The sequence below is a fragment of the uncultured Merdimmobilis sp. genome (assembly GCF_902471145.1).
Lineage (GTDB): Bacteria > Bacillota > Clostridia > Oscillospirales > Ruminococcaceae > Merdimmobilis > Merdimmobilis hominis.
Genome location: NZ_CABRJC010000001.1, coordinates 115344 through 172731, shown reverse-complemented (window position 1 = coordinate 172731; position 57388 = coordinate 115344). Strand labels below are relative to the sequence as shown.

At 55.9% G+C, this 57388-nt stretch carries 54 protein-coding genes and 2 tRNA genes (2 of these 56 only partly in view); 38 read left to right on the top strand and 18 right to left on the bottom strand.

What is annotated here, in order from left to right:
• The 6 genes from RDQ42_RS00805 to RDQ42_RS00780 all read right to left on the bottom strand — a co-directional run.
• Positions 1-379: the 5' end (the start) of an ABC transporter ATP-binding protein gene (locus RDQ42_RS00805; RefSeq protein WP_308588078.1), read on the bottom strand. 635 nt of this gene lie to the left of the window's left edge; the window shows 379 of its 1014 coding nt (coding positions 1-379); the start codon lies at positions 377-379; the stop codon falls past the left edge of the window.
• A 49-nt stretch (positions 380-428) separates the two neighbouring features.
• Positions 429-1487 carry an ABC transporter substrate-binding protein gene (locus RDQ42_RS00800; protein WP_308588076.1) on the bottom strand — a complete coding sequence of 353 codons (1059 nt, stop codon included), beginning with the start codon at positions 1485-1487 and terminating at the stop codon, positions 429-431.
• A gap of 23 nt (positions 1488-1510) precedes the next feature.
• Positions 1511-2320 (bottom strand): ABC transporter permease, encoded by an 810-nt coding sequence (locus tag RDQ42_RS00795; RefSeq protein WP_071428088.1) that lies wholly within the window; start codon positions 2318-2320, stop codon positions 1511-1513.
• Positions 2321-2325: 5 nt separating this feature from the next.
• Positions 2326-3123, bottom strand: a complete 798-nt coding sequence (locus RDQ42_RS00790; RefSeq protein ID WP_071428090.1) for a DUF169 domain-containing protein — start codon at positions 3121-3123, stop codon at positions 2326-2328.
• A 481-nt stretch (positions 3124-3604) separates the two neighbouring features.
• A tRNA-Ser gene (locus RDQ42_RS00785) sits at positions 3605-3695 on the bottom strand.
• A 47-nt stretch (positions 3696-3742) separates the two neighbouring features.
• Positions 3743-3830 (bottom strand) — tRNA-Ser (locus RDQ42_RS00780).
• Between the two features lie 304 nt (positions 3831-4134).
• Here RDQ42_RS00780 and RDQ42_RS00775 point away from each other — a divergent pair.
• Positions 4135-4485 carry a sporulation initiation factor Spo0A C-terminal domain-containing protein gene (locus RDQ42_RS00775; protein ID WP_054331568.1) on the top strand — a complete coding sequence of 117 codons (351 nt, stop codon included), beginning with the start codon at positions 4135-4137 and terminating at the stop codon, positions 4483-4485.
• An 18-nt stretch (positions 4486-4503) separates the two neighbouring features.
• On the opposite strand, the gene RDQ42_RS00770 is transcribed toward RDQ42_RS00775, so the two are convergent.
• Positions 4504-4767, bottom strand: a complete 264-nt coding sequence (locus RDQ42_RS00770; RefSeq protein WP_054331569.1) for a hypothetical protein — start codon at positions 4765-4767, stop codon at positions 4504-4506.
• A gap of 224 nt (positions 4768-4991) precedes the next feature.
• On the opposite strand from RDQ42_RS00770, the gene RDQ42_RS00765 reads away from it, so the two are divergent.
• The gene (locus RDQ42_RS00765) at positions 4992-6080 is read left to right on the top strand and encodes a hypothetical protein (protein WP_071428092.1); all 1089 of its coding nucleotides are present in this window, start codon (positions 4992-4994) and stop codon (positions 6078-6080) included.
• A 294-nt stretch (positions 6081-6374) separates the two neighbouring features.
• Here the strand turns inward: RDQ42_RS00765 and RDQ42_RS00760 are convergent, their stop codons facing one another.
• Positions 6375-8951, bottom strand: a complete 2577-nt coding sequence (locus RDQ42_RS00760) for a heavy metal translocating P-type ATPase (RefSeq protein ID WP_308588073.1) — start codon at positions 8949-8951, stop codon at positions 6375-6377.
• On the bottom strand, positions 8941-9342 hold the full coding sequence (locus RDQ42_RS00755; protein WP_054331573.1) for a helix-turn-helix transcriptional regulator: 402 nt from the start codon (positions 9340-9342) through the stop codon (positions 8941-8943). Before RDQ42_RS00755 ends, RDQ42_RS00760 begins: the two co-directional genes overlap by 11 nt.
• A gap of 397 nt (positions 9343-9739) precedes the next feature.
• Between RDQ42_RS00755 and RDQ42_RS00750 the strand changes: the two genes are divergently transcribed.
• Entirely contained in the window at positions 9740-10699 is a 960-nt protein-coding gene (locus tag RDQ42_RS00750) for a hypothetical protein (RefSeq protein ID WP_231358224.1), read from the top strand.
• Positions 10700-10820: 121 nt separating this feature from the next.
• On the opposite strand, the gene RDQ42_RS00745 is transcribed toward RDQ42_RS00750, so the two are convergent.
• Positions 10821-11639, bottom strand: a complete 819-nt coding sequence (locus RDQ42_RS00745; protein WP_054331575.1) for a MerR family transcriptional regulator — start codon at positions 11637-11639, stop codon at positions 10821-10823.
• Entirely contained in the window at positions 11639-12538 is a 900-nt protein-coding gene (locus RDQ42_RS00740; protein ID WP_231358226.1) for a DNA-3-methyladenine glycosylase, read from the bottom strand. Before RDQ42_RS00740 ends, RDQ42_RS00745 begins: the two co-directional genes overlap by 1 nt.
• A 252-nt stretch (positions 12539-12790) precedes the next feature.
• Here RDQ42_RS00740 and RDQ42_RS00735 point away from each other — a divergent pair, with 252 nt between their 5' ends.
• The 5 genes from RDQ42_RS00735 (at position 12791) to fusA (ending at position 20526) form a co-directional block, all read left to right on the top strand.
• The gene (locus RDQ42_RS00735; protein ID WP_231358227.1) at positions 12791-13450 is read left to right on the top strand and encodes a DUF6062 family protein; all 660 of its coding nucleotides are present in this window, start codon (positions 12791-12793) and stop codon (positions 13448-13450) included.
• Positions 13451-13914: 464 nt separating this feature from the next.
• Positions 13915-14178: a hypothetical protein gene (locus RDQ42_RS00730; RefSeq protein WP_054331577.1), complete on the top strand. Its 264-nt coding sequence runs from the start codon at positions 13915-13917 to the stop codon at positions 14176-14178.
• A 362-nt stretch (positions 14179-14540) separates the two neighbouring features.
• On the top strand, positions 14541-15338 hold the full coding sequence (gene rlmB / locus RDQ42_RS00725; protein WP_054331578.1) for a 23S rRNA (guanosine(2251)-2'-O)-methyltransferase RlmB: 798 nt from the start codon (positions 14541-14543) through the stop codon (positions 15336-15338).
• A gap of 31 nt (positions 15339-15369) precedes the next feature.
• Positions 15370-18045 (top strand): hypothetical protein, encoded by a 2676-nt coding sequence (locus tag RDQ42_RS00720; protein ID WP_195254287.1) that lies wholly within the window; start codon positions 15370-15372, stop codon positions 18043-18045.
• Between the two features lie 405 nt (positions 18046-18450).
• Positions 18451-20526 (top strand): elongation factor G, encoded by a 2076-nt coding sequence (gene fusA, locus RDQ42_RS00715; protein ID WP_231358229.1) that lies wholly within the window; start codon positions 18451-18453, stop codon positions 20524-20526.
• Positions 20527-20663: 137 nt separating this feature from the next.
• On the opposite strand, the gene RDQ42_RS00710 is transcribed toward fusA, so the two are convergent.
• Positions 20664-21356 carry a hypothetical protein gene (locus tag RDQ42_RS00710; RefSeq protein WP_054331582.1) on the bottom strand — a complete coding sequence of 231 codons (693 nt, stop codon included), beginning with the start codon at positions 21354-21356 and terminating at the stop codon, positions 20664-20666.
• A 134-nt stretch (positions 21357-21490) separates the two neighbouring features.
• On the opposite strand from RDQ42_RS00710, the gene RDQ42_RS00705 reads away from it, so the two are divergent.
• The 11 genes from RDQ42_RS00705 (at position 21491) to lysS (ending at position 33509) form a co-directional block, all read left to right on the top strand.
• A complete protein-coding gene (locus tag RDQ42_RS00705; RefSeq protein ID WP_054331583.1) occupies positions 21491-21991 on the top strand; it encodes a DUF4830 domain-containing protein in 501 nt (166 codons plus the stop codon).
• A 273-nt stretch (positions 21992-22264) separates the two neighbouring features.
• Entirely contained in the window at positions 22265-23002 is a 738-nt protein-coding gene (locus RDQ42_RS00700) for a pseudouridine synthase (protein WP_231358230.1), read from the top strand.
• Positions 23003-23191: 189 nt separating this feature from the next.
• On the top strand, positions 23192-24334 hold the full coding sequence (locus RDQ42_RS00695; protein ID WP_231358231.1) for an ABC transporter ATP-binding protein: 1143 nt from the start codon (positions 23192-23194) through the stop codon (positions 24332-24334).
• Between the two features lie 402 nt (positions 24335-24736).
• On the top strand, positions 24737-25822 hold the full coding sequence (locus RDQ42_RS00690) for a helix-turn-helix domain-containing protein (protein WP_054331585.1): 1086 nt from the start codon (positions 24737-24739) through the stop codon (positions 25820-25822).
• A 34-nt stretch (positions 25823-25856) separates the two neighbouring features.
• Positions 25857-26543 carry a cell division ATP-binding protein FtsE gene (ftsE, locus tag RDQ42_RS00685; RefSeq protein ID WP_054331586.1) on the top strand — a complete coding sequence of 229 codons (687 nt, stop codon included), beginning with the start codon at positions 25857-25859 and terminating at the stop codon, positions 26541-26543.
• Entirely contained in the window at positions 26533-27438 is a 906-nt protein-coding gene (gene ftsX / locus RDQ42_RS00680) for a permease-like cell division protein FtsX (RefSeq protein WP_231358232.1), read from the top strand. The genes ftsE and ftsX overlap by 11 nt, the downstream gene beginning before the upstream one ends.
• Positions 27439-27474: 36 nt before the next feature.
• Positions 27475-28650: a murein hydrolase activator EnvC gene (locus RDQ42_RS00675; RefSeq protein ID WP_231358233.1), complete on the top strand. Its 1176-nt coding sequence runs from the start codon at positions 27475-27477 to the stop codon at positions 28648-28650.
• Positions 28651-28743: 93 nt separating this feature from the next.
• Positions 28744-30150 (top strand): S41 family peptidase, encoded by a 1407-nt coding sequence (locus RDQ42_RS00670; protein WP_308588067.1) that lies wholly within the window; start codon positions 28744-28746, stop codon positions 30148-30150.
• A 158-nt stretch (positions 30151-30308) separates the two neighbouring features.
• Complete coding sequence (locus RDQ42_RS00665) at positions 30309-31133, top strand: hypothetical protein (protein ID WP_231358235.1); 825 nt, start codon at positions 30309-30311, stop codon at positions 31131-31133.
• Positions 31134-31312: 179 nt separating this feature from the next.
• On the top strand, positions 31313-31786 hold the full coding sequence (greA, locus tag RDQ42_RS00660) for a transcription elongation factor GreA (protein ID WP_054331592.1): 474 nt from the start codon (positions 31313-31315) through the stop codon (positions 31784-31786).
• 193 nt (positions 31787-31979) lie between these two features.
• Positions 31980-33509, top strand: a complete 1530-nt coding sequence (gene lysS, locus RDQ42_RS00655) for a lysine--tRNA ligase (protein WP_071428113.1) — start codon at positions 31980-31982, stop codon at positions 33507-33509.
• Between the two features lie 86 nt (positions 33510-33595).
• Here the strand turns inward: lysS and RDQ42_RS00650 are convergent, their stop codons facing one another.
• On the bottom strand, positions 33596-33937 hold the full coding sequence (locus tag RDQ42_RS00650; protein ID WP_231358236.1) for a hypothetical protein: 342 nt from the start codon (positions 33935-33937) through the stop codon (positions 33596-33598).
• 75 nt (positions 33938-34012) lie between these two features.
• On the opposite strand from RDQ42_RS00650, the gene RDQ42_RS00645 reads away from it, so the two are divergent.
• From RDQ42_RS00645 to carB, 8 genes are all read left to right on the top strand, one after another.
• Complete coding sequence (locus tag RDQ42_RS00645; protein ID WP_308588065.1) at positions 34013-34261, top strand: helix-turn-helix transcriptional regulator; 249 nt, start codon at positions 34013-34015, stop codon at positions 34259-34261.
• Between the two features lie 375 nt (positions 34262-34636).
• On the top strand, positions 34637-35293 hold the full coding sequence (locus RDQ42_RS00640) for a hypothetical protein (RefSeq protein ID WP_143117216.1): 657 nt from the start codon (positions 34637-34639) through the stop codon (positions 35291-35293).
• A gap of 13 nt (positions 35294-35306) precedes the next feature.
• Positions 35307-35978, top strand: coding sequence for a hypothetical protein (locus tag RDQ42_RS00635; RefSeq protein ID WP_071428119.1), 672 nt, complete (start codon positions 35307-35309; stop codon positions 35976-35978).
• A gap of 312 nt (positions 35979-36290) precedes the next feature.
• The gene (gene pyrR / locus RDQ42_RS00630; RefSeq protein ID WP_054331701.1) at positions 36291-36833 is read left to right on the top strand and encodes a bifunctional pyr operon transcriptional regulator/uracil phosphoribosyltransferase PyrR; all 543 of its coding nucleotides are present in this window, start codon (positions 36291-36293) and stop codon (positions 36831-36833) included.
• A complete protein-coding gene (locus tag RDQ42_RS00625; protein WP_071428121.1) occupies positions 36830-38101 on the top strand; it encodes a dihydroorotase in 1272 nt (423 codons plus the stop codon). Before pyrR ends, RDQ42_RS00625 begins: the two co-directional genes overlap by 4 nt.
• Before the next feature lie 19 nt (positions 38102-38120).
• A complete protein-coding gene (gene pyrF, locus RDQ42_RS00620) occupies positions 38121-39050 on the top strand; it encodes an orotidine-5'-phosphate decarboxylase (protein ID WP_231358237.1) in 930 nt (309 codons plus the stop codon).
• 20 nt (positions 39051-39070) lie between these two features.
• Positions 39071-40174, top strand: coding sequence for a carbamoyl phosphate synthase small subunit (locus RDQ42_RS00615; RefSeq protein WP_231358238.1), 1104 nt, complete (start codon positions 39071-39073; stop codon positions 40172-40174).
• Positions 40165-43365, top strand: a complete 3201-nt coding sequence (gene carB / locus RDQ42_RS00610) for a carbamoyl-phosphate synthase large subunit (protein WP_231358239.1) — start codon at positions 40165-40167, stop codon at positions 43363-43365. Before RDQ42_RS00615 ends, carB begins: the two co-directional genes overlap by 10 nt.
• A gap of 110 nt (positions 43366-43475) precedes the next feature.
• Here carB and RDQ42_RS00605 read toward each other — a convergent pair whose 3' ends face one another.
• Both RDQ42_RS00605 and nadE read right to left on the bottom strand, forming a co-directional pair.
• Positions 43476-44504: a low specificity L-threonine aldolase gene (locus tag RDQ42_RS00605; RefSeq protein WP_054331597.1), complete on the bottom strand. Its 1029-nt coding sequence runs from the start codon at positions 44502-44504 to the stop codon at positions 43476-43478.
• Positions 44505-44545: 41 nt separating this feature from the next.
• A complete protein-coding gene (gene nadE / locus RDQ42_RS00600; protein WP_071428127.1) occupies positions 44546-46378 on the bottom strand; it encodes an NAD(+) synthase in 1833 nt (610 codons plus the stop codon).
• 421 nt (positions 46379-46799) lie between these two features.
• Between nadE and RDQ42_RS00595 the strand changes: the two genes are divergently transcribed.
• The 10 genes from RDQ42_RS00595 to RDQ42_RS00550 all read left to right on the top strand — a co-directional run bounded on the left by RDQ42_RS00595 (position 46800) and on the right by RDQ42_RS00550 (position 55356).
• A complete protein-coding gene (locus RDQ42_RS00595; RefSeq protein WP_054331600.1) occupies positions 46800-47606 on the top strand; it encodes a histidinol-phosphatase HisJ family protein in 807 nt (268 codons plus the stop codon).
• Between the two features lie 257 nt (positions 47607-47863).
• A complete protein-coding gene (gene sdaAB, locus RDQ42_RS00590; protein WP_074026341.1) occupies positions 47864-48526 on the top strand; it encodes an L-serine ammonia-lyase, iron-sulfur-dependent subunit beta in 663 nt (220 codons plus the stop codon).
• An 11-nt stretch (positions 48527-48537) separates the two neighbouring features.
• Positions 48538-49413 (top strand): L-serine ammonia-lyase, iron-sulfur-dependent, subunit alpha, encoded by an 876-nt coding sequence (gene sdaAA, locus RDQ42_RS00585; RefSeq protein ID WP_195254284.1) that lies wholly within the window; start codon positions 48538-48540, stop codon positions 49411-49413.
• Positions 49414-49493: 80 nt separating this feature from the next.
• The gene (gene mnmA / locus RDQ42_RS00580) at positions 49494-50549 is read left to right on the top strand and encodes a tRNA 2-thiouridine(34) synthase MnmA (protein WP_054331601.1); all 1056 of its coding nucleotides are present in this window, start codon (positions 49494-49496) and stop codon (positions 50547-50549) included.
• A 211-nt stretch (positions 50550-50760) separates the two neighbouring features.
• A complete protein-coding gene (locus RDQ42_RS00575) occupies positions 50761-51582 on the top strand; it encodes a transporter substrate-binding domain-containing protein (RefSeq protein ID WP_054331602.1) in 822 nt (273 codons plus the stop codon).
• Positions 51583-51590: 8 nt separating this feature from the next.
• Entirely contained in the window at positions 51591-52256 is a 666-nt protein-coding gene (locus tag RDQ42_RS00570; RefSeq protein WP_054331603.1) for an amino acid ABC transporter permease, read from the top strand.
• A 33-nt stretch (positions 52257-52289) separates the two neighbouring features.
• Positions 52290-53033, top strand: coding sequence for an amino acid ABC transporter ATP-binding protein (locus RDQ42_RS00565; RefSeq protein ID WP_071428130.1), 744 nt, complete (start codon positions 52290-52292; stop codon positions 53031-53033).
• A gap of 134 nt (positions 53034-53167) precedes the next feature.
• Positions 53168-53653, top strand: coding sequence for a GNAT family N-acetyltransferase (locus RDQ42_RS00560; protein ID WP_054331604.1), 486 nt, complete (start codon positions 53168-53170; stop codon positions 53651-53653).
• Between the two features lie 101 nt (positions 53654-53754).
• Positions 53755-54555, top strand: coding sequence for a polysaccharide deacetylase family protein (locus RDQ42_RS00555; protein ID WP_231358240.1), 801 nt, complete (start codon positions 53755-53757; stop codon positions 54553-54555).
• A 75-nt stretch (positions 54556-54630) separates the two neighbouring features.
• Positions 54631-55356: a glycerophosphodiester phosphodiesterase gene (locus tag RDQ42_RS00550; RefSeq protein WP_071428134.1), complete on the top strand. Its 726-nt coding sequence runs from the start codon at positions 54631-54633 to the stop codon at positions 55354-55356.
• A gap of 53 nt (positions 55357-55409) precedes the next feature.
• On the opposite strand, the gene RDQ42_RS00545 is transcribed toward RDQ42_RS00550, so the two are convergent.
• Positions 55410-56015, bottom strand: a complete 606-nt coding sequence (locus RDQ42_RS00545) for a lysine exporter LysO family protein (protein ID WP_054331606.1) — start codon at positions 56013-56015, stop codon at positions 55410-55412.
• Positions 55993-56304, bottom strand: coding sequence for a LysO family transporter (locus RDQ42_RS00540; RefSeq protein WP_054331607.1), 312 nt, complete (start codon positions 56302-56304; stop codon positions 55993-55995). Before RDQ42_RS00540 ends, RDQ42_RS00545 begins: the two co-directional genes overlap by 23 nt.
• 221 nt (positions 56305-56525) lie before the next feature.
• On the opposite strand from RDQ42_RS00540, the gene sfsA reads away from it, so the two are divergent.
• Positions 56526-57221, top strand: coding sequence for a DNA/RNA nuclease SfsA (gene sfsA / locus RDQ42_RS00535; protein WP_054331703.1), 696 nt, complete (start codon positions 56526-56528; stop codon positions 57219-57221).
• Between the two features lie 108 nt (positions 57222-57329).
• Here the strand turns inward: sfsA and RDQ42_RS00530 are convergent, their stop codons facing one another.
• Positions 57330-57388, bottom strand: partial view of a hypothetical protein gene (locus RDQ42_RS00530; protein ID WP_054331608.1) — the end only. Its footprint extends 568 nt past the window's final position; only the last 59 of its 627 coding nucleotides appear in the window; its start codon lies beyond the right edge, outside the window; its stop codon occupies positions 57330-57332.

Genomic DNA, 57388 nt, shown 5'->3' with positions numbered 1-57388 from the left:
TGCCCTCCATCTCGATGAGGGCTAGGGCCTCTTTCACCTTTTGGTCAATCTCGTTCCGAGGCATCTTTTGAATGCGAAGCCCATACGCAATATTGTTGTATACATTCATGGAAGGGAAGAGGCTGTACTGCTGGAAGACCATGGCCAAGTTGCGTTGGCGGGGGCTTACATGAGTGATGTCCTCTCCGTCGATCCGGATGCTGCCAGAATCGATGCCCACCAATCCAGCGATGCTCCGCAGCAGGGTGGTTTTGCCGCAGCCAGATGCCCCCAGCAAGGTGATGAATTCCCCTTTTTCAATGGACAGGTTGATCCCTTTAAGAATCTGCCTGCCGTCTTCAAAGGTTTTGTTTACCCCTTGGATTTCAATATAACTCATGGATGCCTCCCATAAAACGTGAGAATTGGGCCCGGTTGGAGAGCTGAGGCTAGTTTGCCTGGGCGTAGCCGTTTTCGATGGCTTTTTCCACAAAGCTCATGTCTACTGTGTCTTCGTAGGATAGGTCTGAGGTGATGATGCCGGAACGTTTGGAAAAATCTACCACGGCGTTTTGCCCTTCCTCGCTCACATAGCCATTCTTGCTGAATGCGCCGCGCATAATTTCAATTTTATCGGCAAGATCTTCGGTGGCCATGCCGGGGAACAGCTCCGCGAGGACTTCGGCCGCCTCTTGGGAGGTGTGGTTCTGGAGCCAGTCAAGCCCCTTGCAGGTGGCGTTGACAAATGCTTGGACGATCTCGGGATTCTCGTTTTTATAGGCTTCGGTGCAGAGAATGACCTCGGCAGGGAAGGAATCGCTCTTCAGATAGCGGGCGGCGTCCTCCGGTCTGCGGGTATCCACCAGATAGCGGATGCCCTCCACCTCATCGGCCTCTTTGTAGTTGTCTGCATTGATGAACGCAGCCTGGATTTCATTCTTCTGCAGTGCAGCGACAACCGCACCCTTGTTCAAATTGACCAGAGTGACATCCTTACCGATTTCCAGGCCGGCTTCTTCCAAAATGGCGACACAGAAGGTGTAGGGGGCGGAGCCAGGGGTGCTTGCAAAGACGGTTTTGCCCTTCAAATCTTCCACCTTTTCAATATCGGAAGTGCTGACAAAGGAGTAATAGCGGGTGTCCAGCATGGTGGCGATAACAGAGGAACGCTGGTTCTGCTCTTGGGCTTTCAGCGAGACCTCTTGTGACAGGATGCAGAACTGGGAATCCCCGGTGTGCATGCTTTTGAAGCAGTTGGGGCCATCGTCGATGCGAAGGAGCTGGACATCCAGGCCCTCCTCCTCATAGTAACCCAGTTGGTAAGCCAGGTACATAGGGGCCCAGCTTACGCCGCGGAATTCGGTGACAACGACCTTTTGCAGTTCCCCAGTGGAGGAAGAACTGCCGGAGGGGGTGCTGTTTTGGTTTGTGGTGTTGCCGCAGCCGGCGAACAAAGCTGAGAACATCAGCACAGCTGCCAGCAAAATGGAGATACGTTTTTTCATCATGTTTCCCTCTTCTTTCATTTGTTTTAATCGGCTGCCGTTTTTAAGGAAAGGTTGCTCTCCGTCCTCCAGTGGAGGATCCGCCCTTCCAAACGGTCGAGAACCCAGTTGAGAGTGCGGTTAAAAACCAATAAGATCAAGACGCAGGCCAAAACGCGATCGAGGTCAAAGTAGGAGGCAGCAAAGGATATCATCCATCCAAAGCCACCGGAGGCTCCGATGTATTCCCCCATGATGGCGCCTACCATGCACGAGCCAATCCCGCTCCGGATGCTGGAGATGATCCAGGGGGCGCAAGCGGGAATAACCACTAAGGTCAGTGTTTGGAATGCATTTGCCCCCAACAAGCTAGATGCTTCAATCCAGCGCTGATCCAGGTTTTTAATGGCGTTATAGGTGGAGCCGAACACACCAAAAAACACCATCATCCCGGCGAGGATTACCTTGGACTTAAATCCAAACCCAAACCATAGAATGTAAAGAGGCGATAGAGTAAGCTGGGGAATTCCGGCAATAGCTGTCAGGATAGGGGTTATCACGCTGCCTAAAAATTTGATTTGGCTAAACAGCACTCCGAACCCAACTCCGAATGCGGTACCAAAAAACAACCCGGACAAAGCTTCTCCAATGGTAATGGAAGCATGGTGGGCCAGTTCACCGCTCATGGTAAACTCATACAAATCCGCCAATATTGCGCTGGGGTAGCTTGTGTAAAAAGGGTTCAATACACCAATGCGAGTATTGTATTCCCAAAGAGCCAAGAGGGCGAAAATAATAGCATACCGCACACCTGCCGTCACTGCCGCCCGATTTCGTCTCCCTCTGTTTGTGGCCATATCCATTACTCCTTTGAAGACCGATCGTTTTTTAAAAAGTAGGTGCGCCCATACTGGATATCCAGGTCGTAGAGGGAGTCCCGGCGAAGGTCCCGTTCTATCTCCGCCTTTCGGCGATTGCGCTCAATGGCGTTGACTGTGTTTTGTATTCCCCGCACCAAACCGGCAAATTTGCTGTAGGCAACCCCAATGGCGACCTCACTCTCCTTCCAATTTGTCCGGTAGCGAGTACCAGCACAGAACACGGAAAGGTTAATACACTGGTTGATATAAGGGTAATTGGTGCACTCCACACAGACTGCTTGGTTCCCGCTCATGCAGAAATTATTCTGTAGTCCGTAGGTGCAGGTATAACCCTGGACAATTCTCATAGCTTCCCTGGTATTTGTTATAAACAGCACCACGTCGGGTTCTTCCTCAAAACACTCTAGCGGCATGATGACAATTCCGTAGAGCGGGCGGTTTAGAATGGCAAATTTCAAAGCTACTGACTTGGCAACCTGCTGGTTTTCATAGAGGCCCAGGGCCATACCCGATTCACCGGTATAGTATTGTGGAGCAGGTGGTACGAACCCCAAAGCCCTGGAAGAACCGCTACAGCCTGAGGTATCTTTGGTAAGCTTAATCCGGTTTCCGCTGCTGGCAGAGGCTACAGCCTGGCAGTAATACATGGGGCGGAGCGGCTCAATAGCGTCTATGCAGTCAAACCTTTCTTTTTCGTAGATAAACTGGACTCCGACGATACGCCGGTCAAGATCTAACAGTGCGTATGCTCGTTTGGTAATATCCTGTTGCCCATCCATATTGAGCCCTCCTTATTTTTTGTAACTTTTTATATTCTATCTTACAAGACTGAATATTTCCAATTGATTAATCCAATGGAAAGCCGAGGCATATAGATTCTGTTGATACAAATTTCGACAAAATATGAAAGAAGAATATAATAAGATTGTCTCTTAGTTAAAAAGCATAACAAGACCGCCACAGAGAGGGAATAGGCACAAAAAGGGAAAACCCCCAGTCAGGCGATAGAACCTGGCCGGGGGTTTTCCCTTGATATTGGTTTGTGTCAGTTAAAGCATACTAGATAGCAGGCGAGTTGTAAGGATTGAAAAAAGGAAAAGGTCTGCTTTAACAGGACCTCTTCCTTATGACCACAACATCGTTTGCACAGAATGCTGTGGATATGATTATATAACTGTTACAAAATAGATACCGTTTGGGCACGGGCACAAAACTTTAAAATAGAAAAAACCTGCGGTCGCGAATTGCTGACCGCAGGTTTGGCGGAGATGGAGGGACTCGAACCCTCGCGCCGGTTTCCCGACCTACGCCCTTAGCAGGGGCGCCTCGTCACCAACTTGAGTACATCTCCATAGTGACTTGCCATTCCAGTTATTGAATTGTATGCCATGGAGAATTTGGCGGAGAGGGTGGGATTCGAACCCACGGCTCTCGACGAGTCACTGGTTTTCAAGACCAGCTCCTTAAACCGCTCGGACACCTCTCCATATAGCGACAATAGTTATACTACCATAGTATTGCCCAATAGTCAAGAGAATTTCCAAAAAATCCAGTGTTCTGGCATCAAATTTTTTCTATAGAAAAGGGACGGGCTCCTATTGATTTTTCTGTTATTTTATAGCATTTACCGGATTGTAGAATGATTGGGGGAATTCTTCGAAAAACTTTTGATTCTTCTTAATTCCCTACAATTTTGTGGTCAAATAATGACTTGTTTTGACTGATTTTCACCAATATGCGGAAATTACGGTATTCTGGCGTTAACCCATACAACGAAAGGATGACGCATCATGAATCACATCGAACGAACATTGCGCAGAATTGGAGGGAATTCCACCAATGCGGGATACCGTTACCTCGCTTATGCACTGGAACTCCTTCTGGAGATGGAGGAGTTCCCCTTCCGCAAATTGATCAACGAGATTTACAGCAAAGTGGCGGAGAAGTTTGACACCACCCCAGATGCAGTGACCCGATCCATTGCCAGGACGGTGGAAGACATCTGGGTACACGGAGATAAAATCTTTCTTCAGGAAATCGCCGGCCGGCGTTTGGTGGAAAAGCCTTTGCCCAATGAGTTGATCTACTATTTGGTGACCTACTTGAAAGAGCAGGAAAACGCTGCTGTTCTGGCAAAGTAGGGGGGGAGTCACGCCGTCTCAATCCATTTTGGGGAGGCGGTAGGCGATCATCTCCCGCCTGGCCTGTTGGGCGGTGAGACCCACAGCCAACCCGGCCCGCAGCCTGGCGGCGTCGATGCTGTTTGCCTCTACAAGAATCCGTTCCCCACTCAGGGAATGGAACACCTGGTACAGCTGAATTTCTTGTTTGCCTGCCCGCTTTGCCACCATTTCAGGGGTGTCCCATTCCTCTACCAGCCGGTGGGCTGCTTGGAGCCAATGCTGCAACTGCTGACATACCATCCCCATGCCTCCCTTTTCGACATGATAGCTTATTTTTATTATATCGAACATCAGTTCGCCATTCAATAGTGTTTTTCGACAAATTCTCGAAGATATTTTGTTTTCCTTCCTCTTAAAACAGTTTTTTGAAAATGGGCAGAGAGCATGGGGAAAACCAGCTGGAAACCCGTCTTTTCGTTTACCAAAATTTAGGCTATAATCAAGGGGAAAGGGGAGGATGTCCCATGGCGACATTAAAACAATCTCTGCGGCTCCAAGGCGCGCTGGAAGCAATGGACACAGCCCAGCGGGCGCTTTCTTCTGCGGCATTCCAGGTCTTTGACACGTCCCTTTTTTCCGCGTGGGAGGATTCACTGCGGATACAGGACAACTTCCCCCACAGCGGAATCAGCCAGATTTTACTGGGTGTGGGGGAGGCGTTTGCTCAGCAAACCCATTGGGGGACAGCTGGCTTATCCAGCGCCGCCGCTGGGCTGGCGGATTCTCTGCCAATGGGGAACTTCCTGGCTCAGGAGAATTTGGCGCAGGTTCTCCAGGGGATAGAGCCCGCGCTGGAGTGGCAGAGGAATTGGGAGATCAATCACCCTATATCCGGAATGGAGAGAGCCCTTCGCTCCGCAAATTCCGCGTTCTCTGCAGCAAAGGATATAGGCGGGCTACAGCAGGCGCTGGAAGAGGCTTCCCGTGTCTCCCGGCTCTGGGGACAGGATCTGCCTGGCATTTTTGACGCTGCCGCTGCCGCCGGAGGGCTACTGCGCGCTTTGGAGCCCGCCTGGTGGGAACAGAATGCCCTCCAAGTGGAGGCGGTGGGCCAGGCATTCTCCGGCTATGCCCAACGCCGCTGGGGGATGTTTGACGGCGCCTGGGAGGACGATGTTCCCCAGCCAGTGGAGAATATGGAATATGAGGCGATTTTCACCCATTGCTGCGAGCTGCTTACCGACCCCTTCCACCTCAATGAACGGGCGGCGGACTTTGTAAAAAATCTGTTCTATGCCAACCCGGTCCTAGCCGCCCTTGTCTTTGTGCTGATGGTCAACACGATTCTCCCCAAGATTCTGTTTCAAACGGTACCGAAAAAGCTGGGGGAGAGCATCTGCCGGTATGAGTCGGTCAAGCTGCTGGGGGAACTGGACGCCATGGGCGGCGGCTCCTACCGCACCTTTGAGGCGGTCGACCCGGCCACGGGAAAAAGCTACCCCATCGCCGTGGGGCCGAAGGGGGAGGCGGCCATCCTAGACCAGCCCTCTGGGGAGGATGCGCCCAAGACCCCGACGCTCCAGGAACCTCTGCGCCCAGAGGAACAAGGATAGGAATTTTTGCGAGGGGAAGGAGGGGGATCTTATGCCACAAAAGGGACGGAAACTATTTTCGATCGACGGGTTGCCCCAGGAGCAGCCCCGGTGCCAGGGGATGGCCATTCCCCAAGGGGAGGCGGAGCGGTGGGAGTTTTCTGCGTTCCCTATTCAAAGTGCGGCCGCGATGCCGGGTAGCCCCGGTTTTGCGTGGATTCCCTTTAGGGCTCCATGGAATACAACAGAAATAGGAAAAGGCCCTCCGGTATCTGCCGGAGGGCCTTTTATAAAGGAAAAAGGGGAGACAAAGGGTTATTGTTTGACGCGCATAATGCGGGTCGCGTTGAGCACTGCGCAGACACTGACGCCTACGTCGGCCACAACAGCCATCCACATCTGGGCCATGCCCAGGGCACCCAAGGCTAGCACAACAGCTTTGACACTAAGGGCGAAGACGATGTTGAATTTGGCGATGGACATATTGCGGCGGCAGATCTCAATGCAGCGGGGCAGGCTGGAGGGCTTGTCGGATAAGAGGACCACATCTGCGGCCTCGATGGCGGCATCGGTGCCGAAGCCCATTGCCACGCCCACATCGGCCATGGCGAGAACTGGAGCGTCGTTGATGCCGTCGCCCACAAAGAGGGTGACACCATTCTCGTTTTTGATTTTTTCCAGATGGGAGACTTTGTCCTCGGGGAGCAGTTCGGCGTAAACCTTGTCGATGCCGACCATCTCCTGGACTTTGCCGGCGGCGTAGGCCGAGTCGCCGGTCAGCATCACGGTGTTGGAAACACCCAGTTTCTTCAGGTTCTGGATGGTCTCCTTGGCATCCTCTCGGGGGTTGTCAAACAGGGTGATATAGCCCACCAGCTTACCGGAGACCGCCAGATAGATGTTGGCTTCCGGCTGGCCGGAGATGTCCACCCCGTTGTCCTCCATGAGACGGTGGGAGCCGCAGAGGACATCCTGGCCGTTTCTCTTGAGGGAGACGCCTTTGCCGGTGATCTCGCTGTAATCGCTGACGCCGGAGAGGTCCACATTGGGGTGGTTGGCCACCACGGCCTGGGCCATGGGATGGTTGGAGTAGCTTTCGGCGATGGCAGCCAGCTCAGCGACTTCCTCTTCTGACAGGTCAGAGCAGGACACCACCGAGGTGACCGACAGCTTGCCGCTGGTAAGGGTGCCGGTTTTGTCAAAGACCACACAGTTGGCTTTGGACAGAGTTTCAATGTATTTGGAGCCTTTGACCAGTACGCCGATTTTGGAGTTGGCGCCGATGCCGGCGAAGAAGGACAGAGGGATGGAGATGACCAGGGCGCAGGGGCAGGAGGCCACTAGGAACACCAGGGAACGGCCCACCCACATGGAGAGCTCGCCCATGCCCAGCAGCGGGGGCAGGAAGGCCAGCGCCGCGGCGGCAAAGATGATAAAGGGGGTGTAGACCTTGGCAAACCGGGAGATGAAGTTCTCGGTTTTGCCCTTTTTGGCAGTGGAATCCTTGACCATCTGGATGATGCGGCTGGCGGCGGAATCGTGGAAGCTGGCGGTGGTCTTACAGGTCAGCATGCCGTCCACATTGACCATACCGGAGAGGAGGGTATCGCCTTTTTCCACGTTGCGGGTCAGGCTTTCGCCGGTGAGGGCCGAGGTGTCCATAGCGGAACCGCCCTCCAGGATGACACAGTCGACAGGCACCTTTTCGCCGGGTTTGACTACGATGGTGGAGCCGATCTTCACGCTCTTGGCAGCCACGGCAACCACCGAGCCGTCCGGCCGGACCAGGTTGGCGGTGTTGGGGCGGATCTTGGTCAGTGCTTCAATATCCCGTTTGCTGCGGGCGATGGCAGAATCCTCAATCAGGTTGCCCACCCGGAACAGGATGGTGACCATGACCGCTTCAGAGTACTCGCCGATCAAGAAGGCGGCGATGACCGCGATGGTCAACAGGGAGGTCTCATCGAATTTCAGTCGGCAGATCTTCTTGACGCCGCCCCACAGCAAGGGGAGAGCGGCGGTCAGGGTGGCCAGCACCATCAAGGGGAGCTTTGCCACTTGGGGCAGGGGCAGGAAGGTCACAGCCAAATAGATGACTGCGGCTGCCGCCACCATCCGCTCGGGGTAATCGTAATAGAGGTCCATAAAGTGGAACTCTTTTTTTGTGGTCAATGCAGGCTTTTCCGCGGTGGCTACAGCGGAGTGGGAGTGTTCATGGGTGTGCTCGTGCCCATCTTCGCAGCCACAGCTGCATTTTACATGGCCGGTGATGCTGTCGTCGTGGGAGTGATGGTGGTGATGATGGTCGTGACCGTCCTCGCATCCACAGCTGCACTTCACATGTCCGGTGATGCTGTCGTCATCCTCGTGGGGATGATGGTGGTCGTGGCCGTCTTCACAGCCGCAGGTGCAGTGGATGTGGCCGGTCAGGCTGTCATCCTCATCTTCGTGGGAGTGGTCATGGCCGCAGGAGCAGGACTCACCGTGCTTGTGCTCATGGTGGTGATGGTGGCCGTCCTCACAGCCGCAGGTGCAGTGGATGTGGCCGGTCAGGCTGTCGTCCTCATCTTCGTGGGAGTGGTCATGGCCGCAGGAGCAGGACTCGCCGTGCTCGTGCTTGTGCTCATGGTGGTGATGGTGGCCGTCTTCACAGCCGCAGGTGCAGTGGATGTGGCCGGTCAGGCTGTCGTCCTCATCTTCGTGGGAGTGGTCATGGCCGCAGGAGCAGGACTCGCCGTGCTCGTGCTTGTGCTCATGGTGGTGATGGTGACCGTCTTCACAGCCGCAGGTGCAGTGGATGTGGCCGGTCAACTCATTCTCTTCCTCATGGGAATGTCCACAGGAGCAGGTCGAAACGCCTTGGTTTTCTTGTTCAGATACCTTAGTGCTCATGATGATCTTCCTCTCTAATGTGTTTTAAGCCCTGGCTGATGATGGAATAAATGTGCTGGTCATCCAGAGAATAGTAGATGGATTTGCCCTCCCGCCGGTTTTTTACCAGACGGCTGGCCCGCAGCAGCCGCAGCTGGTGGCTGATGGCTGATTGGGAGATCCCCAGCAGATCCGACAGATCGCAGACGCACATCTCGCCAGGCAATAGGGCGCAGATGATGCGGATGCGGGTGGAATCCCCGAAGATTTTAAAGGTCTCCGCCAAGTCGAACAGTTCGTCGTCGCTGGGCATCTCCTGGATGGCGGCCTGAATGCTGCTTTCGTGGGGATGGTATTCCTCACAGAGGATTTCCTCGGTTTCATCAATACTTTGGTAGATGTCCTTGCTCATGGCGTACCTCCTTGTGTGTCCGCTTAATCTGAACATATGAATATATATTCATGTTTCGCTTTTATCATACTCAATGGGCTTTATTCTGTCAATGGTTTCGATAGAAAATTTTGCCGAAAATTATCGGCATTTTGAACAATGTTTTTCCGGTAGCCCAATTGGGAGGCAGTTTTTCTAGCGGGGAACCCACCTTTATGATACAATAATCGAAAAGCGATCATTGGGGAAGAAATCCACAGTCCGTTGTTACAAGCGCTGCTTGTAACATGCGCAAAATTGCTTTTAGCCACACAGTGGCACGCAATTTTGAGGGACCGCCCTCCCGCGCAAAGCGGCACCGGGATTTTTCCGGTCTGTACAGATTGTGGAGGAAAGATGGAGAGAAGGAGGAATCGCCATGGAAGAAAAACTGGATAAACTATTAAAACGGCAAACCGTCCTCATCGGGGTGGTCATCCTGTTGGGTGCGGCGCTGATGTTGGCCCATACCACCATCCGCCGGCTGGATGATCGGATGACCCAGATGCAGAACACAGTGGGGCAGCTTGACAGCAGGACCCAGCAGGAGATTCAAAACGGCCTTTCCCAGATGCAGAATATCTTGGACCAGCAGGCGTCGATGCTGGCTGATGGCCGTATCACCATCGGAAGCTTGAACACGGATGGGGAGGAGCCAACCACCACTGTGGATTTGGCGGTTGTCCCCAAACAGGTCGCCCCTGGGGCAGTGGTATCGGTCCGCCTGTTGGATGATGCCTACCCGGATTGGAGCATGACCCTGCCAGCCACACTGGCGGAGGACGGCCTCACCTACACCGCCACTGCCACCATTCCGCTGATCGAACAGCTTCGGGTACAGATGATTGTAGAGAAAAACGGGGTCAAGACGGTGGAGTACCTGCCTTGGTATGAACCGGTTCGGGACCGGTTCCTGATGGAAGTCAGCATCTCCCGGTCGGGCAGCAGCAGCCGCAGCGGGGCGAAAACGGAGTGGAATATGGACTTCCTTATCCATTGCTACGATAAGTTTTATGACGACCGGCCGGATCAGTATCCGGTCTCCGGCACGTTGACCTTGGTAAAAAACGGGGAGGCAGTCCAGTCTTCCCCCATCTCTTTCGAGGACATGGGGGATATTAGTTATGAGGCCGAAGCGAAGATGAAGACCGCGATCCCCGTGGCGGAAGGGGATCAGGTGGAGTTTGTAGTGGAGGTGCTGGACAACCATGGCTTCACCTACCGCCATGTTTTCCCCGAGGAACGGGACGGTGCCTGGGACATAGGGGAAGAGAGCTCCATCCTCTACAACGGCAGGGAGCTGACCGGCGATGCCCTGTTTCCCCAAAAAGCGGAATAGTCAAAGAAAAGGCGGGGCCAGGCCCTGCCTTTTTTGCACCTGTCTTTCTAAAACACCGGTTAAAATCCGGAGAGATAACAAAATGGACAGGGCGAAAGCCCTGTCCAATGGTTATATCCTGCTATTCGATGAAAAAATCCTGCCCGCGGCGGTCCAAAGGGACTTCAAGGCGGTAATCCCAGCGGGATACGCCGGTGAACACCACCGACTGCACCAAGAAGGTTGGGGAGGACTGGTATTCTTCCTGGGCGACCCGCAGAAGGTCTTTGGAAGCTTCCTCCAGCTTGTCCTTGGGACAAGAGCGGATCAGATACCGGCTGGGGGAGAGATCGCGCACCTCTGTCTCCAGCGGGGAGTAATGGCGGCAGATGGAAAACAGCCGGGATTTCTTCCCCTTAGGGGTGAACCAGGTGATTCGCCGCAGGCCTTGGTCTAGAACCATCTTGCGGGGATAGGCGGCCCGCTGGCGGATTTCCTCTTCCAGAAGGCAGAAGTTTTCCGGCGTGGGATCGCTGAGGGAATTGGAGAGGAAAATATGCCGCACTGGCGTCTCGCTCAAGCTGTAGCTGGGCTCCTCCGGGTGGCTGAACAGCTGCATTTGCAGCTCGTATTCCCGGCGCAAGGCGCGGAAGCAGTTCTTTTCCTCCTGGAGGAAGGCGATTTCCTCATCGATATTTTTCTCCGATTCCCGGAAAAAGGAGAGAAATACAGTTGGATCCTCTTGACTCAGCAGCGCGGAGATCTCTTTTAACGAGGCACCGTGGCGCTTGCAGTATTGGATGATCAACAAGGTAAGCAGCTCCCGGTTGGAATAATACCGGTATCCGGAACCGGCGGCAACACAGGCGGGCTTTAGCAATCCAATGCGATCATAATGCCGCAGTGTTTCAATGGTGGTGCGGGACTTTTGTGCCGTATCGCCAATGGAATAAAGTTGCATTACAGTTCCTTCTCCTTCCGATGGGGCTTGTGGGCCTTTTTTCCAGTGGAATCTTGGGCGAGGTGCTGGGGCAGGGCATCCGGGCAGAGGCGTACATAATGAAAGAGATATTGTTGTGCCAGGCCTGCGTAGGGTCGGGCACAGTCCGGCAGGCCGCCGGGGAAAAGCTCCTCCATAGCCCGGCGGATCCACACGTCCACCGGGACGCAGTCGGTGCGCCCGCAGCCGTAGAGGAGGGCACAGTCCGCCACTTTGATCCCCACCCCCAATATCTGCATCAGGGACTCTTCTGCCTCTTGGAGGGGGAGGGTTTTCAGGGATTCCAAGTCCACACGGCCATCGGCCACCCGGCGGGCAGCGTCGATGACATAGCGGGCCCGGAACCCACAACGCAGCGGTGCCAGATCCTCCGGCTCCAGGGCGGCGAGCCGCTGAGGTGTGGGAAAGGCATAACAGCCGCCGGCCAAAGGCTCCCCAAAGGTTTCACACAGCCGGGCCACAATTCCCTTGATCCGCTTGATGTTGTTATTCTGGCTGAGGATGAAGGTGCACAAGGCCTCCCAGCTGTCCTGGCGCAGCACCCGGATGCCGGGGGCGAAGTCAATGGCTTTTTTTAAAACGGGGTCCAGGCAAAGGGCCTCTTTGACCGCGGTGTAGTCGGTACCCAGGTCAAAGTAGGGCTCCCAATAGGCGTCGTATTCCTCGCGGGTGCAGTTGTAAAAGGTGAGCTCTTCCCCCTCCATGGCAAGATGGCAAGGCCGGTTTAAGGCGACGCCGAAAAATGAACCGTCGGGCAGTTCTTCCCATCGGAAGCATTGACCGCAGTCCAGCGTTTGGGCTAAATCCAAGTCGGTCACGCCGCAGACAACCAGGTTTCCATCCCGCTCTAAAATCTTCATTTCTATCCCTCCACGATCAACAGCCAATGTATCCCATAATAACACAGTGAGAGAAAAAAGCAAACAAAATTTTTTGTCAATTATTGACTAAATCAGAAAATTTTTATAGAATTTTTGTATTTTTGTGGACACAATATAGGCGCAAAATGGCAAAAATAACTTTATTTTGTGACAATTTTGGGAGCTTGTTCTTGCAAGGAACTGGTCACTCCCATATACTTAGAACAACGAACAACGAAAGGAGCGCTGTGGATGAGGGAAACGCTGTACACCATCCCGGTATGGGATGGATTTGGCTCGGGGGAGGGGTGCCCCCTCTGCCGGATTTATCAAATCTTGGAGAAGCAGGCCCTGAGCGGCATTTTGGGCCCCGCCATGATGGAGCCCTCCATCCGGGAAGAGACCAATCGGTTGGGCTTCTGCCCCCGTCACATGGGGATGCTGGCCCGCCAGGAGGGAAAGCTCCCCTTTGCCCTCCTGCTTCAAACGCGGGTAGGGGAGCTGCGCCGGGAACTGAGAAGCCAGCGGATTGGCGGCCCCCGATTGGATAGACTGTTGGGGGGATGCTACCTCTGCCAGCAGCTGGAGCGGTCGATGGCAGCCATGGCGGAGAATGTAGCCCTCTGCTGGGCAGAGGATCCCCGCTTCCGGGAGGTGTTTGCCCAGTTGGACAACCTTTGCCCAGAACATGGATGGCTGCTCCTCACGGCGGGGAAGGGCCGTCGTAGCCGGGAGTTCCACCAGGCGGCCGCCGAGGCATTGGACCGCTCGCTGGCCAAATTGGAGGGGGAGATCGGGGCGTTCTGCTCCTCCTTTGATTACCGGAATGCAGGAAAAAATGCACTGACCTTACAGGAGAAAGGGGCGGTGTCCAATGCTGTCCAAAAGCTGTCTGCCGGGAAGTCTGAATAATCCGCTGTATAAAACTATTTGTAACAAAATTTTTTCGCACAAGCCCCAGGGAGTGTTTTCCCCAAAGGTAGAAAAAACAAAAAGGTGGGCATGATCTGATCTTTCCACACTTTCCACAGAGTTTTCCACAGGCTTATCCCAAGTTTTTCACCGGTAGTTCAGGGAAGCAAATTTTTACAATTAGTATAATCCATAGGGGATTTTGCCTTTTTCCGGCAAAAAATGGGGAAATCAGGAAAATGACCCTCTTGACAAACACATCTTGTGCCAGAATTGACACGTTTTTTACAAAAAACACAAGATTTGGTATGTCTTATTCCCGGCAAGGCAAATTACCCCAACCTGGAAAAAATGTATATCGTCCCGGATGGCGTCCACACTAACAACTGCCAGGGAACACGGCCAGGTGCAGGAAAGGGAAGGATTTCCGCCGTGCTTCCCATTCAACTAGCGGAGGTGGAGCCATGTTAAGAGGCGTAAATAAAAGCATCATCGAGGTTCTTGAGACCGAGAACCAATATTTTGAAAAGGCGATTTTGTTCATCCGTCCAGGCCACAGCGATGGGGATGAGGGCGTGCTGAAAACAAAAGCCCGAGAGTATCTCTCTGGCATCAGCTACAAGCCCGCTGCAGCCCGGCTGAAGAAGCCGCTGGTGTACTCTGCGCTGAAGCTGGGTTCCGCAGCTGCCCTGGGGGCGACTGCTGCCGCCATTTTTTTAAGAATGTAGAAAACTGTTTTTCTAAGGGGAAAAATGTGGTACAATGATCGCAAAGCGATCATTGGGGAAGAAATCCCTCTCGGGCGGAGCGCCCTCCCGCCGCAAAGCGGCAATCGGAATTTTTCCGGTCTGTGCAGGCTTTATGGTATAATAGCCACAGTGAAACTGTGACATTCGAAGAATTGCTTGCAGGGTGAAGCCCTTTGCGGCGAGAGCCGCTCCGCAATTCTTATGGTCTGTGCAGACTTTGTGGTACAATGGTCGCAAGGCGGCCACTGGGGAAGAATCCCCAGCCTTAGACAGAAATAACGTTGACAGAATGGGGAGCTGATCCCCTTACATACCGTTCACATCGGACGATAGGAGGAACCATGAGGGAACAACAAAAACCATTCTCCCCCAAACCGCGGGAGGAGAAAGAGTTTCAGCTGCGGGAGGACGTGGTCCTGGGCCGCAATGCGGTGACCGAACTGCTCAAAAGCGGTCGGGAAGTGGAGACGGTTTACATACAAAAAGGGGAGATGAAGGGAAGCATCCCCCGCATAGCTGCTATGGCCCGAGAGAGGGGCATACCGGTCAAAGAGGTCAACGGCCTGAAGCTGGACTCCTTGAGCGGGCCCAACAACCACCAGGGAGTGGCGGCCATTACAGCGGCTTATACCTACAGCACGGTGGAGGACATCCTAGCCCGCGCCGGGGAGGAAGCCCCCTTTATTATCATCGCCGACGAAATCGAAGACCCCCACAACCTGGGGGCCATTATGCGGACCGCCGAAGCCGCCGGGGCCCATGGGCTCATTATCCCCAAGCGGCGGGGGGTGGGGCTCACCGCCACTGTGTCCAAGACTTCGGCTGGGGCGATGGAACACCTTCCAGTGGCCCGGGTATCCAACCTGGTGTCCACCATTGAAGAGCTGAAAAAGAAGGGCATCTGGGCTTATTGCGCCGATATGGACGGCCAGCCCTGGTGCTCGGTGGACTACGCCGGCGGGGTCGCCCTGATTATCGGCTCGGAGGGACAGGGGGTCAGCCGCCTGGTCAAAGAAAGCTGTGATTTTACGGTGGCGCTGCCCATGCGGGGGGAGATCAACTCCCTCAACGCGTCGGTGGCTGCCGGCATTGTGATTTATGAGATCGCCCGCCAGCGGATGGGGCTCAAGGCAAAGTAGCCCGGCAACTACAGCAAAGGAGAGAATTGAGATGGACAAGAACCAGAGCGTTGACGATATTCTCGAAGAAATCAAGCGGAAGAAGGCGGCCCGAGCCCAGGGAGAGGAAGCCCCAGCCAAGGCGCCTCAATCCGCTCAGGAGCTGTTCAGCAGCGCCAAACGCCCCCAGCAGGAAAGGCCCGCCCCAACGGAGGCTATCCGCGGCGGGAAAGAGGAAGAACCCGCCTCCAAGCCCCGCCAGCGGGCGCCGGAGGAGCTGTTCAGCAGCGCCAAGCGTTCCCAGCAGGAGGCCCTCGCCAAAGGGGCTGCCCCGGAAGCCGTCCGGGAAATCCCCCGGGCGGAGCGAGCCGCCTTCCAGGAGGTGGAGCCGGAGCCCATTGAAAACGTGGAGGCCTATTTTTCCTCGGTGTTCCGGGCGAACGGGCTACTGAGCAAACAGACCGATGAGCCAAAGGCGGCAGCCCAGGCGGAGACAGTCCCCCATACAGAGCGCAGTGCGGTGGCGGTGGAAGAGCCACCTAAGGCCGAGGAACGCCGGGAGCACTTTGCGGTCAAGATCGACGACAGCGAGTTTGGGGAGCTCCCCCCCCAGCAGGGGACCAGCCGCCGGTCCCGGTTCGCGGTGGAGGAGGATTCCGCCCGGCCGAAGATCCCACACAAAAAAGGGGAAGGGGAGAAGCCTTCCCACAAATTAAAGCTCTTCCGCCGGGAGGACTTGGAGGAAGAGGAGGAGGATCCCATCTCCCGGTTCGACGGGATGGCGGGAAACCGCTTTCAGCGGGAGGATTTGGGCGCCACCCAGATGAGCATCCCCCTCTCCAAAGGGGAGGCCCCGCGAGAGGATGACAGCCTCACCCGGGCCCTGCCCCCTATGGCTGGGCGAAGCACCCCCTTCCAAGATCAGCGGCAGAAAAAGGCCGCCCAATTCCGCCTGAACGCCCCGCTGGAGGAGGAGCCGATTCAGCGCGCTGATGAGCTGGACGACTACGACAGCCCGGAGGATGCCCCTTCGGTGGCCAAGGATATCTCCTCCACCAAGATGCGGCTGTGGGTGCAGCTGGTGCTGCTCATCCTGTTGTTCGGCATCTCCACCTATTTCGCCTTTTCTAAAAACCTGCCCCTTCCCCTGCCGGAGTTCATGTTCCCAGAGAGGGATATGCAGACCTTCCTTGGGGTGAACTTAGGGGTGATGATCGCCGCAGCGGTGGTCAGCTGCACCACAGTGGGCGGGGGCCTAATCAACCTGTTCACCTTAAAAGCGGACAACGACAGCGCCGTGGCTCTGGCGACGGTAGCGGCCATCGGCCAAGGGGTGGCGCTGGTCATCGGCTTTGAGCATATGGCAACCCCTGGCGTCCACTTCTATTTCCCCATTGTCATCGCCGGGCTGTTGTTCAACATCCTGGGCAAGCTGTTCCTCATCAGCCGGGTGCAGAAAAACTTCCGGGTGGTGTCCAGCGACTATGAAAAGCACGCCCTTTTGATGGTGGGCGACCGGAACCTCTCCCAGGAAATGACCCAGGGCTTGGATTTGGAGGAGCCCCATGTGGCCTACTCTGCCCCAGCGGAGTTTTTGACCCGGTTCCTCGACTGTTCTTACAGCGAGGATCAGTCGGAGAGCATCAGCCGCATCTCCACCCCCATTTTAGCGGGGTTCAGCCTGCTGGCTTCCATTGTGTCCTACTTCATCAGCCGGGATTTGTACTTAACCCTCACAGTGTTCACCGCCACCTTATGCATCTGCGCCCCCTTCACCAGCGCCATTGTGGGCAACCTGCCCCTCTATCGGGGCGCCCGGATACTGTCCAAATCCGGCGCGATGATCGCCGGGTATGAAGCTCTGGACCACTTCGATGATGCCGGGGCCTTGGCTTTGAACGTCAACGAGCTGTTTGAAGACGGTTCCATGACTCTCCACGGCATCAAAGCCTTTGCCGACCAGCGGATCGACGAGGCCATTGTGGATGCGGCCAGCGTCATCGCCGCCTGCGGCGGCCTTCTCACCGATATCTTTATGCAGATGATTGGCGGCAAAGAGGAGCTGCTGAAACCGGTAGACGACCTGGTGTATGAGGATGGTATGGGCCTCTCCGCCTGGGTAGACGGCAAACGGGTGCTCATCGGCAGCAGGGAGCTGATGCTCAACCATGAGATCCAGACCCCTGACCGGGATTATGAATTGAAATTCCGCCGGGACGGGCGGGAGGTGCTTTACATCTCCAATTCCGGGGAGCTGACCGCCATGTTCATCGTCAGCTACAACCCCAGCCCCGACGTGGTGGATGAACTGGCTGAGCTGATCGACCGGAACATCTCCCTCATCATCCACACCACCGACCCCAACGTCACCAGCCAAAAGGTCTCCGACCTGTTCAGCTACCCTTCGGACCTGATCAAGATCCTCCCCGCCAAACTATACGGAGAGTTCGACCGGCTGACCAGCCCCCGGAAGCGGGCGCGGGCGGAAATTGCCTACACCGGCTCCATTCTCTCCAAGCTGCAGGTCTTTAAGACGGTGGCTACCCTCAAGCGCAGTGTCACCACCGGCACGGTGATTCAGCTGGCCGGTCTGGTGTTGGGGTATGCACTGGTCATCTTCTTCGCCTTTACCGGCTCGATGTCGCTGATGGGCTTTGAGTCGATGCTGCTGTTCCAGATGTTTTTCGCACTGGCAGCCATCATTGTCCCCAGCTTAAAGCGGCTGTAATTAGCCAAAGAATTTGCCCTGTTCCCTGAGATCTCTGGAAAAATATGGGGGAATTGGGGAGGTTTCAAACAAATATTGTGGAAGCCTCCGGCACAGTTTGCCGGGGGCACATCCTCCGAGAGGCCCTGGCATCGCAGCCAGGGCCTCTTTTGGCAAAAGGGGAGAAAACCGGTGGATTTTTTTGGTTTTCTCCGAAAAAATCTACAGGTTGCACAAGGAAGAACCCGGTTTTTGTATGGGGAAGATTAGTGTTTTTTACAGAAAAGCTTGAATATGTGAAATAAAAATTATATAATTATGCTATATTCCAATTCAATCAGCCGGCTGCACAGCCCTATTTTATAAAAGATGCAGCACGTCCGGCAGCGACCGGGCAATCAAACTACAAAAAGGGGAGAATTTGTTATGAGACAATACCTTGCGGGCAAAATCAGAAACGTCGCGTTGGCAGGCCACGGTGGGAGCGGAAAGACTTCTTTGGCGGAAGCCCTTCTGTTCAAAGCGGGAGCTTCTGACCGGCTGGGCCGGGTGGAAGACGGAACTACCGTCTGCGACTTCGACGCCGAGGAGACCAAACGCAAGGTGTCGGTATCCTCTGCTGTGGCCCCTTTCGCCTGGGGCAGCACCAAGATCAACCTGTTGGACACCCCCGGCCTGTTCGACTTTGCGGCTGGGTTTTATGAGGGCGTCCGCGCAGTGGAGAGTGTTTTGATCACCGTTTCCGGCAAGGACGGCGTCACCGTCGGCACCGAAAAAGCATATCAGCTGGCCTTGGACCAGAACAAAGCCCGGATGGTCTTTGTCTCTAAAATGGATACCGACAACGCGGATTTTTACAAGGTTCTAGAAGAGCTGAAGGCCACCTTCGGCCCCAGCATCTGCCCCATCGTGGTGCCTTATGTGGAGAACCACAAGGTCCTGTGCTATATCAATTTGATCGACAACAAAGCCTACACCTACAATGACAAAGGCGAGCCCAGCGAGACTGCCATGCCTGACTTCGGCCACCGGCTGGAGGGCCTGCGGGTCGCCATCTCCGAAGCCGTTGCCGAGACCGATGAAGAATTGTTTGAAAAATACTTCTCCGGCGAGCAGTTTGACCGGGATGAGATCATCCGCGGCATCCATACCGGTGTGAAAAACGGCACCATCACCCCCGTCCTCTGCGGCTCCGCCTTCACTATGGAAGGTGTGGATATGCTGCTGGACGCCATTGTCGACCACCTGCCCTCCGCATGGGAGAGCGGCGGCGAAGTGGCTGAGGATGCCGAGGGCAACCCCGTGGAGATCGAATGTACCGACGAAGCCCCTTTGTCTGCCTTTGTCTTTAAGACGGTGGCTGACCCGTTTGTGGGCAAGCTCTCCTATGTAAAAGTGGTTTCCGGCAAGCTGGCCTCTGATTCGAACCCGGTCAACGTCCGCACCGGCCAGACCGAGCGCCTGGGCAAGATTATTTACACCAGAGGCAAAAAACAGGAGGATACCGCCTTTATCACCGCCGGCGATATTGGCGCCATCACCAAGCTCTCTGAAGCGGTCACCGGCGATTCCCTCTGCGACCCTAAGCGGGCGGTTAAGTTTGAACCCGCTGCGTTCCCACATCCCACCCTGACCATGGCGGTCAAGGCCAAAAACAAAGGGGATGAGGGCAAAGTGGCCCAGGCGATGCAGCGGCTGATGGAGGAAGACCCCACCATCTACTTTGAGCAGGATGTGGAGACCAAACAGCAGTTGATTTCTGGCTTGGGCGAGCAGCATCTGGATGTGGTGGTCTCTAAATTAAAGAGCAAATTCGGGGTGGAGGTTGAGTTGAAACAGCCTCGCGTCGCCTACCGGGAGACCATCCGCAAAAAGGTGAAAGTCCAGGGCAAACACAAGAAACAGTCCGGCGGCCACGGCCAGTATGGCGATGTCTGGATTGAGTTTGAACCCTGTGACAGCGACGGCCTGGTGTTTGAGGAGAACGTATTCGGTGGCTCGGTTCCCAAGAACTTCTTCCCCGCTGTGGAAAAAGGTTTGCAGGATTGCGTCAAGAAGGGTCTGTTGGCGGGCTATCCTATGGTCGGGGTAAAAGCCACCTTGCTGGATGGTTCCTATCACCCGGTGGATTCCTCGGAAATGGCCTTTAAGATGGCGGCTACGTTGGCCTATAAGGCCGGTATTCCTCAGGCGTCCCCTGTGCTGCTGGAACCCATTGGCAACCTAAAGGTTTTGGTCCCCGACACTTATACTGGCGACATCATGGGCGAATTGAATAAGCGCCGTGGCCGGGTGCTGGGAATGAACCCCACTGCAAACGGCCTCCAGGAGATAGAGGGCGAAGTCCCCATGAGCGAGATGGCCGACTTCACCACCGTCCTGCGGTCCATGACCCAGGGCAGAGGCAGCTTTATCCTGAAGTTTGAACGGTACGAGCAGCTCCCCTCCAACCTGGAAGCCCAGGTAATCGAGGAGGCCAAAGCCTTGGACGAGGCAGAATAATCCCACCAATAAAAGCGGACGGCAGCTGCCGCCCGCTTTTGCTTATGCAAAAGCCCCGCTCCAACATCGGGAAGCGGGGCTTTATAGGTAGTTCAGCGATGGAGTCTCATTAAGGAGAAATTGAAATTTGAGGGGAGTTAGACCTTTGTCAATTGTGCTGCCCGCATACTCTCCGCACTGGGGTCCTCCCCTTGCTTTAAGGGGATTGTAAGCTGGTACCAAAGTATTCTGTTTTGGTTTGATTTTTCCATTGTGTAGCTTATTTGGAGTTCGCGGATGTCACAATATTCCCGCAGCTGAGGATAAACAATCAGCCCGCATTGGATCATTTTATCCTTTATGGATTCAGGCGGCTCAACGGTTTCTTTGTTGTAAAGAAATAAACGAATTCTCGCACGAGTTGTTTTAAAATCCCAAACAGTGGAGTATTGGGTAACCGAAATTTTAACCTCTTCTGGCAACACAACGTTACAGGCGTCAATAGCTTTCTGCAAAGCGGAGCCGGGGGAAAATGCGATGTTGGAATCGCGGATTTCTCCTGTGTTGATTTCATAATCCAGTGTAGGATTGGGCCCATCGGCTTCGATGTACAATTGATAACAGCTAGAGACTGGATTGTAGTGGGCGAAGTAGGTGTCACTTTTTAGGGTCTGGTAATTGCTCCAACCATAAGCTTTTAGTACAACGGTTGCTGCTACGTCGCCCAACAAGGGAAACCATCCAGTAGACATCCCCAATAGAATGTATACTACCAAAAGTGGTAAATAAATCCAACTTTTGCGAAATATTGAGGCTTTGCCTAAGGCCTTACGTGTCGATTGAGAACCCATAGCCTACCCCCATTCGCGAACCAAGGTAAAATTAGCCTGCTTAACGTTTGCTTATAGTATACCATAAACAAAGGTCACTTAAAAGGCATGCCTGCCCCATTTTCTGCATAGAATGGGGCAGGAGGTGAAGCGGTATGTTTATCGTTTCCTTTAAGATGAAAGGCAAAAAGCTGCTGGCCCTCTGCTTGGCGGCTGTGGCTGTAGCCGCCGGTGGGGCGGCAATCAAAGAAAAAGTCTGGGAGATTTCCTGGCAGACCTCTGCCGCAGCCCCTGCGGAAAAGAACCTGAAGAAAGGGAAATTGACCGCTAAAACGGCAGAGGACCGCTTGAATTTGATCGCTGGCTGGGGTTGGGAAGTGGACCCCGACCCGGTGGAGATTGTGGAGGTAGCTATTCCTCAGGAGTTTGACGACGTCTATGAGAACTATAACAACCTGCAAAAAGAGCAGGGGCTGGATCTGACCAAATACCGGGGCAAGCGGTGCAAACGGTATGGCTACCGGGTGAAGAATTACCCCGATTCCAGCGAAGAAGTGCGGATCAACCTACTGGTGTACCAGGGCAAGGTCATCGGCGGGGATGTTTCCTCCACCCAGCTGGATGGGTTTATCCAGGGGTTGGCGAGGCCGTCCTAAAGTCATATCTGAATGCATAGGTAACCGAAAATACACCGCTTTCGCCGATGAGACGCTTTCCCGGAGGGGGTCCCCCTGGGAGGGCGTTTTGTTTTGAGCGGTTTGCCAAATTCATAACAAACTCATCTATAAAATGGACGAAGGCCGCTGACGAATCCGGAAAATATTTGGAGAAACGGTGAAAAAATGCATCCTTTTGGGGAGAGAATTGAAAAATCCTTTCCAAAATGGTATACTGATAGCCAACGTTTTGAAGAGGGAAGGGGATGTGTCATGGCGCTGGAACGGCTGGATAAACTGCTCGCCGCCCAGGGGATGGAATCCCGCCGGGAGGTCAAGGAGAAAATCCGGCGGGGCCTAGTCCTGGTCAATGGTGCGGCAGCCCGCTCCCCCGACCTGAAAATTGACCCGGATCGGGATCAGGTGACGGTGGAAGGGGTCCCCATCCTTCTGAAAAAGAATCTTTATCTGATGCTCAACAAACCCCAAGGGGTGGTTTCCGCCACCGAAGACCCCCGCCAGCCAACTGTGGTGGACCTGGTGCCCCAGGGGCTGCGGCGCAAGGGATTGTTCCCCGCGGGGCGGCTGGATAAGGACACCGAGGGGTTTGTGCTCATCACCGATGACGGGGCTTTCGCCCATCGCATCCTCGCCCCCAAAAACCATGTCCCCAAGACCTATCTCGCCCGGCTGGACCGGGCCATCGACCCGTCGGTGGCAGTGGAGTTCCAGAAGGGGGTGCGGCTAACCGGGGAAGACCAGTGCTCCCCAGCCCAGTTGACCATCCTGGAACCAGGGGACAACCCTTTGGTGGAGGTGGTGATCCACGAGGGGATGTACCACCAGATCAAGCGGATGTTCCAGCGGTTTGGTTACCAGGTGGTGGCCTTGAAGCGGATCCGTATGGGCGGGTTGTTTTTGGATGAATCCCTTCCCTTAGGCGCCTGCCGGGAACTGACCCCGGCAGAATTGGTGCAGATCACCCAAGGGGAGGACAAGCCATCCCCCTGACGTTCGTGATATTGGATAAAGGGGTTTTGCCATTCTTGTGGAAAAGCCGAATTGTAAGGCATGATGCAAATTGGTATCATTAAAATAAGCGCTTTGTATTTTATGGGCCTAGGCTGTTACCCGGAGCCAGCAGTCGGGCTGTTTTTTATACTGAAAATCAATGGGGCATCCGGAGAAAGAGGATAGGCTATGTCAAATCTGTCTTTGCGGGGAATCTATAAACGGTATGCCGGCGGTGTGACCGCAGTCACCGATTTTAACCTGGAAATTGCGGATAAAGAGTTTATCATCCTGGTCGGCCCATCGGGCTGCGGCAAATCCACCACCCTGCGGATGATCGCCGGGTTGGAGGAGATCTCCGACGGCGAGCTGTATATCGGCGGAGAATTGATGAACAATGTGGCCCCCAAGGATCGGGATATTGCCATGGTGTTCCAGAGCTATGCCCTATATCCCCACATGACGGTGTTTGAGAACATGGCCTTCGGCCTGAAACTGCGCAAAGTCCCCAAGGATGAGATCAAGAGCCGGGTGGAGGAGGCTGCCCGCATCCTGGATATCAGCCACCTTTTGGACCGCAAGCCAAAAGCCCTTTCCGGCGGCCAGCGGCAGCGGGTTGCCCTGGGCCGCGCCATTGTCCGGGAGCCCAAGGTGTTCCTCTTGGATGAGCCCCTTTCCAACCTGGATGCCAAACTCCGCGCTCAGATGCGGACCGAGCTCTCCAAGCTTCACCAGCGGCTGGGCACTACCTTCATCTATGTCACCCATGACCAGGTGGAGGCCATGACGATGGGCGACCGCATTGTGGTCATGAAGGACGGCTTTGTCCAGCAGGTGGACACCCCCCAGAATTTGTATGAATCCCCCTACAACATGTTTGTAGCGGGCTTCATCGGCTCTCCCCAGATGAACTTTATCAACGGGGTTCTGGTGGAGAAAGACGGCGGTTTGGCCCTGGAGTTTGCCGCCCCTGCCAAGGAAGGGGAAGAGCCGGCCAGATACCAGGTGGCCCTGCCCCAGCGCAAAGCTGAGGCGGAGGGAATCCGGGAGTACATCGGCAAAGAGGTTGTCATGGGAATCCGGCCGGAGGATTTGTATGACGATGAGCAGCATTTGGCGGAGGCAGCCACCGGCGTGATCGACTGTAAGGTGGAGGTCACCGAGATGATGGGCGCTGAGACCTACCTGTACCTGAACTTCCTCGGCAATAACCTGACTGCCCGGGTGGATCCCAAAACTACCGCCCGCACCGGCGGCGAAATCCGCATTGCCATCGACCCGGAGAAGGTCCATGTCTTCGACAAGGAGACGGAGCGCACCCTATGCAATTAAATCCGCATAAAGTTGCAGGCCCGCGGCATTTTTGCCGCGGGTTTTTTGCGTTTTGGGGCAGAATACGGGGTAAAAGTGCACAAAGGTTTTTTCGGTGAAAACGACGGCTGGGTTCGTCAAAATTAGATAATCTGCCCAGCCTTTTCACGTGAAAGGTACCCATAATTTGAGACGTGACTGGAGAAAGTGCTGCCATGAATTGACAAAATATTCTATAAATGTTAATATATGGAATATAAATCCCGGTAAAGTGCTAGGAAATGCTAAAATATGTACGAGTTGGTACAACTTTTATCTGTTTTTATGTTGCAAATACCATAGCTATTATGTAAAATATATATGATTGGCTGTGTTGACAGAAGAGTTGTATAACATATTTAACAGTGAAGAGGGGAATAAGCTATGTCCAACAGGTTATTTCAGGGCATCGTCCACCAGATGCGGGATTCCATCGACCGAGTGATTGGCGTTGTGGATGAAACCGCCACCATCATTTCGTGCAGCGATTTGACCCGCATCGGGGAGACAAGCGAGTATCTGGTCCTGGATTTAAACGACAACCACGACACCTTTGTGCGGGACGGGTTCACCTACAAGCCCTTCGGCTCCAAGTCCAAGCCGGAGTATGCGGTGTTTGTAGAAGGCACGGATGAGATGGCCGTGAAATTCTGCAACATCCTGGCAATTTCGTTTTCCAGCATCAAGCAGTATTATGATGAGAAGTACGACCGCAACAACTTCATCAAAAACGTGATTCTGGACAACATCCTGCCCGGTGACATCTATGTCAAGGCGCGGGAGCTGCACTTCAACACCGACGTCACCCGGGTGGTGCTGCTCATCCGCATCGTGTCTTCCAACGACATCTCGGCCTTTGATGTGATTCAAAATCTCTTCCCGGACAAGCAGAAGGATTTTGTCTTCAACATCAGCGAAAACGACATCGTATTGGTCAAAGAGACCAAGGCGGGCATCGAGAGCAAGGACCTGGAAAAACTGGCCCGCTCCATCGTGGACACCTTGGGCAGCGAGTTCTACACCCGGGTTGTAGTGGGCATCGGCACCACTGTCATCGGGGTGAAGGACTTGGCCAAATCCTTTAAAGAGGCACAGGTCGCCCTGGAAGTGGGCAAGGTGTTTGACACCGAAAAGTCCATCGTCAGCTATGACAACCTGGGCATCGCCCGGCTGATCTACCAGCTGCCCACCACCTTGTGCGAGATGTTCCTCAAAGAGGTGTTTAAAAAAGGCTCCATCGAAAGCCTGGATCACGAAACCCTGTTTACCATCCAGCGGTTCTTTGAGAACAACTTGAATGTGTCGGAGACCAGCCGCAAGCTGTTTGTCCACCGCAACACATTGGTGTACCGCCTGGAGAAAATCAAAAAACTCACCGGTCTGGATCTGCGGGAGTTTGACCACGCCATCATCTTCAAAGTGGCGCTGATGGTCAAAAAATACCTGACAGCCAACCCGGTGAAATACTAACCCCCGTTGCGGGCCACAACAAGGCGGTGTAACAGTGATTCAATTTCATAATGTCTCTAAGACCTATAAGAATGGGACAAAGGCCCTGCAGGGAGTCAATTTGACCATTGAAGATGGGGAATTTGTATTTATTGTGGGTTCCTCCGGCGCGGGCAAATCGACACTGATGAAGATGATTTTGATGGAGGAAACTCCCACCGAAGGGCAAATTGAGGTCAACGGCTACAACCTGGGCAAGCTGAAACGGCGGGACATCCCCTTTTTCCGGCGCACCTTGGGGGTTGTCTTCCAGGATTTCCGCCTGATCCCCACCATGAGTGTGTATGACAATGTGGCCTTTGCGCTGCGTGTCACCAATGTTTCCACCAAGGACATCCGCCGCAGGGTGCCCTACATACTGGGCCTGGTGGGCCTGCAGTCCAAGGCCCGCAGCATGCCGGAACAACTCTCCGGCGGCGAGCAGCAGCGTGTCGCCTTGGCCAGGGCGCTGGTCAACAACCCGTCGCTGATCATTGCGGACGAGCCCACCGGCAACATCGACCCGGAACTCTCTTATGAGATTGTGGACCTCCTCAACGAGATCAACAAATGCGGCACCACCATCGTCATGGTCACCCATGAGCACGATTTGGTGTCCCAGTTCAACCACCGGGTCCTGACCATTGAAAATGGCTCGATCGTCTCAGATAACCATTGGGAAGGAGCGCGCCATGAAATCTAGCAGTTTTGGCTACCTTATCAAAGAGGGAGCCCGCAATATTTATGCCAACCGGATGATGTCCATTGCCTCCATTGGCACCTTGGTGGCCTGCCTGCTGCTCATCGGCAGTGCGGTGCTGTTTTCGTTGGATGTGAACAACGTCGTGGGGGTGATGGAATCCCAAAATGAAGTGGTGGCCTTCCTCTACGACGAAGTCACCGATTCGGAGATTGAAGAGATGACCAAAGAACTGGAACAGATGGAGAATGTGCAGAGCGTCCGGTTCATCAGCAAGGAAGAGGGCCTGACCCAGTGGCTGGATACTCTGGGGGAGGACGGGGAGCTTTTGGAGAGCTTTTACGAGGACAACTTTGTCCCCAACTCCTACAGCATCAAGGTGAAGGACCTGGCCCGTATGGAAGAGACGGTCAAGGAAATCCAAAGCCGCTGGGAAGTGGAAAAGGTCAACGCCCCCTACGAGGTGGCCAGCACCTTGACCAGCATTAAAAACGGCGTCTATCTGGGCGGGTCAGCCATTGTGCTGATCCTGGGGGCCGTTTCGCTGATCATCATCGCCAACACCATCAAGATTACGGTGTTCAACCGCCGCAAGGAGATCAACATCATGAAGTTTGTCGGTGCCACCGACAGTTTTATCCGCCTGCCATTTGTAGTGGAGGGGTTGATTTTGGGCCTTGTGTCGGCCACCATCGCGTTTTTGATGCTGTGGGCGGGCTATGGCTATGTCATAGGCGTGATCGCCGAAAGCCAGACCAGCTGGGTGCAGATGATCGCCCAGAATTTCATTGTCTTCAAAGATATCGCTCTCCCCCTGTACGGCGGTTTTGCCCTTTTGGGCATCGGCATCGGCGTAGGGGGAAGCATGGTGTTCGTCCGCAAGCATCTGCGGGTGTAAGACGTGTAAACTGAAGGAATAAAAGGAGCGCAAACAGTGAAACATCAGAAGAAGTGGCGCCAGGCCGCTGCCGGCCTGCTGGCCGTCGCACTGCTTGTCTGCGCACCGGGCGTCCGGCTGGAGGCCAGCGCCGACTACCAGGATGAACTGGACGATTTAAGCAGCAAATATGCGGAGCTGGAAAAGAAAAACCAGGCCATCCAGGCGCAGATCGACAAGACGAAAAATGAAAAGGACAAAAAGCTGGCGGAGAAAAAGAACCTGGACAACCAGGTGAACAACACCCAGCAGCAGATCAATCTGCTCACCGAACGGATCAACCTGCTCAACAGCACCATTGAGGAAAAAGAGCAGGAGATCATCGACAAGCAGAACGACATCGATGAAAACTACGACCTGTTCAAACAGCGGATGCGGGCCATGTACATGACCGACAAATCCACCACCATCGGGCTTCTGCTGGGAGCGGAGAGCTTCTCTGAATTCCTGACTAGGTCGGAGATGGTCTCCTCCATTGCGGAGCACGACCAGGAGCTTCTGGACCAGCTGATCCAGGACAAAAAGGACATCGAAGAGGCCAAAAAGGAGATCGAAGCCTCCAAGGCGGATGTAGAAGTTTCCAAGGCTTCCATGGACCAGAAGAAACAGGAGCTGAGCGGCATGGTCAAACAGACCGAAGCCCAGATCCAGGACATTGCCCTGCTGGAACAGGAATACCTGGCCAACCAGGCCCAGATGCAGAAGGAGATGGCTGCTGTCCAGGCGGAGATCGACAAGATCTACCAGTCCATCAACTCCACCGGCGAATACAACGGCGGCGTCATGGGCTGGCCGGTGCCCGGTTACAGCAAGATCACCAGCGACTACGGCTGGCGGTTTAACAACACCGACTTCCACACCGGTATTGACATTTCCGGCCCCAACATCTACGGCAAACAGACGGTGGCAGTGGCGGATGGCACAGTGGCTTTTGTCCAGACCACTTATACCCCTGGCCGCGGTTACGGAAAATACATCATCGTGGACCACGGGGGCGGCATCACTACCTTGTATGGCCACAACAGCGCCATCCTGGTCTCCGTTGGCCAGAAAGTCACCCGGGGCCAGGCGTTGACTCAAATCGGTTCCACCGGCTGGTCCACCGGCCCCCACCTCCATTTTGAGGTTCGCGTCAACGGAAAGCATGTCAACCCCTGGACCTACTTGAAGTGATGAGCTGCGATTCCCCCGCTGTGCCGCGGGGGAGTCAGTTTTTCATCCCAAACCCGGCGGGGCGCACCATCCCGCCTGTGATAGGAGTGTGCCATGAATAAAAAAATATCATTGGGTCTGGCCGTCGCCATGTCTTTGCTGATGGTGATTTTAACCATCTGTGTCACCCTTCTGTGGTCCATGCAGATTTTCAACGCCAAAAGCAACAATTTGAGCGAAAGGGAAGCCATGTACGCCAAGCTGCAGGAGGTAGACCACCTGGTCCGCCAAAATTACTATGGCGACATTGATGAGGACACCCTCAACGATCACATCATCGCCGGTTATGTGGCAGGCATCGGCGACAAATACGGCATGTACTTCACCGCAGAGCAGTATGCGGAGCAGATGCAGAGCTACGATGGAAAGATGGCCACCATCGGCATCGGCACGGTGATCGATGCCAGCGGCTATATCAAAATCATTGAGGTCTATCCCGATTCCGCTGCAGAGACCAGCGGCTTAAAGGTGGGCGATCTGATCGTCAAGGTGGAGGACTTGGATGTCACCGCCGAGACGGCCGAGCAGGCGGTCAAAGCCCTGCAGGGCGATGCTGGCACCAAGGTCAACGTCACCATCCGCCGGGAATCGGAGGATATCTCGGTGGAAGTCACCCGCCGCCGCATCGAGGTCCCAACTGTCAACCACCGGATGATCGGCGAGGTGGGCTACCTGAAGATCAAGGAGTTCAACGACAGCACCACTAACCAGTTCAAACGGGCGCTGGATGACCTGAAGGGCAATGGGGCCAAATCCCTGGTGTTTGATGTCCGCAACAACCCGGGCGGCACGGTAAAATCGGTGGCTCAGATTTTGGATATGCTGGTTCCGGAAGGGGACATCGTCTCTGCCACTTATAAAGACGGCACTACCGAGGTGCTGTACACCAGCGACGCCAAGGAGGAAAACCTCCCCATGGTGGTGCTGATCAACCAGAAATCCGCCAGTGCCGCCGAGCTGTTCGCCCAGGCCCTCAAGGACTATGAAAAGGCCAGCATCGTCGGGGTCAACAGCTACGGCAAAGGATTGATGCAGCGGATCTATAAGCTTCAGGACGGCTCCGCCCTGGATATCACCGTGGGCAAGTACAACCCGCCGAAGAGCCCTAACTACGACCAAATCGGCGTCAAGCCGGACTTTGAGGTCAAACTCTCTGCGGAACAGGAGAAGAACTTCCTGGAGCTCAACGAGACCAACGACCCCCAGCTGATCAAAGCGCTGGAGGTGGCAGGCGGCGATGTGAAAAACACCGTCCCAGTGGAAGAAGAACCTTCCTCTTCCCAGGAGGGGGAGGAAGGGGGGAGCAGTTCCTCAGAAGGCGAATCCAGTTCGCCGGAAGGGGAGGAATCCAGCTCTTCCCAGGAGAGTTCCAGCAGCTCAGAGGACAGTTCCTCCAGCGAGGAAAGCTCCTCCAGCGAGGAAAGCTCCTCCAGCGAGGAAAGCTCCTCTTCCAATCCATAAACCCCAGTTTGATGTCCCCCGTCGGTTTTCCCGGCGGGGGGCATTTTGATTTGCCGGGGAGAATCCCCCGGGCAACCGCCCCAATCAGACGAAAAAAACGCCCCTCCTGCTCTAAATTAAAAGAGACAAGCATATAGTAAAGGGACGGAGGTGGTCGAATGCTCACAATGGTGACCGTTCAGCGGACAGAGCCCCATGGTATGGGACAAAAACTTTTGGAGATACTACGACCGGCAAAGGTTGTGGAACAGATAGAAACCGGCGCAGGCAGAGAATACCGGCACATTACAGTAGAGGTCGGCCGGAAGGATATCCCCTGGAAAAAGGTCACACGGCTGATCGGGGGGGATCCGTTTATCCTGCCCCGGGAAATATCCATCCCGCCGCAGGTGCCGCTGGAGCGGTTCGTCCCCAAGAAGTTGCAGCCGAAGCTGGCTTTGCGGATGTTGCTGGATTGTTTGAAGGGCTCTCGGATACCGCCTTCCAGCCGGATTGTGGGGATTATCGACCCCGATGGGGAGTACCAGGCCGCAGCGATGTCCTTGGCGGAACAGGCGTCAACCGTGCGGATTTTAACCGGGGAACCGGAAAAATACAAGGTGTTCCAACGGCAGATGCTGGATTTGTATGGAGCCCCTATTTTGGTGGGGGACAACTTGAGCTTCCTGCGGGACTGCATGGCAGTCTACTGTCCGGCGCCTTATGAAAGCGGGGAGGAAGCCGCGCCGCGCGGTCTCTTTTTTGCGGCTGCTCCCCTCTGTCTCCAAGGAAGGTGCCAAATATTGGAGGATTTCTCCCCTGCCTGCCCTGGGGATACCATCCCCAAAGGCATCCATCCGGCGGATTTTTATGGCGCCCTCTATGAATGGGGCGGGGCCAAAGAGCTGGAGGATTCCCCCGCTGCCAGGGCCGACTGCAAAGGCAGGCCCAACCGCTTGGGGGAGCTCTGTGAGTACCTGCGGCGCACTTTTGGTGTAAAATAAACTATTAACATTTTAGCGCTTGACATAGATTAGTGAATTTACTATAATACAACTATTGTTGCGGGAGGGTCCTGCAAATTCTATACAAAACACAATGCCCATGCTTCCCTAACCGGGGGCGCAGGGGCATTCTTAATACGGCGGAAGGGATATCCGCTTTCGAGAAGGGGAAGAAAAACATGGCAAATGAGATTTTAATGACTGCCGAAGGCTACAAAGCCCTGAAAGATGAACTGGAAGACCTCAAAACCATCAAGCGGGGCGAGGTGTCGGAAAAAATACGGGTGGCCCGGGGCTTTGGCGATCTTTCGGAGAACAGCGAGTATGATGAGGCCAAAAATGAACAGGCCATTGTGGAGGCCCGCATCCAGACCCTGGAAGAACAGCTGAAAAACGCTAAGATCCTGGACAAAGGCCAGCTTTCTACCCAGATTGTCTCAGTGGGAACCAAGGTCCGAATCCTGGACATGGAGTTTGACGAGGAGATGGAGTACCGCATCGTCGGTTCGGTGGAATCCAACCAGTCGATGGACACCATCACCGATGAATCCCCGGTGGGAAGAGGCCTTCTGGGCCACAAAGTGGGCGAAGTGGTGGATATTAAAGTCCCCGCTGGCGTCCTGCAGTTTAAAATTTTGGAGATCACCCTGTAAAGCACAAGGGATTTCCTTTTGAAAAAAGGCGCGGCAAGCGCCTTTTTTCTTTGGCATAAACAGGGACCAGGCGGGAGAAAATCCGGTTTTTCCCCCGGGAGTGCTGCCGCTGGGCTTGCAAAAATCGCCGAAACCGGTATAATAAAAAAGATAGGTTGCAAAATCAATAGAGAAACCAAAAGGATGTGTCGATATGAGCGAAACGAAGAGCGAGGCATTGGAGCCCACCCAGGAGATGGAGGCTGCTGAACTTTCCGAGGTATTCCGCGTTCGGCGGGAGAAGCTGGCCGCCCTCCAGGAGGCCGGGAAAAACCCCTTTGAAAAGACCAAATACGAGGTGACCCGCCATGCGGCGGAGGTCATCGCCAATTTTGTGGATAAAGAAGAGGGGGATGAGACCCCCGGTGAAATGGTCCGCCTGGCTGGCCGCCTGATGAGCAAGCGGGGCATGGGCAAAGCGGGCTTTGGCGACTTGGCCGATTCCACCGGCCGCATCCAGCTGTATGTGCGCAAGGACATGATCGGCGAAGAACCCTATGCCGACTGGAAAAAATATGACATCGGCGACATTGTCGGGGTCGAGGGCGAGGTCTTCCGCACCCACGCCGGTGAGATCAGCGTCAAGGTCCATTCGGTGGAGCTGCTGTCCAAATCCCTCCTGCCCCTGCCGGAGAAGTGGCATGGCTTGAAGGACACCGACACCCGCTACCGCCAGCGGTATGTGGATCTGATTGTCAACCCAGAGGTGCGGGATACCTTTGTCAAGCGCAGCATGATCCTCAAGGAGATCCGCAGTTACCTGGACAGCAAGGGCTATCTGGAGGTGGACACCCCTGTCCTCACCCCCCTGGAGATCGGCGCTTCCGCCAGGCCCTTTATCACCCACCACAACACCTTGGATATGGACATGTACCTGCGCATTGAAACCGAGCTCTACCTGAAGCGGTTGATCGTCGGCGGGTTTGAGCGGGTTTATGAAGTGGGCCGCATCTTCCGTAACGAGGGCATGGATACCAAACACAATCCGGAATTTACCTCCATTGAGCTGTATCAGGCCTATACCGATTATAAGGGTATGATGGCCCTTGTGGAAGAGATGAATGAGATGCTGGCCCGCAAGATCTGTGGCAGCCCGGTCATCACCTACCAGGGCACCCAGATCGACATGAGCAAATGGGAACGGCTGACCATGGTGGAGGCGGTGAAAAAGTACTCCGGCTGTGATTACTACGACTGGAAGACCGATGAGGATGCCCGCGCCTGCGCCAAGGAGAAACATGTGGAAGTCCCCGCCGACGCCACCAAGGGCGCAGTCCTGGTGGAGTTCTTCGACGCCTTTGTGGAGGAGAACCTGATCCAGCCCACCATCATCTACGATTACCCGGTGGAGAACAGCCCCCTGGCCAAGCGCAAACCGGAGGAGCCCGCTTTCACCGAGCGGTTTGAATACTTCATCTGCGCCCGGGAGATGGGCAACGCCTTCAGCGAGCTCAATGACCCCATCGACCAGAAGGAGCGGTTTGAGCGCCAGGTAGCAGCCAAAAAGGCCCAGGAGCCCGGCTCCAATCCCCAGGTGGACGAAGACTATGTCACCGCACTGGAATACGGCCTTGCCCCCACCGGCGGCCTGGGCTTCGGCCTGGACCGGTTGGTGATGCTGCTGACCGATTCTGCGTCGATCCGCGATGTGCTCTTGTTCCCAACCATGCGCCCCAAAGACTAGCGTGCAAAAGGAGACAGCCAACCAGGCTGTCTCCTTTTTTATGTGATGAAGAAGCTTCCAATAAGGGTAGAGATTATTCATGCAAGTTATAAATTATCTGTATTTGTAGATTCTGCACATAAAACATCCAATAGACTTTGTTGGGAATTCTGAAAAAGCGCCAAGACTTGGATACAATCATGAAAGTCTGCAAGATAACTCAAGTTGGAGTATTGGGCAGTGAGGCTATTTTTACATGCAATATAATCGCTGATAACCATTCGCTGCCCAGACCCAATGGCCAGTTGTTCCAGGCGGATTTCTAACGCGGTACAGTCCTTTAAATCTTGCTGATAGGTTGCATCGTTTTCAATAAGGGGAGAAAGTGACCACTGTTTTAAGGATTCACAGCTTTTAAAAAGATTTACTATGAGTGACGAAGAAATCAAATCCCTCCCTCCTTTCTGTTCGTTATAGTTCTATTATAGTCATATTTTTCAGTATATGCAATCCTCAATTTTGAAATGATAATAGAAATAAAGGAATTATTGTTTCAAAAGGGGGGGAAGGCGTTGGTTAGCTATCGGCCACTTTGGAAAACAATGGAAGCTAAAGCTGTCACAACCTACACCCTTATTGAAAAATACGGGGTTAGTTCTCATACAATACATAATTTAAAGCATAATAAAGGGATTACCGTCCACACATTGGAACGTCTGTGTAATATATTGGAATGTACACCCAATGATGTTCTTGAATTTATAAAGGAATGAAGCCGCTCTGAAAAGGGTGGCTTTAACTTTACCTTCCAGCAGGTATGAAGTGTCCCCGGAACTCTGCACACCCATTGCGGTGCACCAATAGGGGGGATCGGGGTCTCCCCGGCGGGTTTTGCTTCCTTTTATCCGCATAAGAGGAAGTGCCGGGGGTTCAAGGGGCCGGCACGAGGGCCCCTCGTTCCTACAGGATGTTGACCGGGGGCGAGAGGGCTGGCCCCCCTGAAGAAAACGGGGCCAGGCCCAAGGGGGCGGCGTGAGATCCCCAACGACTTGCCTCTTTCCCCAAGATACGTCCTTGTATCGAGGGAAAAGATATGTTATAATTAGCCTAGTTTCTCTCCAATTCAAGAAAGATAATAGGTGATTGTGATGAAAAAGCTACAAAGAGTTCTCGCTTTTGGATTGGCGGCGATGTTGTTGCTGGCCGGCTGTTCCAATAAGAAGGAAACGGTCTATATCGCGCCGGAGGATCTGCTGCCTTTGACAGAGGAATCCTATATCCGGGGCAGCTGGGATGGCAGGACCTACACCAATGAAAAACTGGGGTTCACTTTTGAACTCCCCATGGGCTGGACCGTTTACACCGAGAAAGAGATACTCAAGGAAATGGGCTTAAAGCCGGATATGTATGAAGAGGATGACCAGCTGCTGCAGGCCATCGCCATGCGGCAGATCATCTACGATTTTTACGTATATGACCAATCGGGGGTCCCGGGGGTTTGGATGCTGGTGGACAACCTGGTCCAATCGGCCAGCGGGCCGGAGATCGACCTGCAGACCTATGCCGATGAGCACAAACAGGTTCTGGCGGAGCACAGCCCCAAGACCGAGATTGAAGATTACACCACCATGACAGTAGCGGGTCAGGAATTCCTGGTAATGCCCACCATCCCCAAAAAAGGCGTGTACCAATGGTATTTGATGGCCAAAAAAGGGGATTGGGTGTACAATTTTGTCTGCACCTTCCAGGGGGAAAACGGCAGGGACAAAACTATTGAGTTTTTAAACAGCATCCAGGCGCTGTAGGAGGCAAAGGGCTATGACCAAAAGTTTTCGGAACCTGTTTCTCCTGCTGGCCCTGTGCAGTGTCATGGTGGCGGCGCTGACCGGCTGTGAGCAAAAAACCACAGAGCCCGGCGGTGATGTCCCAGAGGTTCAAGGGGATTACCGCCGCGGCGTTTGGGAGGAAACCACCTATAAAAATGATTACCTAGGCCTCACCTTTCCCCTGCCCGAGGGGTATAAAATTGTAGGCGAGCGGGAAATCCTCCGGCTGATGAGCTTGGATCGCCGCCAGTTTGAGAACAAAGAAGAGCAGGATAAAGAAGTCGCCAAAAAAACCCTCATCTTTGACTTTGTCATCGGCGATGAGACGACGGATTCCGGCATGCCCATGGTCCAATTGATGGCGGAAAACCTCAAGGCCAGCGGGGAAGAGGAGCTGTCCGCCCTTGATTACGCCAAAAAGCTTTCGGAGCAGCTCCTAACCCAAGAAAACAACCCAAATGGTTATGTGATCGACGTGCCGGCAGACCATTCCTTTGCGGGTGGGGATTGGACAATCCTCACCACCGTCATGGAGAAAAAGGAGCTGGCCCAGTGGTATCTGGTGCAGCGCCAAGGGGATTACATCATCTCCTTTGTCTGCACTTTCCCGCCGGACCGGCAGGCGGATATAGAGAATTTCCTCCAGTCGGTGGAAGCCCTTTAACAATTGGAACCTCTTTGGGGGTTTTGCATGAAATTTCCCGGAAAATGCCTTCGGAATTCCCAGCATTTGCGCTGGACAATTCCGGGGGTTTTGCGGTATAATAATTGCAGGTAAAATTGCAATCTGTAACAATACCCGGCAACCTTTAAGTTGGTCCCGTGAGGCTGACAAGGTAGCGTCTTAACAATGGAAGAAAAGCAGGGAAGGGCAGAATGGGCCCTTTCTTCTGTGCTGGAACCATAAGACCTATCCGTCAGCGATGATGGATAGGTCTTTTTTATACAATAATGAAGAAAGAGAGGTGCTCGAATGCTGGTGGAAAAAGCCCGCATTTTGGATCAGTCGGCCATGGGACGGGCCATTGCCCGCATCTCCTTTGAGATTGTGGAGCGCAATAAAGGGGTGGACAACCTCTGCCTGGTGGGCATTATGAACGGCGGGGTGGATATCGCCCACCGGATTGCCCGGAAAATTGGGGAGATCGAGGGAAAACCGGTGGAGGTGGGGAAGTTGGATATCACCCCTTGCCGGGACGACGGGAGCAAATCCACCCAGGACCGGTCGGATATCCCCTTCGCCATTGAGGGCAAGCGGGTGGTGCTGGTGGACGATGTCATCTACACCGGCCGCAGTGTCCGGGCCGCCATCGACGCCTTGATGAGCCGGGGCCGCCCCCAGAGCATTCAATTGGCCGCGTTGGTGGACCGGGGCCACCGGGAGCTCCCCCTTCGGCCGGACTACATCGGCAAAAATGTGCCCACTTCCTCCCATGAGGTGGTGCAGGTAAAAACTATAGAACGGGACGGCGTGGATGCGGTTACCATCTGTGCCCCCAGTGAAGAGGTGGATGGATGAAAACACTGCTCATCAGACAAGCGCGGATTTTAGACCCCTCAAAAGCCATGGATATGGTGGGGGATATCTTGGTGGAGGACGGCAAAATTGCCGCTGTTGCCCCGAAGCTGGACAAAAAGGCGGACGAGGTCATCGAAGCCGCCGGATTGGTGGCTGCCCCCGGCCTCATCGACATGCACGTCCACCTGCGGGACCCCGGCTTCACCTATAAGGAGGACATCCTCTCCGGCTGCCGGGCTGCGGCTGCGGGCGGGTTTACCGCCGTGGCGGCCATGCCCAACACCAAGCCCTCGGTGGACAGCCCCGAGGTGATCCGCTACATCCTGGACAAGGCAGAGGGCGCCGACGCCCGGGTCTACCCCATCGCCGACATCACCAGAGGACAGTCCGGCGGGGAGCTGTGCGACTTCGCCGCCCTCAAAGAGGCGGGGGCCGTGGGCATCAGCGACGACGGGCACCCGGTGAAAAACGCAAAACTCATGTTGGAGGGCATCCGGGCCGGCAAGGGATATGGCCTTCTGCCCATCAGCCACTGCGAGGATATGGACATCATCGGCAAGGGGATCATCCACAAGGGCTGGGTCAGCGATAAGTTGGGAGTCCCCGGCATGGACCGGGCCAGCGAGGACAGTATCACCGCCCGGGAGATCGCTTTGGCGGACTCCATCGGCTGCCCCATCCACATCGCCCATGTGTCCACCAAAGGGTCGGTGGCCCTCATCCGGGACGCCAAGGCCCGGGGGGTGCAGGTCACCTGTGAGACCGCTCCCCACTACACCCTGCTGACCCACGAAGCGCTGTTAAACCGGGATGCCAACTGGCGGATGAATCCCCCCCTGCGGGAGGAGGAGGACCGGCTGGCTGTGATCGAGGGACTTCGGGATGGCACCATCGATGCCATCATCACCGACCACGCCCCCCACGCCGCCGAGGAAAAGGCAAACTTTGAGACCGCTCCCAACGGAATCATCGGGCTGGAGACCAGCTTTGCCGCCAGTTACACCTCTCTAGTAAAAACCGGGGTGCTCTCCCTGATGCAGCTTATCCGGCTGATGTCCACAAATCCGGCCGAGCTCCTGGGGGTTCCCGGCGGCACCTTGGCTATCGGGGAGTGGGCGGACATCACCCTCATCGATCCCCAGGAGGAGTGGACCTTCACTGAGGCGGATATCCGCTCCAAATCCCGCAATACCCCGTTTTTGGGGACAACTTTCACCGGAAAGGTCAAATTCACCCTGCTTGGCGGCAGGATCACACATAGAGGTTAAGAGACGGAGGATATGAGATATGTCATTTGATCGTTTGATTGCGCGCATTGTGGAAACCGGAAACCCCACCGTAGTGGGCCTGGACCCCAAGCTGGATTACATCCCCGAACACATCAAGGAAGCGGCTTTCCAAGAGCATGGCAACACCCTCAGAGGGGCCGCTGAAGCCTTCCTCACCTTCAACAAAGGCATCATCGACGCGGTGTGCGACATCATCCCCGCGGTGAAGCCTCAGTGCGCCTACTACGAAATGTTGGGCTATGAGGGGATGCGCGCCCTCTATGAGACCATCCAGTACGCCAAGAGCCGGGGGATGTTCGTCATCACCGACGGCAAGCGCAACGACATCGGCTCCACCATGGAGGCCTATGCCGTAGCCCATCTGGGGGAGATCTCCATCAACGGCGCGGTGGCAGAGCCCTTTGGCGGCGATGCCCTGACCGTCAACGGTTACCTGGGCACCGACGGCATCAAACCCCTTTTAGGCATTTGCAATGCCAAGGACAAGGGCATCTTTGCCCTGGTGAAAACATCCAACCCCTCCTCTGGGGAGCTCCAGGACCGGGAGATCGACGGCGAGGCGGTATACAGCATCATGGCCGGCATGTGCGAGGCCTGGGGTGCTGAGTCCATGGGCCAATACGGCTACTCGGCAGTGGGCGCTGTGGTGGGGGCCACCTATCCCGCCCAGCTGGCAGAGCTGCGGAAAAAAGCCCCCCACACCTTCTTCCTGGTGCCTGGGTACGGCGCCCAGGGCGGAACTGCGGCCGATGTGGCTGGAGCCTTTGATGAGAAAGGCCTGGGGGCCATTGTCAACTCCTCCCGCGCCATCCTGACCGCATGGAAGAAGCAGAACGTCCCCGGTGAGGAGTACGCGGCCGCCGCCCGGAACGAAGCCATCCGCATGCGGGATGACATCACCCAGTACATCCCCAAAATCACACTGTAAGCAAGTAGGAGGAACATACTATGGAACAAGCGAAAAAAGCCTATCTCCTCCTGGCCAACGGCAAGGTGTTCGAAGGCTACTCCTTCGGTGCCCAGGGCAAAACCATCGGCGAAGTGGTGTTTACCACCGGCGTGGTGGGCTTCCAGGAGACCCTCACCGACCCCAGCTACTGCGGCCAGATCATCACCCAGACCTTCCCTTTGGTGGGCAACTACGGTATCAACGGGGAAGACTTTGAGTCCTCCCGCTCTTATGCCAAAGGCTATATTGTCCGGGAGTGGTGCGACGCACCCTCCAACTTCCGCATGACCGAGGATTTGGACCAGTTTTTGAAGGAGCAGGGGGTCATCGGTCTTTACGGCATCGACACCCGCGCCCTGACCCGCATCCTGCGGGAAAACGGCGTCATGAACGGCTGTATCACCACCGAACTGCCTGAGGACAAAACCCAGCTGCTCCAGGAGATCGCCGATTACCGGGTCGCCAGCGCTGTGGAGGAGACCTCCTGCAAGGAAAGCCAGCCTTTCCCAGTGGAAGGTTCCAAATACACCATCGCCCTGTATGATTTTGGCTACCAATACAGCATCCGCCGCTGGCTGAACCGTCTGGGCTGCAGCGTTGTTGTGGTGCCCCCACTGACCAATGCCCAGGAGATCAAAGAACTCCATGTGGACGGCATCATGCTCTCCAATGGCCCTGGGGACCCGGCGGACAACCAGGCGATTATCGCCAATTTAAAAGAGCTGGCCAAAACCGGCCTCCCGATTTTGGGAGCCGGCCTGGGCCACCAGATGATGGCTCTTGCCATGGGCGGAGAGACTGCAAAAATGAAACATGGCCATCGGGGCGGCAACCAGCCGGTCACCGACCTGGATTTTGGAACTACCTTTATCACCAGCCAGAACCACGGCTACACCGTGACCTCTATTCCCCAGGAGATGGGCCGAATCAGCCACGTCAATGCCAACGACCAGACCTGCGAGGGCGTGCGGTACACTGTGTTCCCTTGCGTTACCGTCCAGTTCCATCCGGCGGTCTGCTCTGGGCCCCGGGATACCGATGGTCTGTTCCGGGAATTTGTGGAGTTGATTGAAAAGACAAAGGAGGATGCTGTATGCCGTTAAGAAGCGATATCAAAAAAGTCCTGGTGATCGGCTCCGGCCCCATCGTCATCGGCCAGGCCGCGGAGTTTGACTACGCGGGCACCCAGGCTTGCCGAGCCCTGAAAGAAGAAGGGCTGGAGGTTGTGCTTATCAACTCTAACCCCGCCACCATCATGACCGATAAAGCCATGGCCGACCACATCTACATCGAGCCCTTGACCATCGACACCGTCAAGCGGGTCATCGAGATCGAAAAGCCGGACAGCCTCCTTTCCACCCTGGGCGGACAGACCGGTCTGACCCTCTCCATGCAGCTGGATAAGGAGGGCTTCCTGGCCTCCCACAACGTCAAGCTGCTGGGCGCCAACCGGGAGACCATCGACAAGGCGGAGGACCGCCAGATGTTCAAAGACACCATGGAGGAGATCGGCCAGCCCTGCATCCCCTCCAAAGTGGTGGAAAACCTCCAAGACGGCATCGACTTCGTTGGGGAGATCGGCCTGCCGGTCATCATCCGGCCTGCATTCACCATGGGCGGCACCGGCGGCGGCATCGCCAACACCATGGAGGAGTTCCACGAGATCGCCGAGAACGGCCTGCGGCTTTCCCCCATCACCCAGATTTTGGTGGAGAAGTGCATCTCCGGCTGGAAGGAGATCGAGTTTGAGGTCATCCGGGATCGCAAGGGCAACAGCATCACCGTCTGCTCCATGGAGAATGTGGACCCGGTGGGCGTCCACACCGGCGATTCCATCGTTGTGGCCCCGGCGGTGACCCTCTCGGACAAAGAGTTTCAGATGCTCCGCTCCGCCGCCCTCAACATTGTGGGGGCCCTGGGGGTGGAAGGCGGATGCAACTGCCAGTTTGCCCTGCACCCCACCTCCTTTGAGTATGCGGTCATCGAGGTAAACCCCCGGGTTTCCCGTTCCTCTGCTCTGGCTTCCAAAGCCACTGGCTATCCCATCGCCAAGGTTGCCACCAAAATTGCCATCGGCTACACCTTGGACGAGATTCTCAATGCGGTGACCGGCACCACCTACGCCTGCTTTGAACCCGCTATCGACTATTTGGTGGTCAAATTCCCCAAATGGCCCTTTGATAAATTTGTCTACGGCAAGCGCACCCTGGGCACCCAGATGAAGGCCACCGGCGAGGTGATGTCCATCGGCGTCAATTTCGAGCAGGCCATGATGAAGGCGGTCCGCTCCATTGAGCTGAAGCTGGACACCCTCTCCATGCCCAAGCTGGCTCCCCACACCGATGAGGAAATCCATGGGCTGCTCCACAACTGCGACGACGAGCGGATTTTTGTGGTGTACGAGGCCATCAAGCGGGGCATCTCCCTAGATGAGATCCACCGCATCACCATGATTGACAAGTGGTTCCTCTCCAAGCTGCAAAAGCTGGCCCAGATGGAGAAGGGCCTCTCGGAAGGGGAACTGACTCAGGAGAAATACCTGGCCGCCAAAAAGAACGGATTCCTGGATTCCACCATCGAAAAGCTCTCCGGCCAGAGTTGTAAGGACTTCCACCGCTCTGCCAGCTTCAAGATGGTAGACACCTGCGCCGCCGAGTTTGCGGCCAAAACCCCTTACTTCTACTCCACCTACGATGAGGAGAACGAAGCCGCCCAGTTTGTGGAAGAGAACCACTCAGGCAAAAAGAAGATTCTGGTATTCGGCGCCGGCCCCATCCGCATCGGCCAGGGCATTGAATTCGACTACTGTTCGGTTCACTGCGTCTGGGCGCTGAAAGAGGAAGGCTGCGAGGCCATTATCGTCAACAACAACCCGGAGACTGTCTCCACCGACTTCGACACCTCCGACCGGCTGTACTTTGACCCCTTGACCCCCGAGGATGTGGACAGCATCCTGGAGGTGGAGAAGCCTTGGGGCTGCGTGGTCCAGTTCGGCGGCCAAACCGCCATCAAACTGACCAAACACCTGCAGGAGAAGGGCGTCAACATTCTGGGCACCAGCGCCGACAGCATCGACGCCGCCGAGGACCGGGAGCGGTTTGACGAGCTGTTGGAGAAATGCGGCATCCCCCGCCCCGCCGGCCACACCGTCTTCACCACCGAGGAAGCGGTCAAAGCCGCCGAGGATTTGGAATACCCCGTCCTGCTGCGCCCCTCCTACGTGTTGGGCGGCCAGAACATGATCATCGCCCATTCGGAGCAGGATGTGGTGGAGTACATGGAGATCATCACCTCCGGCGGGCTGGAAAACCCCGTGCTCATCGATAAGTACATGATGGGCACTGAGGTGGAGGTGGACGCCATCTGCGACGGCCACGACTACCTAATCCCCGGCATCATGGAGCACATCGAGCGGGCGGGCGTCCACTCCGGCGACTCCATCTCCATCTATCCGACCCAGAACCTCTCCCAGAAGATCCGGGCCACCATCATCAACTACACCGGCAAGCTGGCCCGGGAGCTGAATGTCATCGGCCTGGTCAACATCCAGTATGTTGTCTACAAAGGGGAGGTTTATGTCATCGAGGTCAACCCCCGCTCCTCCCGCACCGTGCCCTATATCAGCAAGGTGACTGGAGTCCCCATGGTGGATTTGGCCACCAAGATCATGCTGGGCGCCAAGTTGGCCGATCTGGGCTACGGCACTGGCTTGTATCCCCATGCCGATTATGTGGCGGTCAAAGTCCCGGTGTTCAGCTTTGAGAAGCTCCACGATGTGGATGTCCACCTGGGGCCGGAGATGAAATCCACCGGCGAGGTGCTGGGCATCGGCCGCACCTTTGAGGAAGCGCTGCTCAAGGGTCTCAGCGCCGCCGGTTACAAGATGACCGGTGAGAAAAAAGGCGGGGTGCTCATCACTGTCCGGGATTCCGACAAGCAGGAGATCATCCCCATCGCCGAGAAGTTTGAGGCACTGGGCTTCACCATTTACGCCACCAGCGGCACTGCGTTGACCCTCAATTCCAACATGGTGGCGGCCAACACCGTCCGCAAGCTGGAGGAGGGCACCCCCAACATCCTGGATCTCTTTGAAGAGGATAAGATCGACTATGTGATCTCCACCTCCTCTAAGGGCCGCAAACCCATGGAGCACGCCGTCCAGATGCGCCGCAAAGCAGTGGAGCGCTCCATCCCCTGCCTGACCTCCTTGGATACCGCCAACGCCCTGGCCAATTGCCTGAGCCAGCACCGGGGCATGGAGGACGTCCAGCTGGTGGACATCACCACCATCTAACCCTTTCTGTCATCATACAAAGAGGAGGCTTTGGCCTCCTCTTTTTTCTTGCAAAAAGCGCCCCCTCCCGGAGTTTGTATCCGAAGAGGGGGCGCTTTTATTGGAATGGCTTAATTTTTCAGGGAGCGCAGGGTGGTGACAAACTCATGGCAGCGCTCTTCGGGGGTGGCCCAGGAGGTCACCAGCCGCACGGCGGTGTGGGTGTCGTCCACCTTGCCCCAAACGGTCACCCCATAATCCTTTTCCAGTTCCTGGAGCAGGTCGTCAGGGAAGATGGGGAACAGCTGGTTGGAGGGAGAATCCACCAGGAAGGGGTAGCCTGCCTGGGCGATGCCCTCCCGCAGGATGTCGGCCATGGCGTTGGCGTGGCTGGCCAGCTCCAGGTACAAGTCATCCTGGAAGAGGCAGCCGAACTGGATGCCCAGCACTTTGCCCTTGGCCAGCATAGCCCCCTTTTGCTTGATGTGCCACCGGAAGTCCTTCTTCAGCTCGTCGTTGCAGAGGACCAGGGCCTCGCCGATCATGGCGCCGTTTTTGGTACCGCCGATGTAGAAGGCGTCGCACAGACGGGGTAGGTCGGGGAAGGTGAGGTCGTTCCCCTTGCAGCAGAGGGCGGAACCGATGCGGGCGCCGTCCATAAAGAGGTACATGCCGTGGGCCTTGCAGTAATCATAGATGGCAGAGAGCTCGCCTTTGGTGTAGATGGTGCCCAACTCGGTGGAGTTGGAGATGTAGACCAGCCGGGGGCGGGGTGTGTGTTCTTCTTGATTGGCCTCATACACCTGGCGGATCAGGTCCACCGTCAGTTTGCCATCCGCTGCGGGGGCGGTGAGGACCTTGTGGCCGGTGGCCTCGATGGAGCCGGTCTCGTGGCAGTTGATGTGGCCGCTTTCCACGCTGATCACCGCCTCGTGAGCCCGCAGAAACGCGGAGATGGCGATGACGTTGGTCTGGGTGCCGCCGGGGATGATGTGGATGTCCACCGTTTCATCCTCCAGCTTTTTGCGGATGAGGGCGATGGCCTCAGCGGTATAGGGGTCCTGGCTGTAGCCATCGGTCTGGATAAGGCTGGTGTCTGCCAGCATCTTCAGGATGCGGGGATGGGCGGTTTCGCTGTAGTCGTTTTTGAAGCTGAACATAAGTTGTTACCCACGCTTTCTATTGAAGTTTTTAAAATAGGTCAGGATTGGGCGGCGTCCAGGCTGGCGGGGATGTCCTCCAGCAGGGCGGAGATGTTCAGGTCGCTGGGCAGGTAGAACACCGCGTTGTTCAAAGAGACGTCGGTGAGCACGGCGCTGTCCGGCGCACAGGAGCGCTTAAACTGCCCCAGGGCGAGCCGCCGCAGGAAGAAGATGAGCTTTTCCCGGATGTAGGCGGGGTCCAGCCGGCCGGAGAACGCCACGCAGGCGTAGTAATAGAGCTTGGAGGGCCGGAACCCATACTTCACCAGGTAGTAGAGGAAGAAATCGTGAAGGGCGTAGGGCCCCAGGATGTCCTCGGTTTTCTGCTGGATGTTGCCGGCTGCGTCAGGGGGGAGGAGTTCCGGGCTCACCGGGGTGTCCAGGATATCCCGCAGCACCTCAGCGGCGTCGCCCAGCAGTTCCGCCCGGGCGATATAGTCCACCATCCGGCGGATCATCGTCTTGGTGATGCAGACGTTGACGTTGTAGTTGGAAATATGATCCCCGGCAAAGGTGCTCCACCCCAGGGCCTCCTCCGAAAGGTCGCCGGTGCCCACCACCAGGCCGCCTACCGCATTAGCCAGATCCAGAAGGATCTGGGCCCGCTCCCTGGCCTGGGCATTTTCATAGGTGGTGTTCTTTTTGGCCGGATCGTGGCCGATATCCTCAAAGTGCTGGAGGACCGCCGCCTTGATGGAGATATCCCGGCCGGTTGCCCCCAGGTGCTCGATGAGGGAGAGGGCGTTGAAGTAGGTGCGGTCGCTGGTGCCAAAGCCGGGCATGGTAACCGCCACCACGTTCTCCCGGGGGAGATCCAGGGCGTCGGCTGCCGCGGCAGAGACCAGCAGGGCTAAGGTGGAATCCAGCCCGCCGGAGACGCCCACAACCATCCGGCTAAGGCCGGTGTTTTGCAGGCGGGCCGCCAAGGAAGCCGTCTGCATGGAAAAGAGTTCATCCAGGTAGGCATCGGCCGCTGCCGGGTCTTCCGGCAGGTAGGGGTCGGGGCGGACCGGCCGCAGGAGGCCCCGTTTCCCGCCTTGGGCGCCCACTGTGAAGGCCGGCTTTTTGCTGCGGGCATAAGCCTTCTGGGTGCGGATGACGTCGGCGTCCAGGTCGCATTGGCATAGCTCGCTCTCGTATTGGCTGACAAAACCGCCCAGCTTTTCCCCGCATTCATAGGCGAAGGCATAGCCCCGGTACAGCCAGGGGGAGGAGGTGTCTCCTACCCCGCCGTTGCAGACGGCGACAGCACAGCCCAAGGTCCGGGAGAGGACCCGTACCCCTTCCTCTGCCCGGGCGATGGAGCCGGCAGTCACCGGTTCGTAGGAGGGGCAGAGGATCAAGTCGCATCCGTTTTGGGCAAGGGGAACCGCCTTGAGGGGGAGTTCCAACGGGTTGCAGGGCAGGATGGAAAATCTCAAGTCCCCGCACTGGAACAAGGTGTCCGGCGGTAGGAAGAGCTCGCTCTCGGCGGTGGACAGATGGGCGGAATCCGCTACGTACCCCAGGAGCTTCCCCTGGTAAAGGACGGCGCAGGCGGCAACCACTTGGCCGTTGTCCCACACGGGAAGGCCCACGATGAGGTAGGCTGCCAAATCCCGGGAGGCGATGCGCAGATGGTCCAGCTGTTCCATGCAGCTTTCCAGCAGGGCTTGGTTGGAGAACAGGTTGCCGCAGCTGGGGGAGGAGAAGGCCAGTTGAGGGAACAGGATAATATCCGCCGGGGAATCCACCAGGGAATCCAGGGTGGTGGCGATGGATTCGTAGCAGAGCTGCGGGTTGGCCGGCAGCACGCGGTTGACGGCCAGGGCCAAACGGAGGATGGAATTCATAGTAATCACCTCGCTGTAGTTGTCTTAAGAGAAGAAATACAGGAAAAGCCGCTGCACCCAAGGGGGATTTCTCCCCCAATCATTGCCATGCAATTATTGTAGCACAATTTTCCCCGGGGATAAACACCGGCGGGGGAAAATCCCACCACGGGCTATCCTTTTTTAGCGGGTGGGGAGGGGAGCGCTTTACCTAGTTTTACAGGGAAAAAAAGGGCAAAATCCCGCAGGTTTGCCATAGGATTTCATCGTTTTGTTGTGCTACAATGAATAAAAAAGTATCGGGCGCCAAAAGAGGAAAGCTGGCTCAGCCCCGCTGGCAGGTGATTTCCTCCCGAAAAGTGTGCCGCCTAAAAGCTGCTTAAATGGCAAAGCCACAGCTTTGTACCATAGAGATTCTCCAAGAGACTGGAGGGATTGTAAAATGATTAACCTGTTCGACAGCCATGTGCACTCGGACAACTCACCGGATGGGAGCCACCGGATTACCCTGCTCTGCGAAACCGCGGTAGAGCGGGGGCTCTCCGGCATTTCCATCACCGACCACTGCGAGACCAACGAGTATGAGGAAGGCCAGTTTGAACTGCGGATGAAGCAGTCGATTTTTGAAACCAGGATGGCGCGGCACATCTTCCACGGCAAGCTGAGCGTTTCCATAGGGATTGAGCTGGGACAGCCCATGGACAACCTGCTTATCGCCGACCGGGCGCTCAACCTGGGGGATTACGACTTCATCCTGGCAGCCCACCACGGCCTGCTGGGGATGGGGGATTTCTGCAACATGGATTTTTCCCAGGTGGACATCTATCCCATGCTGGACCGGTATTACCAGCAGCTATACGACGTGGCCAGTTGGGGCGGCTTCCATGTGCTGGCCCATATGACCTATCCCTTGCGGTACATCACCGGCATTCAAGGCATTCCGGTGGATATGGACCGCTACGACGAGGTGATCGATGCGATCCTCCGGGTGCTGGCTCAGAATGGCAAGGGACTGGAGCTCAATGTCTCCGGCCTGCGCCATCCGCTGGGGGACACCATCCCCAACATCCGGTATTTCAAACGGTTCCGAGAACTGGGGGGCGAGGCGGTGACCATCGGGTCTGACGCCCACCGTGCGGAGGAAGTGGGACTCTGCATTGCCGACGGGATGGAGCTTTTGGAATCGGTAGGGTACCGTTATTTCTCCTTCTATCGCCGGGGAAAACCCATCCAGCTGCGCATTGTATAGCCCAGCGGGAATATTTACAGTGTCTGCAGACAATTTCCAATGGCTGATGCGCGATTTTTGTTGTGAACCCAGTCGGTTTATGGTATAATGACCGTGGTATATGGACAAATCCAAACATCTGCCCATGGGTGGCGGTTTGGGATAAGCCTACCCGCGGATGCACTGGCTGTTTGCCTTTCGCCGCGCGTGCGCATCTGTATCCCGGCAGTTTCCGGAGCGGTGCGACACGGATGAAATGAATTGAAAGGGTGGATTTTGTGGAATACAGCATCTTTTCCATACTGGGTCCTGTTATGATCGGACCTTCCAGTTCTCATACTGCCGGCGCGGCGCGGCTTGCCCGCGTGGCCCGCTCCATTGTGGGCAAACCCTACAATAAAGTGGAGTTCTACCTCCACGGCTCTTTTGCCCAGACTTACAAAGGACATGGCACCGACCGGGCTCTGGTGGCTGGCGCACTGGGCTTTAACGAGTCGGACGACCGGCTCTGCACCTCCTTTGCCATCGCCGACGAGATGGGCCTTGCCTACAGCTTCCAGCCGGTGGAACTGGAGGGCGCCCACGAAAACACCGTCATGATGAAGTTTTACCAGGATGATAAGCTGCTGAGCACCATCACCGGTTCCTCCATCGGCGGCGGCAATATCATTATCACCAATATCGACGGCTTTGATATCCAGTTCTCTGGAAAATTCACCACCATCATCCTCAAACACCGGGATCAAAAGGGCATTGTGGGAGAGGTGGGCACCACCCTTCTGGCCGACCGGATCAACATTGCCAATATGAGCCTGAACCGCACCGGCAAAGGCTTGGAGGCGACCACCATCATCGAGACCGATGAGCCGGTCAGCGACCACACCATCGAGCTGCTCAAGCAGATCGAAGGAGTGCTGGATATTATGGTAATCAATATTTAGGAGGCGCGCCTGTGTATAATTTTGGATATGAGCTCCTGGCTGTGGCCAAGGAGAAAAATATGAGAATCAGCGAAGTCGTGCTGCTCAACGAGACCGAGCAGACCGGCCGCACCCCAGAGGAGGTCAAAAACCGCCTGTGGGATTATTATGAGGTCATGGTCAACTCCGCCACCTCTGCCATTGAACAGCCCCGGGACACCATGGGTATGATGATCAAAGGCGACGCCCAAAAGATGAACAAATACATGCTCTCCGGCAACACCATCTCCGGCGATTTTATGAATAAGATGATGGCCCGGGCCCTTTCCTGCTCTGAGGTCAACGCCTCCATGGGCCGCATCTGTGCCGCCCCAACCGCCGGCGCCTGCGGCATTCTGCCCGCAGTGACCATGACGGTAGCTGAGCGGTTCGGCAAATCCAGAGATGAGATCCTGGACGCTCTGCTGGTGGCTTCCGGCGTGGGCCAGATCATTGTCAAAAACGCCACCGTCGCCGGCGCGGAAGGCGGCTGCCAGGTGGAGTGCGGCTCCGCCGCGGCCATGGCCGCTGCCGCTTCGGTGGTCATGGCTGGGGGCAGCGACGAGCAGGCGCTCAACGCCTCTGCCATCGCCCTAAAAAATGTGCTGGGCCTGGTTTGTGACCCGGTAGCTGGCCTGGTGGAGGTCCCCTGTGCCAAGCGCAACGCCTCCCAGTCGGCCAATGCCATCTCCGCCGCGGAAATGTCCCTGGCGGGAATCAAGAGCAACATCCCCTTTGACGAGTGCGTCGAGGCGATGATGAAGGTGGGCCGCATGCTGCCCTGCCAGCTGCGGGAGACCGCCCAGGGCGGTTTGGCTGTCACCCCCACCGGCCGCAAGATCGACGAGCGTCTCCACCCCAAAAACTAGAAGAAATAGAAAAATTGGCCTGCTTGCCCTTTCCGGTTTCGGAGAGGGCAGCTTTTGGTTTTGCCCAAAGGAGGAAATGGATGGAAAAACGAGTATTGCTGGGGATGAGCGGCGGGGTGGACAGCTCCACCAGCCTGCTTTTGCTGCAGCAGCAGGGATACCAGGTGGAAGGGGCCACCTTCCGCCTGTGGAAGCCGGATGAGGAAAGCCGCGCCCAAGGGGAACGGGAGATCGAAAGCGCCCGGCAGCTCTGCGGGAAACTGGGGGTTCCCCACCACGTCATCGACTGGACACAGGAGTTCCAAACCCAGGTGGTGGACTATTTTGTGGGGGAATATCAAAAGGGCCGCACCCCCAACCCCTGCGTCATCTGCAACCGCACCATCAAATTTTCCGCCTTTTGGAATTGGGCCAAGGAGCGGGGGTTTGACTACATTGCCACCGGCCACTACGCCCGTATCGGCGAGGAAAAGGGCCGGTACTTCCTGCGCAAGGCCGCTTGTGAGAAGAAGGACCAGAGCTACTTCCTCTATGTGGCCAGCCAGGAACAGCTGGCCCACCTGCTGTTCCCCTTGGGGGAGTACAGCAAAGAGGAAGTGCGGGCTATGGCGGCCCAGCACCAGCTCTCGGTGGCCAAAAAGCCGGATAGCCAGGATGTCTGCTTTATCCCCGATGGGGAATACGGCAAATTTTTGGCTGCCTACACCGGGAAGAAGGCCCCCATCGGCCGGTTTGTGGACCAGGCGGGAAACCCTTTAGGGGAGCACCTGGGCCTCTGGAATTACACCATCGGCCAGCGCAAAGGGCTGGGGGTCACCTTTGGCAAACCCATGTTTGTGGAGAAGATCGACCCGGTGACCAGGGAGATCACCCTGGGGGACAACGATGCCCTGTTCCGGCGGGAACTGTGGGTGGAATCCCCTAACTGGATGGCCATTCCCGGGTTGGAGGCCCCGCGCCCGGCCCAAATCCGCATCCGGTCGGCCCACAAGGCCCAGCCTGGGATGCTGTACCCCCTGCCGGATGGCAGCGTCCGGGTGGAGTTCCAGGAACCCCAGCGGGCAATTACTGTGGGCCAGTCCGCCGTCTTTTATGAAGGGGAACGGGTGCTGGGCGGCGGCGTTATCCAGCGGTGAGGAATCTAGCAAAGAGGGGAAGCGATACGCTTCCCCTCTTTTTTTGTTGCATTTCATATAGAAATGTCAAATAAATCCGGGGTTTGCATTGAGATTATGAATTGGAAAAGAAATTTGACCCGTGGTATCCTGTTATAGAATTAAGTGGTTCCCGGCCCGCATCCGGTGGGGCTGGTGCTGCCATTTGACTGAAGAAAGGATGTTGACTTACATGAAAAAGAGATTGTTAGCCGCTGTTATGGTGGCAGTTACCCTGCTGTCCGGCTGCGGCGGAGGCGGAAATCCCTCCAGCAGTTCTTCCGAAACCCCTTCCAGCAGCTCCCAGGAGGAGGTCAAGGTAATTCGAGTCGGCATGGACGGCGAGACCCCCGGCTTCTCCTCCCTGGATGAAAACGGGGAAATGGTGGGCCTGGATGTGGACATCTGGAAGGAGATCGGCAAGCGTACCGGGTATGAGATCCAGTTTGAGCGGATGGAGTTCTCCTCCCTGTTCAGCCTGCTGGACGACGGCCGTTTGGACACCGTGGCCAACGAGATCTCGGTGACTGAGGAGCGGCAGAAGAGCTACAACTTCTCCGATCCCGCCTACTTTGACAGGATCACCTTCCTCTCCCGGGCGGATACGGAAATCAGCGATCCCAAAGACCTGGACGGCATGAGCATCGGCGTGGAGCCCGCTTCCTCCGACGTGGAAATCGTGGACGCGGTGGATGCGTCTTTGGGAATCACCCTCAACCGGGTGTACTACGACGGCTTCTCCATCCAGGATGTGGTGCTGGGCCGGATCGACATGTGGATCAAAGGGGAGACCGGCGCCCTCCAGGTTATCGAAGAGATGGGCAGCGATAAACTGAAAATCCTCTATAAAACCGATGTGGTCTTTGACTGCGCCTATCCCTTTGCCAAGACCGAAAAGGGCCAGGAGCTGATGGAGCTGACCAACAAGGCCCTCTCTGAGATGCGGGAGGACGGCACCTTGAAGGCCCTCTCGGAGAAGCACTTCGGCATTGACATCACCACCAAAGAAGCGTAAAGGAAACCATGAATCCAAACATTGAATACATCCTCCTGGTCTTCCGGGAGATGCTTCCGGCCCTGCCCCAAACCTTGTGGATCTGCCTTTTGTCCTTTGGTCTGTCGGTGGCCCTCGCCCTGTTTGTCACCGTTGTGGACTTTTTTCAGGTGCCAGTGCTGCGGCGGGTGTGCAACTTTTATGTCTCCTTTTTCCGGGGGACGCCGCTGGTGGCACAGCTCTTTTTGTTCTACTTTGGCCTCCCTTCCATCTGCCAGGTCTTTATGGCGATCACCAAAATGCAGGCGGTGGTGTTGGGGCTGGGGTTTAATGCAGGCGCCTATATGCGGGAGAGCTTCCGGGGAGCGATCCTCTCGGTGGACAAAGGCCAGCTGGAGGCCGCTTATTCCATCGGCATGAGCGACATGAAGGTGATGTGGCGGATCATCCTGCCCCAGGCGGTGGTGGTGGCCATCCCCTCCTTGGTCAACAACCTGGTGGACATCCTCAAGGGCTCTTCTTTGGCCTTTACCGTGGGGGTGATCGACATCACCGCCGCGGCCAAGCTGCGGGCTTCGGCCAACTTCAAGTATTTTCACGCCTATCTGGCGCTCATGTTCCTATATTGGGTGCTTGTCCTTGCCCTAGAGCGGGGACAGGCAGTGCTGGAAAAGAGGCTTGCCCGCAACCGGTAAAAGGGAAGCGGATGGACTGGGGGACTGTCAAACATGATATCCATTGAGAATATCCACAAGAAATTCGGCGACCTGGAGGTGCTCAAAGGCGTCAGCCTAGAGGTGAAGAAAGGCGAGGTCATCGCCATCATCGGCCCCTCCGGCACTGGAAAGTCCACCCTGCTGCGCTGCGTCAACTACTTGGAGCGGCCGGAGGAGGGGCGGATCACCATCGGGGATCTGTCGGTGGACGCCAAAACCGCCACTAAACAGGAGATTTTAAAGCTGCGCCAAAGAACTTCCATGGTCTTTCAAAGCTACAACTTGTTCAAGCACAAAACCGCCCTGGAAAATGTGATGGAGCCTCTGGTTGCGGCCAAGGGCATGAAAAAATCCCAGGCGGAGCCCATCGCCCGGGAGCTGATCGCCAAGGTTGGCCTTTTGGACAAGGCGGACCAATACCCTTCCAAATTGTCCGGCGGCCAGCAGCAGCGGATCGGCATCGCCCGGGCTATGGCGGTCCATCCCCAGCTGATGCTGTTCGACGAGCCCACCAGCGCCCTGGACCCGGAATTGGTGGGGGAGGTGCTCAAGGTCATCAAGGACCTGGCGGAGAACCACATGACCATGCTCATCGTCACCCATGAGATGAAATTTGCCCAGCAGGTCGCCGACCGGGTGATCTTTATGGATGGCGGGGGGATTGTGGAAGAGGGGCCGCCCCAGCAGATTTTTTCATCGCCCCGCAGCGAGCGCACCATCCGGTTTTTAAACATGGTGCGGCAGAAGGACCTGTAAGGGGAGAGCTAGGGCATTTGGAGGGACGATCCCCCCAGGCGGGGGATTCCACCTGCCGTTTGTCACTTCGCATGGCAGGGCGGAGTTTTTTCTGGAATTTGTGCCGGTGCGAAGCGGCGGAAAGAAGGATCGTTATGAACTGTGCCATCCGGCAGGTCACCGCGGCTGACGTGGATGCGGTGACTAGGTTGGAAGCCAAGTGCTTCCCGCCCCACGAGGCGCCGGGACGGGAGGTGTTCGCCCGCCGGATCGCCGCCTTTGGGGACAGCTTTTTTGTAGCGGAACAGGATGGGGAGATCCTGGGGATGATCAACGGCTGCGTCACCGACCAGCCCCGCATCCTGGACGCCATGTACCAGGATGAATCCCTCCACCGGCCAGAAGGCGCTTATCAGACGGTGTTTGGCCTGGCGGTGGACCCCGATTTCCGGCGTCAGGGAATCGCCTCCCAACTGATGCGGTATTTCATCCAACTGGCCAAAGAGAGGGGAAAGGCGGGCTTGGTGCTCACCTGTTCCTTGGACAAGATCCCTTTTTACGAGCGCTATGGCTATGAGAATGAAGGCTGTTTTAAAACCGATTCCGATGGGGACTGGTACCGCATGGTGCTGCGTTTCTAGAAAAAGCACAGGGCTTTCATAGGGGGCCCTGTGCTTTTTCGCTTCTTGGCAGGTCATATTGTCCCGGACTCCCCCATAGACTGGTACAAAAACCGGAGAAGGTGAAGGTTATTACAAAGAAAGTATGGATTCGCTACGCAGCAGCCCTCGCCCTTGCCGCCGCATTGTGGGGAAGCTTGGCTTGGCAGCGGCAGGCAGTGCTAACCGAGGCGCGGGAGAGCCACCCAAACTTGTATGTAGAACCCAGCAACTCGGTGAACACCATGGCGGAGAAAACGGTTTATCTCACCTATGACGATGGCCCCAGCAAAAACACGCCGCGCATTTTAGATGTGCTGAAAAAGCACGGTGTCAAGGCCACTTTTTTTGTTATCGGCAAGGAGGACGAGGAGTCCCTCGCCCTGTACCGGCGGATTGTGGAGGAGGGCCACACCATTGCGGTCCACACCTATTCCCACAAATACCACGAGATCTACCGGTCGGTAGACGCCTATCTGGAGGATTTTGAGAAGGTGGAAAACCTGATCTACAACACCACCGGGGTCCACCCGAAAATCTTCCGCTTCCCCGGGGGAAGCGTCAACTCCCTGGTGCCCTCCAAGCAGGTCCACAAGGATATCATCCGGGAGATCACCCGCCGGGGCTATGTGTTCTACGATTGGAATGTGGTCTCGGGGGATGACACTGCCACCGTCTACCCAGCCCAGACCCTGGCGGACAATGTGCTGAAAGCCGCCGGGAGGGTGAAAAGCCCGGTGGTGCTGTTCCACGACGCGCCCCTCTGCCGCACAACCCCCGACGCCACCGACATCGTCATCCAGCGGCTGCTGGAGCAGGGGTATGCCTTCGCCGCTCTGAGCGAGGACACCCAGCCCATCCAGTTTACCTCCACCGGCAATTGACATCGGGTGGACAGGGTGATACTATGGTGGTAACAACCCGTCCTGCGGGATTTTGAAAAATTGAGGTGCACAGGTATGACATTAAACATTGGGCACAGAGGCTTTAGCGGCTTGTATCCGGAAAACACTATGCTCTCCTTCCAAAAGGCGCTGGAAGCGGGGGTGGACGGCTTCGAATTCGACACCCATTTGACAAAAGACGGCGAGATCGTGGTCATCCACGATGAGAAAATCGACCGCACCACCAACGGCACCGGTTTTGTCAAGGATTACACCTATGAGGAACTAAAGCAGTTTGACGCTTCCTCGGTGTTCGCCGGCCAGTATGGCTTCAACTATATCCCCACCCTGCGGGAGTATTTTGAGCTGACCAAGGGCATGGACCTGATGACCAACATCGAGCTGAAAAACAGCATCATCTGGTACGACGGTATGGAGGAGAAGGTTATCGCCATGATCCGGGAATACGGGGTAGAGGAGCAGATCGTCCTTTCCTCTTTCAACCACTACTCCATTATGAAGTGCAAAAAACTGGCCCCTGAGCTGAAGTGCGGCTTCCTGGACAGCTCCTGGCTGGTCAACCCCGGCGAGTACACCAAATCCCGCGGGGTGGAATGCTATCACCCCAGCTTCCGCAGCCTGGATGAAGCCACAGTGGCGGAAGTCCACAGCCACGGTATCGAAATCAACACCTGGACGGTCAACGAGACCGAGGACATTCAAAGGATGTTTGACCTGGGAGTCCATTCGGTGATCACCAACTTCCCCGACCGGGTCAACGCAGTCAAACAGGGGAGATAAAGCCCTCTATCGAAAAAAGCCAGCTTCCTGGGAAGCTGGCTTTTCTTGTTGGATCAGTGGGGCAACAGCCTCCAGCACAGGTCGATGGCAATGGGCACCGCCGCGGAACACAGCACCCCGTTGAACACCGACAGGACCACCACCTCCTCGCTGGTGTGGCGGATCAGCATGGGCAGGGTGGTGTCCTCGCTGGTGGCGCCCGCCGGGGCGATGGCGGTAAAGTGGTTTAAATGTTTGGCGATGGGTGGAATGAGGGCAAAGGAGACAATCTCCCGCATCAAGTTGGCGAGGAAAGCCAGCGATCCCGCTTGGGCGGAGGAGAGGTCGGTGAGCAGCACTCCCGCTAAGCTGTACCAGCCCATGCCGCAGGCGATGGCCGTCCCCTCCCCCAGGGGATAGGAGAGAAGGAGGGAGGCGATCATCCCGCCTAGGATGGAGCCGGTGATCACCCCAAAAGGGATGAGCAGTATCTTTAGGTGGTATTCCCCCACCTTTTGAAAGACCAGCTTGTTGGTCCCCACGCTGATGCCCACAGCGAACATCAAAAGGTAGAGCACATAAGGGGAGAGCTGGGCAAAGAGGGCCACCACCTGGGGCGAGAAGATCCACCGGCCGCAGACAATCCCCAAAAAAAGGCTAACAATCGCCGCTAGAACCATGGCCATCCTCCTCTCCTATTGACTGCTTGGCGGCCAGGAACCTCTGGGTCAGGGGGTAGACCAGTGCCACCGACCCGGCAATGGGCAGCAGGCAGAAAAACAGGCTCTGTACCCCAAGGGTGGAGAGCTCCTCAAAAAATTGGGGCCGTGCTCCCAGGGATACCCCCATGGAGAAAATCAAAATCACGGTGCAAAGGAGCTGCAAATTGGCGTTGAAACGGTAAAGTTTTTGAGGGAACCATCTGGCGCCCAAAAGGACGCCGGCGCACATGACCAGTAGGATATCCAAAGGGGAAACCTCCTTGAAAAATGGTTGATTTGGCGGCGGCCAATGCCCGAGGCCCTAGCGGGAACTAGGCGCTTGCCCCACCCCTTAGCGGGGGCCGCCGGCCCGAAATCCAGCCGCAGGGACACTGTTGTTCATTGTACCGGGAGAAGGGGGGATTTGTCAAACCCCGTTGCCTTTTTGCCGGGGAAAAGGTACAATGGGCAGAGAAAGAAGGGGCAATCATGCATTACAAATTGGTTTATCCGGCGGTCTTTTTGGAGAGGCCCAACCGGTTTATCGCCCGGTGCCTGCTGGACGGCCAGGAGGTGCGGGCCCATGTGAAGAACACCGGCCGCTGCCGGGAACTTTTGCTGCCCGGCGCCACCGTCTATCTGGAAAAGGCCCAGAACCCCCAGCGCAAAACCGCTTATTCCCTTATCGCGGTGGAAAAAGGGGATCTGCTCATCAACATGGACTCCCAAGCGCCCAACGCTTTGGCAGAAGAGGCCATCCTCTCCGGCCGGGTGGCGCTGCCGGGGTTTCACGCCGGAGCCTTTGCCCTGCGCCGGGAGGTCACCCACGGGGATTCCAGGTTTGACCTCTACCTGGAAGAAGGGGAGCGCCGGGCATTTGTGGAGGTAAAAGGGGTAACCTTGGAGGAAGATGGTGTGGCTCTATTCCCTGATGCCCCCACCCAGCGGGGCATCAAACACCTGGAGGGGCTATCCCGCGCGGTGGGGGAGGGGTACGGGGCTGCCCTCCTGCTGGTGATCCAGTTCACCGGGGCAAAGGAGTTTTGCCCCAACGATAAGACCCATCCCCAGTTTGGGGAGGCCCTCCGGCGGGCGCAGGAGGCTGGGGTACAGCTGCTCTGTTATGAGTGTGCCGTCGCCCCCAGCCATGTGGAGGTCACCGCCCCGGTCCCCATCCGGCTGTAGTGCGGCTTTTCGGCACATCTGAGGGGTTGCACACATCGCTGAATCCGGAAATTTTGGGACAAAAAACGGGAACTCCGCCACAGGAGTTCCCGTTTTGCATCGCGTTTCTTAACCCAAGAGGGCAACGCCGCCATTGGCAGTTTTGAAATACACTTCAGGCTGCGCAG

Bases quoted from the DNA above. Each gene is read 5' to 3' on its own strand.
- RDQ42_RS00565 (WP_071428130.1), top strand. From the start codon at position 52,290: ATGATATCCATTGAGAATATCCACAAGAAATTCGGCGACCTGGAGGTG.
- RDQ42_RS00575 (WP_054331602.1), top strand. From the start codon at position 50,761: ATGAAAAAGAGATTGTTAGCCGCTGTTATGGTGGCAGTTACCCTGCTG.
- RDQ42_RS00800 (WP_308588076.1), bottom strand. From the start codon at position 1,487: ATGATGAAAAAACGTATCTCCATTTTGCTGGCAGCTGTGCTGATGTTC.
- RDQ42_RS00545 (WP_054331606.1), bottom strand. From the start codon at position 56,015: ATGGTTCTAGCGGCGATTGTTAGCCTTTTTTTGGGGATTGTCTGCGGC.
- RDQ42_RS00595 (WP_054331600.1), top strand. From the start codon at position 46,800: ATGATTAACCTGTTCGACAGCCATGTGCACTCGGACAACTCACCGGAT.
- RDQ42_RS00645 (WP_308588065.1), top strand. From the start codon at position 34,013: ATGATAATAGAAATAAAGGAATTATTGTTTCAAAAGGGGGGGAAGGCG.
- nadE (WP_071428127.1), bottom strand. From the start codon at position 46,378: ATGAATTCCATCCTCCGTTTGGCCCTGGCCGTCAACCGCGTGCTGCCG.
- RDQ42_RS00605 (WP_054331597.1), bottom strand. From the start codon at position 44,504: ATGTTCAGCTTCAAAAACGACTACAGCGAAACCGCCCATCCCCGCATC.
- RDQ42_RS00700 (WP_231358230.1), top strand. From the start codon at position 22,265: ATGGCGCTGGAACGGCTGGATAAACTGCTCGCCGCCCAGGGGATGGAA.
- RDQ42_RS00775 (WP_054331568.1), top strand. From the start codon at position 4,135: ATGAATCACATCGAACGAACATTGCGCAGAATTGGAGGGAATTCCACC.
- RDQ42_RS00765 (WP_071428092.1), top strand. From the start codon at position 4,992: ATGGCGACATTAAAACAATCTCTGCGGCTCCAAGGCGCGCTGGAAGCA.
- RDQ42_RS00635 (WP_071428119.1), top strand. From the start codon at position 35,307: ATGACCAAAAGTTTTCGGAACCTGTTTCTCCTGCTGGCCCTGTGCAGT.
- RDQ42_RS00615 (WP_231358238.1), top strand. From the start codon at position 39,071: ATGGAACAAGCGAAAAAAGCCTATCTCCTCCTGGCCAACGGCAAGGTG.
- RDQ42_RS00790 (WP_071428090.1), bottom strand. From the start codon at position 3,123: ATGGATGGGCAACAGGATATTACCAAACGAGCATACGCACTGTTAGAT.
- RDQ42_RS00690 (WP_054331585.1), top strand. From the start codon at position 24,737: ATGTCCAACAGGTTATTTCAGGGCATCGTCCACCAGATGCGGGATTCC.
- RDQ42_RS00730 (WP_054331577.1), top strand. From the start codon at position 13,915: ATGTTAAGAGGCGTAAATAAAAGCATCATCGAGGTTCTTGAGACCGAG.
- RDQ42_RS00720 (WP_195254287.1), top strand. From the start codon at position 15,370: ATGGACAAGAACCAGAGCGTTGACGATATTCTCGAAGAAATCAAGCGG.
- RDQ42_RS00570 (WP_054331603.1), top strand. From the start codon at position 51,591: ATGAATCCAAACATTGAATACATCCTCCTGGTCTTCCGGGAGATGCTT.
- RDQ42_RS00705 (WP_054331583.1), top strand. From the start codon at position 21,491: ATGTTTATCGTTTCCTTTAAGATGAAAGGCAAAAAGCTGCTGGCCCTC.
- lysS (WP_071428113.1), top strand. From the start codon at position 31,980: ATGAGCGAAACGAAGAGCGAGGCATTGGAGCCCACCCAGGAGATGGAG.
- fusA (WP_231358229.1), top strand. From the start codon at position 18,451: ATGAGACAATACCTTGCGGGCAAAATCAGAAACGTCGCGTTGGCAGGC.
- RDQ42_RS00760 (WP_308588073.1), bottom strand. From the start codon at position 8,951: ATGAGCACTAAGGTATCTGAACAAGAAAACCAAGGCGTTTCGACCTGC.
- RDQ42_RS00695 (WP_231358231.1), top strand. From the start codon at position 23,192: ATGTCAAATCTGTCTTTGCGGGGAATCTATAAACGGTATGCCGGCGGT.
- RDQ42_RS00625 (WP_071428121.1), top strand. From the start codon at position 36,830: ATGAAAACACTGCTCATCAGACAAGCGCGGATTTTAGACCCCTCAAAA.
- carB (WP_231358239.1), top strand. From the start codon at position 40,165: ATGCCGTTAAGAAGCGATATCAAAAAAGTCCTGGTGATCGGCTCCGGC.
- mnmA (WP_054331601.1), top strand. From the start codon at position 49,494: ATGGAAAAACGAGTATTGCTGGGGATGAGCGGCGGGGTGGACAGCTCC.
- RDQ42_RS00670 (WP_308588067.1), top strand. From the start codon at position 28,744: ATGAATAAAAAAATATCATTGGGTCTGGCCGTCGCCATGTCTTTGCTG.
- RDQ42_RS00770 (WP_054331569.1), bottom strand. From the start codon at position 4,767: ATGGTATGTCAGCAGTTGCAGCATTGGCTCCAAGCAGCCCACCGGCTG.
- RDQ42_RS00560 (WP_054331604.1), top strand. From the start codon at position 53,168: ATGAACTGTGCCATCCGGCAGGTCACCGCGGCTGACGTGGATGCGGTG.
- RDQ42_RS00640 (WP_143117216.1), top strand. From the start codon at position 34,637: ATGAAAAAGCTACAAAGAGTTCTCGCTTTTGGATTGGCGGCGATGTTG.
- RDQ42_RS00550 (WP_071428134.1), top strand. From the start codon at position 54,631: ATGACATTAAACATTGGGCACAGAGGCTTTAGCGGCTTGTATCCGGAA.
- pyrF (WP_231358237.1), top strand. From the start codon at position 38,121: ATGTCATTTGATCGTTTGATTGCGCGCATTGTGGAAACCGGAAACCCC.
- RDQ42_RS00740 (WP_231358226.1), bottom strand. From the start codon at position 12,538: ATGAAGATTTTAGAGCGGGATGGAAACCTGGTTGTCTGCGGCGTGACC.
- RDQ42_RS00665 (WP_231358235.1), top strand. From the start codon at position 30,309: ATGCTCACAATGGTGACCGTTCAGCGGACAGAGCCCCATGGTATGGGA.
- sfsA (WP_054331703.1), top strand. From the start codon at position 56,526: ATGCATTACAAATTGGTTTATCCGGCGGTCTTTTTGGAGAGGCCCAAC.
- RDQ42_RS00710 (WP_054331582.1), bottom strand. From the start codon at position 21,356: ATGGGTTCTCAATCGACACGTAAGGCCTTAGGCAAAGCCTCAATATTT.
- greA (WP_054331592.1), top strand. From the start codon at position 31,313: ATGGCAAATGAGATTTTAATGACTGCCGAAGGCTACAAAGCCCTGAAA.
- RDQ42_RS00795 (WP_071428088.1), bottom strand. From the start codon at position 2,320: ATGGCCACAAACAGAGGGAGACGAAATCGGGCGGCAGTGACGGCAGGT.
- ftsX (WP_231358232.1), top strand. From the start codon at position 26,533: ATGAAATCTAGCAGTTTTGGCTACCTTATCAAAGAGGGAGCCCGCAAT.
- RDQ42_RS00755 (WP_054331573.1), bottom strand. From the start codon at position 9,342: ATGAGCAAGGACATCTACCAAAGTATTGATGAAACCGAGGAAATCCTC.
- RDQ42_RS00735 (WP_231358227.1), top strand. From the start codon at position 12,791: ATGAGGGAAACGCTGTACACCATCCCGGTATGGGATGGATTTGGCTCG.
- RDQ42_RS00745 (WP_054331575.1), bottom strand. From the start codon at position 11,639: ATGCAACTTTATTCCATTGGCGATACGGCACAAAAGTCCCGCACCACC.
- rlmB (WP_054331578.1), top strand. From the start codon at position 14,541: ATGAGGGAACAACAAAAACCATTCTCCCCCAAACCGCGGGAGGAGAAA.
- RDQ42_RS00750 (WP_231358224.1), top strand. From the start codon at position 9,740: ATGGAAGAAAAACTGGATAAACTATTAAAACGGCAAACCGTCCTCATC.